This window comes from Streptomyces longisporoflavus (genome assembly GCF_014649775.1).
Lineage (GTDB): Bacteria > Actinomycetota > Actinomycetes > Streptomycetales > Streptomycetaceae > Streptomyces > Streptomyces longisporoflavus.
Map to the genome: position 1 here is coordinate 1 of NZ_BMTR01000020.1, position 57,671 is coordinate 57,671.

The following is a 57,671-nucleotide window of genomic DNA, read 5'->3' on the forward strand; positions in this document are numbered from 1 at the left end:
GCGCCCTCCGAGCGCGGAAAGAACTCGTACCAGGACCCGAACAACGCCCGCCGACGCTCCACGAGAAGCGGCAGCCGCTGCGACTCCGTGACGAGTTCGCGCAGCGGGCGCCCGGCGAGAACGCCGTCCACCTCCGGAGTGAGGGCGGCGGCGAGGCGGGCCGCGACCGGGCGGTCCGTGTCGCGCAGGGCCTCGGCGGCGGCGCGCAGAGTGGCGCGGTCCTCCCCCGCCGGGGCGTCGGCGGCCGCGCGGTCGTGCAGGCGGGCGCCCTCCTCCAGGACGAGGTCGGTGTCGATGCCCGCCGGTATCTTGATGTGCGCGTGGTGCCGCCACTGGGTCACGGGATCGCCCCACGCCTCGACGGAGTACGTCCACAGGCCCTCCGCGTCCGGCGTGACGTCCGCGCCCCACCGGTCCGTGCCGGGGGCAAGTTCACGCATCGGCGTCCACGGTCCGGGGCGCCCCCGCGGATCGCGCAGGACGACATTGGCGGCGACCGCCTCGTGCCCCTCGCGGAAGACGGTGGCGGTGACCTGGAAGGTCTCTCCCACCACGGCCTTGGCGGGCCTGCGCCCCCCGTACACGAGGGGCGCCACGTCGAGGACGGGGATGCGGCCGGTGAGGGGGGCCGGCCGGGTCGGTCGCGGGGGCGGGGCCTGCGCGTCCTGCGAACCGTTCGAGTCCTGCGAGCCGTTCGCGTCCTGCGGATCGTTCGCGTCCCGCGGGTCGTGTGTGTCCTGTGGGTCGTGCGTGTTGTGCCGGTGTTGCGAGGGGGGCGGGTGTTGCGGGTCCCGCTGTGGTGCCGCGGATCCGGGCACCCTTGTAGAGGCCTTTCCCGAGGGCGAAGCCGACGGGCGAGATGAGGGCATGACCGCTCCTGTCCGCGTTACATGAGTCGGGCGGATACGGGGGTGTGGAGGGGTTCTGCTTCTGTGCCGCGCTTGCTGGCCGTACCGAGCCGTACCTAGCCGTGACTGACCGTACTGAGCCGTGTGCGTTCCGGGGGAGCCTTCCCACCAATTTCGGGTGGGCAATCCGGCGCTTAGTTAACTACTGGTGCGTAAGGCCCCATACAGGCGTCGTATCCGAGGGTGCGTCGCCTCGGCTCCCGAAGCAAGGCCGCAGCCGCGCACGGAGAACCGGCCCCGCCGTGTGCGGCGGGGCCGGTCGTGTGACGCGTCGTCGAAGTGACGTGGAAGCGTCGTGCCCTACGGGTTGTTGACCTGCAACAACTTGTTCGGTGAGCCGAGTCCCGCGCCGGTCACCCGGCCCGTGGCCGCCCGTCCCGCCAGCGCCTTGCTCACTTCGGCGGGTGTGGCCGTCGGGTGATCGGCCAGATGGAGCGCCGCCGCGCCCGCCACGTGCGGAGAGGCCATCGACGTACCCGAGATGGTGTCCGTGGCCGAGTCGCTCTTGTGCCACGCGGAGGTGATGCCGACCCCCGGCGCGAACAGGTCCAGGCTGCCGCCCCAGTTGGAGAAGCCCGCCTTGGCGTCCTTCGCGTCGGTGGCGCCGACCGTGACCGCTTCCTTCACGCGGGCCGGCGAGAACAGGGCCGCGGGGAGTCCGTCATTGCCCGCGGCGACCGTGTAAGTGACCCCGGACGCGATGGAGTTGCGCACGGCGGCGTCCAGCTGGGCGTTGGCCGTTCCGCCGAGGCTCAGGTTGGCGACCGCCGGCTTCCTGGCGTTCTTGGTCACCCAGTCGATGCCGGCGATGACCTGGGCGGTCGTCCCCGACCCCGCGTCGTCGAGCACCCTGACGCCCACGACCTTCGCCTTCTTCGCGACGCCGTGGCTCTTGCCCGCCACGGTCGCGGAGACGTGCGTGCCGTGTCCGTTGCCGTCCTGCGCCGTGGCGTCGTCGTCGATGAAGTCCCAGCCGCTGCTCGCCCGGCCGCCGAAGTCCTTGTGCGAGGTGCGGACTCCGGTGTCGATGACGTAGGCGGTCACGCCCTTGCCGGCCGTCCCAAGCCAGGTGTAGGCCTTGTCCAGCGGCAAGTTCTTCTGGTCTATCCGGTCGAGCCCCCAGGAGGGCGGCTTCTTCTGGGTGCGGTCCAGGGACACGGTGCTGTCCTGGACGACGGAGGCGACCTCCGGGTCCCCCGCGAGTCTCTCGGCCTGGTCCGAACTCACCTTCACCGCATAGCCGTTGAGCGCGGTGCTGTAGGTGTGGCGTATTTTCGCCCCATACTTCGACGCGATGTCCTGGCCCGCGTCCGTCGGGGCCTGTGTCCCGCCCTTGAGCGTGACGATGTAACTCCCGCTGATGGAACCGGGTTCCCCGGCGCCGAGTATCTCCCCGAGCGGGGCATCGGCGGGAGCGGCGTGTGCGGGCAGCGTGATGGCCGAAAGTACCGCCGCCGTGGTGGCGGCAGTGACGGCTCCGGCCCACCGCAGACGCTTCGTTCGCGAAAGAGTCATACGCTGGTTTCCCTCCCCAACTTAATGTGCCGCCCGTGGAGTTGGACCGATACATGCCGGATTTCCCGTGTCCTCCACGAGCGCCACTTGGCAGCCTCTCGTGCGGCGTGAGGGCCTACAAGACCACAGGACGTGGGGGAATCGGCCATATCGCCAGTGGGGGTGCTGTGAGGGTTGCGCCGATTTTCGGACGGGTTCGGGATGCCTGCGTGAGGTGCGGGGCCACGGGGTGACCGCCGCAGGTCAACGTCCGTTTTCCGCCGGTGAGGGGCCGCCGTGACCGGCATGCTCGCGGCATGACTTCTCGATCCGCCTCCGGCGCCTCGGCCATGCCCGCCGCGCCGGACACGACGGCCGTCCTCACCGGAATGTACGCGGCGGAGTCCCGCTATCTGGCGGCCGGAGGCCCCGGCAGAGCCTCGTTCGACCTGCTCGCCCCCTACTTCGCCCCCGATGTCGCCTCGGGCGGGTGCGGCCGTTCTACTGGGACACGGCGGCGATCGTGGTGGTGACCACCCCGTAGGGCCTCACAGGGCGCGGCCCGAGACCAGGCGGCCTTCGATGTTCTCGGCGAAGATCGCGCCACCGAGGTAGAGCGGCACCGACAGCGTGTCGCGCAGGCCGTCGATCGCCTTCGTTTCGGTGGTCGGGACCGTCCGCTGGGTGATGTTCTCCGCGTCGCCGTCGAGGGGCACGGTGCGGATCTCGTAGAAGCCCGCGGTCAGGAGCCGGTCACCGGCGAGGCCGAGGGCGCTGGGAGTGCCGCGGGCCGGGAGGTCCCACAACTCCTTGCCGGACTTCCAGTCGTACGCGGTGAGGCGGTCCGACAGCCCGGCGTCCTCGTCGGTGTTGGCGATGACCAGCACACCCCTCTCGCCGACGACCGGCGCGACATCGGGCTGCTTCGCGCCCCCGATCGTGCGGCGCAAGGCGAGGGTGCCGCCGTCGAGCACGCTCACGCCCGCGCGCTCCACCGACCAGCACAGGACCGCACCGCCGTATCCGATGAGGTCGCCGCACGCGGGCTTCGGCACCCTGGCCTTCTCGTCGCCGGTCCGGGCGGAGAGGGCGATGACGCCGCCGGCCTCCAGAGCCACGTACAGCCTGTTGTCCTGTGCGAGCAGCGTGCCGCGGACTTTGCCGTCGATCCTGGTCTCCCACAGCTGTCCGCCGGTGCTCGCGCGGCGGGCCCGCAGCACCGTCGTGTACGGGTCGGGCGCGGCCCGGGTGTGGAACTCGGCGGTGTAGAGGACCCCTTGGGCGTACGTCACGGAGATCACCCCCGCGTACTCCGGAGCCTTGTGCCGCCAGATCTCGTCACCCGTCGACAGGTCGAGGCCGATCACGCCCAGCTCGCCGGGGACGAAGACCCGCTCGCCGTCCGTCTCCGGAGGGATCTCCTGGACTCCGGTCGGCGTGCCCCGGAAGCCGGGGGCCCGCCAGCGGTCCCTGCCGGTCGCCGTGTCCAGGGCGGTCGCCGCGCCCCACCCGTCCCGGCACACGAGCGTGGAGCGCGCGATGACGCAGCCCTTGCCCATGCTGTCCACGCCCTTCGGCTTCTTGCGCGACCACGGCTGCCAGCCCTCGGGGAGCGCGGCCTCGCGCACGGCCGACGTGCCGAACTCGCCGGAGTGGCCCTGGTTGCCGTAGGCGGTGACCGTGCCGTCGGCGGACGAGCCGCGGTCCGGCCGTGGACTGGCGGCTTTCGACGGGGGAGCCCCGGCCGGATCGTCCGCGAGGGCGTCGGGCAGGACGACCGCCGCCACGGCGACCACCGCGGCGGCAGCGGCGGACGCCACGATCCACGGCAGGCGGCGGCGTTCGAGGGATGGAGCGGGACCGAACGCTCCCCGGGGGGCGGGCGGAGCCATCGGCGGGGGCGGGGCGGCATCTCCGGGCGGCTCGTACGAGGCCGCGGCGGAGCGGTACTCGGCGAAGAGGGACAGCACGTCGGAGGGCCAGGGGAACGGGTCGGTCGCGGAGCCGCTGCCGTTACCGCTGCCGCTGAGGCGTTCGGCGAGTGCGGCGGGTGCGGGGCGGCGGGCCGGATCGACGTCCAGGCACTCGGCGATGATGCCGCGCAGCTCGTCCGGCACCCCGGAGAGGTCCGCGTCACCCTGCGAGATGCGGAAGACGACCGAGGCGAACTCCGGGTCGTCGAAGGGGCCGCGGCCCGTCGCCGCGTGACACAGGACGGCTCCGAGCGAGAAGACGTCCGAAGCGGGGACGACCGCGTGCGAGCCCTCGATCTGCTCCGGGGCCATGAAACCCGGCGTGCCCACGATCATGCCCGTGGCCGTCAGGACCGTCGCCTCGAAGGCCCGCGCGATGCCGAAGTCGATCAGGCGGGGCCCTTCGGGGGTGAGCAGCACGTTCCCCGGCTTAAGGTCGCGGTGCAGCACCTCGGCCGCGTGCACCGCGGCGAGCGCGCGGGCCAGACCGGCGCCCAGCGCGCGTACCGCCGCCGGGGGCAGCGGACCGCGGCGGGCGACGGTCTCGGCGAGCGAGGGGCCCGGCACGTACTCCGTCGCCAGCCAGGGGAGTTCCGCGTCGGCGTCACCGTCGAGCAGGGCCGCGGTGTACGGCCCGGTGACCGCGCGGGCCGCCGCCATCTCCCGCCGGAAGCGGACACGGAACGCGTCGTCCTGGCTCGCGCCGAGTTCCTGCCGTACGGCTTTGACGGCGATCAGCTGCCGGGACGTTCCGTACTCCGCCCGTGCGAGATAGACCTCGCCCATACCGCCGGCCCCGATCCCGGCGAGGAGACGGTAGGGGCCGATGCGGCGGGCGTGACCCGGTGGCAGAGGGGTGAGCATGGATCTCCTCAGGGCAGGCTCAGGGCAGGCTCAGGGCAGGGCCACCGACGAGATCTTCCCCTCGTCGTAGATGATGTGGGCGACGCCGCCCATGGCCAGGACGGTGGGCGCCCGCAGCGTCTCCGAGATGACGGTGCCGTTGACGTTCGGCGGGGGTTCGGGGCGGTCGCCGGGAGCGCCGGGGACGGGGTGCCGTGTCGCCTTTCCGGTACCGGCGTCGAGCGGCAGCGTGTACAGCGCGCCGCTGTCCGCGTAGACGGCACGCTCGCCGAGCACCAGCGGCGACGAGGCGGGGACGTTCCCCTCGGGGAGCTTCGCGGAACGCAGCACGTCTCCGTCTCCGCGGTCGTTGACGAGCACGCTGTCCTTGCCAGGGTCGACGGCGACCGCGAGGGAGCGGTTCATGGCCGTCGGCCCTGCAGCCGGTCCGTATCCCTCGGGCTCCGGGTAGTAGAACGGCTCGCCCGCCGCCTTCAAGGTGCGGGTCTTCAGCTGCAGGACCTTCACGCGCGGCGGCAGAGCGCGGTCGGCCCCGGTCACGTCGTCGGACCCGGACGCGTCATCGGCCCCGGACGCGTCGCCGGTGGACGTCGTGCACAGCACGTCCTCGCCGGCGAGCACCGTCCGGCACTCGCCGGCGGCCCGGCCGAGCTCGTCGCCGGTCCGTGCGTCGTACGCCGCGAGGCCGCCCTTCTCGTCGGCGTAGACGACCCCGTCGCGCAGGGCCCGCAGCTGGTAGCGGTTGATGTCGGCCTTGGCCTCCAGCGGGGCGCCGAGATCCTCGTGCCACAGCGGGCGCCCGCCGTCGAGGTCGTAGGCGTGCAGGGAGGCGATGGAGCCCTCCTTCGCGTACGAACCCTCCGCGGTGACCAGGAGCGTGTCGTCGTCCAGGAGCGGGCGCAGGTTGAACGCGCCCGCGCCGTCCGGGGCCGGCGCGTCCCAGATGACGTCACCCGTGGCGGAGTCGCGGACCTGGAGGACGCCGTCGTGCGCGATGACCGCCCTGCCGCCCCGCACTTGCGGCTCGACCACGTCACCCGGCCTGAAATAGGCGCCGCTCGGCCCGATGTACGCCTCGTCCACGCCGCCCTCGGGATCGACCTTGCCGGACTTCCAGAGCCGCTTCCCGTCGACGGCGCTCACCGCCTCGTACGTGCCGTTGGTCAGCAGGCAGACGATGGCGCGGGTGTCGGCGGCGCAGCTCATGGGGGAGTGGCCGAGGCTGCCCCGCCACGCCTTCCACCCCTTGGGGCGCTGGGCGGCGACCTGCTTCACCACCCCGGACCGGTCGGCCGTGCCCTCCGCGTCGACACCGGCCCGCGCGATCAGCTTCTTCACCGCGGCCGGATCGGCGGGGCCCGCGTCCACCTCCCCCTGCGCGCCGTCGCCGCCGCCGGACTCCCCCTGCCAGGGCGCCCATACGGCGAGTCCCCCGCCCAGCGCGCCCGCGAGGACGGCGGCGGCGACCGTGGCGAGCAGGACGCGCGAGGTGCGGCGGCGGGGACGGGCCACCGGGGCAGGCGGCGGCGAGCCGCTCATCGTCGGCAACTGATGCACGCCGAGGGGGCCGGGCACGCCGGGTGCGCGGGCTGGGCGGCCGGGAAGGGGGGCTGGGTGGCCCGGTGCGGGGGTCGGGTGTGCGGGTGCGGGGTCCGGGTGGCCCGGTACGGCGGCCGGGTGGTCGGGGGCAGGGGGTGTTTGCTCCCGTGCGGGGGTCGGATGCTCCGGCGCGGTGGCCGGATGGCCGGGTGCGGTGGCCGGGTGGGCCGGGGCCGTGGCGGGGCTGCCCTGGGCCGTTGCCGGGTGGCCCGCCTCCGGCTCCGGCCAGAGCGGTACCGGCAGCAGCGGCAGTCCCGAGGCGCACAGCTGCTCCACTTCCCGCACCGTCTCGCCGACCGCGTCCCGCACGGCCCCGGGCCACTGCGCGTCCGTGGCCGCGTCCCGCAGCCCTACGAACCGTTCGGCGACCTCCGCCGCGCCGGGCCGCTCACCCGGATCGCGTACGAGGCACGCCGACAGGACGGCGCGCAACGCGTCCGGCATGTCGCCCAGTTCGGCCTCGGCCCGCGAGACGCGGTACAGGACGGCGGCCATCGGACCGTCGCCGAAGGGGTCCCGCCCCGTCACCGCGTAGGTGAGCACCGAGGCCAGGCAGAAGACGTCCGAAGCCGCCACCACATGCCTGCCGCCCGCCACGTGCTCCGGCGACATGAAACCGGGGGTGCCGACGAGCAGGCCGGAGCGGGTCATGGTGGTGGCCGACTGCACCCGCGCCACACCGAAGTCGATCAGCTTGGGGCCCTCGGGGCCGAGCAGGACGTTGCCCGGCTTGAGGTCACGGTGCAGCGCGCCCGCCGAGTGCACCGCCGTCAGCGCTCGCGCCACGCCCGCGCCGAGCGCCGCGACCGCGCCCGGCGGCAGGGGCCCGTGCCGGCGCACGGCCTCGGAGAGGTTCGGCCCGGGCACGTACTCCGTGGCCAGCCAGGGCGACTCGCCCCCGGCCTCGCTCGCCACGAGCCGCGCGACGAACGGGCTGTCGACGGACGCCGCGACCTCCGCCTCGCGCCGAAAACGCCGCCGGAACATGTCGTCCGTCGCCAGTTCGTTCCGGATGGCCTTGACGGCGACGAGATCCGCGGGCCCGAACGCCGCGGCATCGGCGGGCCGCGCCAGGAAGACCTCGCCCATGCCGCCCGCCCCGAGCCGGGCCAGCGTCACATACGGTCCGACCCGCCGGGGCGACACATCACGCAACTGGCCGATCATCCGCCCCGCCCCCCGCACCCCTGTCAACTGCCGTCCCTGCGGGCCACGTTACCCCTGACCCGGAACGTGCGCCCTGTGCGCCGTGGTGACAGGGGCGGTGCAACGCTAACGTCGGTGCGACACGTCGATACGAGATCTGTGAACGCCCCCGTCATACGCCCCGTCAGACACCCTGTCAGAGGTGCACCGTGATGAAGGCCATCCGTCGATTCACCGTACGACCCGCCCTGCCCGCCCCCCTCGCCCCGCTGTCGGAGCTCGCACGCAACCTGCGCTGGTCCTGGCACACGGGAACCCGTGAACTGTTCAAGGCCGTCGATCCCGCACAGTGGGCCGCCGCGGGCGGCGACCCCGTGCGACTCCTCGGCAGCGTGCCGCCCGCGCGCCTTGCCCAGCTGGCCGGGGACGAGGTGTTCCTGCGCCGACTCGCCGAGACCTCGGACGGACTGCGGGAGTACGTCACCGGGGCCCGCTGGTATCAGGAGCAGTCCGCCGAGCGAGGCGGCGAACTGCCGCGCGCCGTCGCCTACTTCTCGCCCGAGTTCGGCATCACCGACGCCCTGCCGCAGTACTCGGGCGGGCTCGGCATCCTCGCCGGCGACCACTTGAAGGCGGCCAGCGACCTCGGGCTTCCGCTCATCGGGGTCGGCCTGCTCTACCGGCACGGCTACTTCCACCAGTCCCTGTCCCGCGACGGCTGGCAGCAGGAGACGTACCCCGTGCTCGACCCGAACGAGCTGCCCCTGACGCTCCTGCGTGAGGCGGACGGCACTCCGAGCCTCGTGTCGATCGCGCTGCCCGGCGGCCGTTCGCTGCGCGCGCACGTCTGGCAGGCAGCCGTCGGGCGCGTGCCGCTGCTGATGCTCGACTCGGACGTCGAGGAGAACGACACCGGCGCCCGCGAGGTGACCGACCGGCTCTACGGCGGCGGCAGCGAGCACCGGCTGCTCCAGGAGATGCTGCTCGGCATCGGCGGAATCCGCGCCATAAGGGCGTACTGCAGGCTGACCGGGCACGCCGATCCCGAGGTCTTCCACACGAACGAAGGCCACGCGGGCTTCCTGGGTCTGGAGCGCATCCACGAACTCGCCGACCAGGGCCTTGAGTTCGACGCGGCACTCGAAGCGGTGCGGGCCGGGACCGTCTTCACCACCCACACGCCCGTACCCGCCGGAATCGACCGCTTCGACCGCGAACTGGTCGCCCGGCACTTCGGACCGCACGCCGAACTGCCCCGCATCGACGTCGAGCGCATACTGCGCCTGGGCATGGAGACCTACCCCGGCGGCGAGCCCAACCGCTTCAACATGGCGGTGATGGGCCTGCGCCTGGGACGCTGCGCCAACGGCGTCTCCACCCTGCACGGCAAGGTGAGCCGCGAGATGTTCGCGGGCCTGTGGCCGGGGTTCGACGCCGAAGAGGTGCCGATCTCCTCCGTCACGAACGGCGTGCACGCCCCGACCTGGGTCGCCCCCGAGGTGTTCCGCCTCGGCGCCCGCCAGATCGGCGCCCAGCGCACCGAGGACGCGCTGTCCGTGGGCGGTTCGGAGAGGTGGGACGCGGTCGCCGAGATCCAGGACGCGGACATCTGGGAGCTGCGGCGCGACCTGCGGAGCCAGCTGGTGACGGAGGTCAGGCAGCGGCTGTACGCCTCGTGGCGGCAAAGGGGCGCCGCCAGCGCGGAGTTGGGGTGGATCGACGACGTACTCCACCCCGACGTCCTGACGATCGGCTTCGCGCGCCGCGTCCCCTCCTACAAGCGCCTGACGCTGATGCTGCGGGACAGGGACCGGCTGATGGAGCTGCTCACGCATCCGGAGCGGCCGATCCAGATCGTGGTCGCGGGCAAGGCGCATCCGGCGGACGACGGGGGCAAGCGGCTCATCCAGGAGCTCGTGCGCTTCACGGACGATCCGCGGGTACGCAACCGCATCGTGTTCCTGCCGGACTACGGCATGGCGATGGCGCAGAAGCTCTATCCGGGGTGCGACGTCTGGCTGAACAACCCCCTGCGGCCCCTCGAGGCGTGCGGCACGAGCGGGATGAAGGCGGCACTGAACGGCTGCCTCAACCTGTCGGTCCTGGACGGCTGGTGGGACGAATGGTTCGAGCCCGACTTCGGTTGGGCGATCCCCACGGCGGACGGGGCGGCGACGGACGACGACCGCCGTGACGACCTGGAGGCCGCGGCGCTCTACGACCTCCTGGAGCGCAGGATCACCCCCCGCTTCTACGAACAGGGACCCGGCGGACTGCCGGACCGGTGGATCGAGATGGTCCGGCGCACGCTGACCCGGCTCGGCCCCAAGGTCCTCGCCGGGCGGATGGTGCGTGACTACGTCGAGCAGCTGTACGTGCCCGCAGCGCGGGCGCACCGCACGCTGGGCGCGGACGCCGCGGTGGAGCTCGCCGCCTGGAAGACGCGGGTGCGTGCGGCCTGGCCGCGGGTCGCCGTCGATCACGTCGAGGCGTCGGCGACCGGCGCCACGGCCGAACTCGGCGCCACGCTCTCGCTGCGGGTTCGCGTGCACCTCGGCGAACTGTCCCCGGACGACGTGGAGGTCCAGTCGATCGCGGGCCGCGTCGACCCCGAGGACGTCATCGCCGACGCGAGGCCGCTGCCGCTGAAGGCCGTGGGCGGCCCCGACGCGGAGGGCCGCCGCCTCTACGAGGGCCCGCTCGCCCTGGACCGCACGGGGCCGTTCGGCTACACGGTGCGGATTCTGCCCGCCCATCGACTGCTTGCCAGTGGCGCCGAGCTCGGGCTCGTGGCCGTGCCGTCGGAGGGGACGGGGGAGGCCGCGGGGGTGCTGCTGCGGTAGGGCGGATGCCGCGCACGAATGCCGCGCACGGATGCCGCGCACGCGAACGCCGGGCGGGCCGAAGGACCTCGGCGCGCCCGGCGTTCGACCAGGAACTACTTGACGTTGACGCCGGCCCAGGCCGCGTCCACGCCCTTGTACTCGGCGGAGTCAGCGCCGTACAGGTCCTTCGCGGCGCTCAGCGTGCCCTCACGGGCCGCCTTGTAGTCCGTCGTCGTCGTGAAGTACGACGTCAGGGCCTTGAACCAGATCTTCTCGGCCTTGTCGCGGCCGATGCCCTCGACCTTGGAGCCGTCGGCGGTCGGGGAGTCGTACTTGACGCCGTTGATCTCCTTCGCGCCGCTGCCCTCGGACAGCAGGTAGAAGAAGTGGTTGGCGATGCCCGAGGAGTAGTGGACGTCCACGTTGCCCGCGTCCGCGCTCCAGTTGTCCAGGGAGTTGCCGTCCTTGGAGGGCTTGTCCATGTAGCGGAGCGGAGAACCGTCGCCGTTGATGTCGATCTCTTCGCCGATGAGGTAGTCGCCGGTGTCCTCGGCGTTCTTGGCGTTGAACTCGACGGAGGCGCCGAAGATGTCGGAGGTGGCCTCGTTCAGGCCGCCCGACTCGCCGCTGTACTCCAGGTTGGCGGTGGCCGCGGTGACGCCGTGCGACATCTCGTGGGCCGCCACGTCGATCGACGTCAGGGGCTTCTTGTCGCCCTCGCCGTCGCCGTACGTCATGCAGAAGCAGCTGTCGTCCCAGAAGGCGTTGACGTACGACTTGCCGTAGTGGACGCGGGATGTGGCGCCCTTGCCGTCGCCCTTGATGCCCTCGCGGCCGTGCACGGTCTTGTAGTAGTCCCAGGTCAGCTGGGCTCCGTAGGCGGCGTCGACGGCGGCGGTCTGCGGGTCGTCCGCCTTTCCGGTGCCCCAGGTGTCGTCGTCGTCCGTGACGAGCTTGCCCTCGCCGCTCTGGGCGTGGTTCAGGTCGAACGTCGAGTGGCCGCCGCGCGAGTCGTCGGTCAGGTCGAAGCCGCTCGAACCCTTCTTGGAGCCGATCTCGACGTCGCCGCTGTACTGGCTGTGGCCCGCGCCGTTCTCGATGGCCTGGTACTGGAAGAGCTTCTTGCCCGTGGCCGCGTCGGTGATGACGTGCAGCTTGCTGGGCGTACCGTCCTTCTGGACGCCGGTGACGACGGTCTCGTGGGCGAGGACCGGCTTGCCGGACGCGGCCCAGACGACCTTGCGCGGAGCCTGCGCGTCGGCCCTCTTGGTGTCGCCGCTCTTGGCGGCGGTCGACTCGGCGGACTTCGCGGCCGACGTGGCCGCGACCTTCGCGGAGGTCGAGGCGACCTTGATGGTGGCCTTGGTCGCCTTGGTCACGCTCTTGACCGAGCCGCTCTTGGCGGTGTGGACGACCAGATCGCCCCCGAGGACGGGCAGTCCGTCGTAAGTGCGCTCGTAGCGGGTGTGCGTGGTGCCGTCGCGGTCCTTGACGACATCGCGTACGACGAGCTTCTCCTTGGCGCCGAGGCCGATCTTCTCGGCGGTGGCCGCCTTGTCCGCGTTCGCGTCCTGCAACAGGCCCGCGCGGGCGGTCGAGGAGAGCGCGATCGGTGCTCCGGCGGGCGCCGCGGCGGCCTGGTCGGGCTGCGCGGAGGCTCCGGTGGCCAGAGTTCCGGCGAGAAGCGCTCCGGCGGCAACAGCGGTGGCTATGGCCAGCGTTGAGCGCTTCCGGGATATGTGGGGGGTCACGCATGCTCCTTCTGTGGGGGGCCCGGACGGCCATGGGGAGCTGTCCGGGCTGAAAGATGCGGTGCGGTGTACAGATGTTCTGTTGTGTCGTGCGAGGGAAGAGTGTCAGTTGAGCCAGGTGCATGTCAGGTACCTGGATGCAGGTTGGCCAGAAATCGTCCGTTGAGCGATGGTCCATGTACGCAATGCGAACGGCGTGTTACGCACCTGCCCGCACACATGGCTGCGCCGCTCCGGGGAGTCGGTCCACCCGGAGCGGCGCAAGTCGGTGCGTGTTCCCTCGAACCCGGTCGGTGCCTACGGGTTCACCGGTTTACGGGAACGTGAGCTTCCAGCTGTTGATGCGGCCGGTGTCCTGCGCGGCCACGTCCTGCACCTTCAGCTTCCAGGTGCCGTTGGCCACCTCGGACGAGGCGTTGACCGTGTAGGTCTCCACGACGTTGTCCGCCGAGTCGTTCGCGCTGGAGTTCTTCAGGCGGTACGTCGAGCCGTCCGGGGCCACCAGGTCGATGACCAGGTCGCCGCGCCAGGTGTGCACGATGTCCACGCCGACCTTCAGCGCGGCTGGCGCGTTGCCCGTGCGGCCGGTGACGTTGACCGACGAGGTGACGGCCGCGCCGCGGTCCGGGATCGCCACGTCCGTGGTGTTCTCGAAGTCCGTGCCGCCACCGCCGCCGGGCCGGGCGCCGACGTTGACGCCGGCCCACGCGTGGGCCACCGCCGCGTACTCGGCGCTGCTGGTGCCGTACAGCTCACCGGCCACCGCGAGCGTCCCGGTGCGGGCCGCCGCGTAGTTGGTGGTCGTGGTGAACTTCGTCGTCAGCGCCTTGTACCAGATGAGCGACGCCTTGTCCCGACCGATTCCGGTCACGGGCAGACCGTCCGAGGTGGGCGAGTCGTACGAGACGCCGTTGACCACCTTCGCGCCACTTCCCTCGCTCAGGAGGTAGTAGAAGTGGTTGGCGACGCCGGACGAGTAGTGCACGTCGATGCTGCCGATGCCCGAGTACCAGGAGTCCTTGGACGCGCCGTCCTTGCTGGGCTTGTCCATGTAGCGCAGCGGGGTGCCGTCGCCGTTGATGTCGATCTTCTCGCCGACGAAGTAGTCGCCCTTGTCCTGCGCGTTGTCGGCGTGGAACTCCACGGCCGCCGCGAAGATGTCGGACGTCGCCTCGTTCAGGCCACCGGACTCACCGCTGTACGTCATGTTGCCGGTGGCCGCCGTCACGCCGTGCGTCATCTCGTGGGCCGCCACGTCGATGGACGTCAGCGGCTTGGCGTTGCCCGAGCCGTCGCCGTACGTCATGCAGAAGCAGGCGTCGGACCAGAACGCGTTGACGTAGTTGTTGCCGTAGTGGACCCGCGAGTACGCGCCCACGCCGTCGCCCCGGATACCGGAACGGCCGTGCACGTTCTTGTAGTAGTCCCACGTCAGCTGGGCACCGTAGGCCGCGTCCGCGCCGGCGGTCTCCAGGTTGGAGGGCTGGCCGTTGCCCCACACGTCGTCCGGGCCCGAGAAGAGGGTGCCGGTGCCGGACGTGCCGCGGTTGAGGTTGTACGTCTTGTGGCCGCCGCGGGTGTTGTCGGTGAGGGTGTAGTTCGACCCCGACTGCGCCGAGCCGACGGTGACCTGACCGCTGTACTGCGTGTTGCCCGTGCCGTTCTCGATGCCCTGCCACTGGAAGAGCTTCTTGCCCGTGGCCGCGTCCGTGATGACGTGCAGCTCGTTCGGGGTGCCGTCGTGCTGGAGCCCGCCGACCACCGTCTCGTACGCGAGCGTCGGCTTGCCCTCGGCCAGCCAGACGACCTTGCGCGGCTCGCGGTCCGCGTCGGTCTTCTTCGAGCCCTCGGCCTTCGCCGCGCCGAGCGCCTGCTTCTCGGCGGTCGCGGCCTTCACGTCGGCGGTGGTGTCGACGCCCTTGAGCTCGGCCTTCGCGGCCTTGGTGACGCCCTCGGTCTTGCCGGACCTCGCCTCGTCGACCACCAGGTCGCCGCCGAGGACGGGCAGTCCGTCGTAGGTGCGTTCGTAGCGGGTGTGCGTCGTGCCGTCGCCGTCCTTGGTGACGTCGCGTACGACGAGCTTCTCCTTGGCGCCGAGCCCCAGGTCCTTGGCCGTCTCCGCCTTCGTGGCGTTGGCGTCCTTCAGGAGCGCCGCACGCTGGGCGGGGGTGAGTTTCACGGGCAGGGAACCGGGGTCGGCCTTGCCTATCTTGGCCGCGGCCGAGGTCTTGGCCGGTGGTATCGCGGGGTCGTCGGCGGATGCCGGGCCCGTCTGGAAGGCCACCGCGACGAGGGCGGCGACGGCGGTCAGGGCGCCCGCTGCGGTGGCGCGTCTGTGGGAGGCAGGTCTGTGAGAGGTGCTTCTCAACACGGACTCCTTCTGCGTGGCCGCGGGGTGCGCGGCCAGGGGGACCGGGCGGCGCGGTCGTGCCGTCCGGGCAGAACAAGGCAGAACGTGGAGCTGGGAAAACGGTGGAGCACTGGTGCGACACGGTGGAGCCGGGAATCGAGGGGAAGAGTGGCACCGGCGCGCTCTGTTTGTCAGGAGTGCGTCAAGAGTTGGCCGGAACTGGTCCGCTGCCCGGTGGTTCACGTTCGATATACGGAGGGGTCGCGCACGGTGAGCGGCCTTTGATTGTTCGATGCGAGACCATTTCGGGGCGCCCGGAGGGGTGTGGCTGATTCCGGCCCCTCCGGGCGGGCGGGTTCGGGGCGGATGCGTCCGGCGGGACGCGGCCGGGCGCCCGACGCGCGCGCCTATCCCACCACGCTGTCCCGCCACGCGCGGTGCATGTCCGCGAACGAGCCACTGCCGGCGATGAGTTCGGCCGGAGTGCCGTCCTCCACGACACGGCCGTGCTCCATCACGAGCACCCGGTCGGCGATCTCCACCGTGGAGAGACGGTGGGCGATCACGACCGCGGTCCGGCCGCGCAGGACCGTGCGCATGGCGCGCTGCACGGCCCGTTCGCCGGGGATGTCGAGCGAGCTGGTCGCCTCGTCGAGGATCAGCACCGCCGGGTCGGCGAGCAGCGCCCGCGCGAAGGCGACGAGCTGGCGCTGACCTGCGGAGATACGGCCGCCCCTCTTGCGTACGTCGGTGTCGTAGCCGTCGGGCAGGGACGCGATGAAGTCGTGCGCGCCGATGGCCTTCGCCGCCCGCACGACCTCCTCGCGGGTGGCGTCGGGGCGGCCGATGGCGATGTTCTCGGCGACGGTCCCGGAGAAGAGGAAGGCTTCCTGGGTCACCATGACGACACCGCGCCGGAGCTCCGCGTTGGAAAGATCCCGCAGGTCGACGCCGTCGAGCAGCACCCTGCCCGCAGTCGGGTCGTAGAAGCGGGCGAGGAGCTTGGCGAGCGTGGACTTGCCGGCGCCGGTGGAGCCGACCACGGCGACGGTCTGCCCGGCGGGCAGCGTCAGGTCGAAGCGGGGCAGCACCTCGCCGCCGGTCCGGTAGGCGAACCGGACGCCGTCGAAATCGACCTCGCGGCCGGGGTGTTCGGAGGCGAGGGCGGGCAGCGTCCGCGTGCGGTCGGGGTGGGGCTCGGGCACGGAGGGGGTCTGGGCGAGCAGTCCGGCGACCTTCTCCAGGGACGCGGCGGCCGACTGGTAGGAGTTCAGGAACATCCCGAGCCGGTCGATCGGGTCGTACAGGCGCCGCAGATACAGCACGGCCGCGGCGAGCACGCCGAGCGCGAGGGTGTCCTCGGTGACGCGATAGGCACCCCACAGGACGATGCCGGCGACGGCCGTGTTGGCGACGAGCCGCGAGCCGACCACATAGCGGGCCATCTCCAGCATGGCGTCGCCGTTGGCCCGCTCGTGATGCCGGTTGAGTACGCCGAACTCCTCCTCGTTGGCGCGCTCGCGCCGGAAGGCACGGACCGGGCGGATGCCGTTCATCGTCTCGGCGAACTTCACGATGACGGAGGCGATGGCGGTGGACCGCTTCCCGAAGAGGGGGCCCGCGCGGCGCTGGTAGCGGCGTACGAGGAGGTAGAGCGGCACGAACGAGGCGACGGCGACGGCTCCGAGACCCAAGTCGAGCCAGAGGAGCATCGCCGAGATGTAGACGAAGGACAGGATGACCGTGATCAGCTCCTGGAGCCCCTCGCTGAGGAGTTCCCGCAGGGACTCCACGTCGGTGGTGGACCGGGAGATGAGCCGCCCCGAGGTGTACCGCTCGTGGAAGTCCACGCTCAGGGCCTGCGCGTGCCGGAAGATGCGGCCGCGCAGATCGAGCAGGACGTCCTGGTTGACGCGGGCCGAGGCCACGATGAACGCGTACTGGAAACCGCCGGACGCGCCCGCGCAGAGCAGGTATCCGATGCCGATGGCCACGAGCGGCCCGTAGTCACCGACCCGGACGGCGGGCACGCCGCTGTCGATGGCATACGCGACGAGCAACGGCCCGCCCTGCACGGCGGCCTGTTGCAGGAGCAGCAGCACGGTCGCGAGGACGACACGTCCGCGCAGGGGCGAGAGCAGCGAACGCAGCAGGGCGGAGGTGGCGCCGGGAGGTGCGGGGAGGGTGTCCTTGTCGAAGTCGTCGGCGGGAGCGGCGCTTTCGGGCGGCGCCCCTGAGCTGGGGGTGGTGTGCTCGCCGGGGGGTGGTGCGGGGCGACCGGCATCCTGCGGGGAGGGGCCATCCTCGCCCTGCGGAAAGGGGCCCTCCCCGCCCGGCCCCGTGGTCTGTGACGCCGGCGTGGACGCGCTCATCGCTGGCCCTCCCCCTCCGCGGACACGACGCCCGCCTCCGTATGTACATCGGCAAACCCGGGGCCCGCTTCCGCCCGCCCGCCCACGGGTGCCGGAGCCCTTTCCCCGGTCACGGGAGCCGCCCCCGCTCCCGACATCAGCCACGCGTACTCCGCGTTCTCCCGCAGCAGTTCCTGGTGCGTGCCCACCGCGGTGATACGGCCCTCGGAGAGGAGGGCGACGCGGTCAGCGAGGAGGACCGTGGAGGGGCGGTGGGCCACGACCAGGGCCGTGGTGTCCCGCAGGACGCGGCGCAGGGCCGCTTCCACCAGGGTCTCCGTGTGGACGTCGAGCGCCGAGAGCGGGTCGTCGAGGACCAGGAAGCGCGGGCGGCCCACCACCGCGCGGGCCAGGGCGAGGCGTTGGCGCTGGCCGCCGGAGAGACTCAGGCCCTGCTCGCCGACCTGCGTGTCCGTGCCCTGCGGCAGCGCGTGCGCGAAGTCGGCGCGGGCGACCTCAAGGGCGCGTCGCAACTCCGCGTCGCCCGCGTCCTCCCCTGCCCCCATCAGGACGTTCTCGCCCACCGTCGCGGAGAACAGCGTCGGCTCCTCGAAGGCGACGGCCACCAGCGTGCGCAGCCGCTCGCGTTCCATCTCCGCGATGTCCTCGCCGTCCAGCGTGATGCGACCCTCGGTCACCTCGTGCAGCCGGGGCACAAGCGCCGTCAGCGTGGTCTTGCCGCTGCCCGTCGCGCCGACGAGCGCGAGCGTCTCGCCGTGGCGGATGTGCAGGTCGATGCGGTCGAGCGCGGGCGGGGCATCGGCGGGCGCGTCCGGGTAGCGGAACCGTACGCCGTGGAAGCGGAGACCGTCGGTATCGGAGGAGCCGTCGGAGCCCTCGGAGGAACCCTCGCCGGGTGACGCGGCGAGGGCGGAGGAGGACTCCGGCTCCGCGTCCATCACCTCGAAGTAGCGCTCCGTGGCCGTCGCCGACTCCTGGCTCATCGCGAGCAGGAACCCGATCGACTCCACCGGCCAGCGCAGCGCGAGCGCCGTGGAGAGGAACGCGACCAGCGTGCCCGTGGACAGGCCGCCGTCCGCCACCTGCACGGTCCCGAGCACCAGCGCCGCGCCGATCGCGACCTCCGGCAGCGCCATGATCACCGCGTAGATCGCCGCGAGCAGGCGGGCCTTGGCCAACTCCGTGCCCCGCAGCGTGCGCGAGAGCTCGCGGAACGCGCGCGCCTGACTGCGGTGCCGGCCGAAGCCCTTGATGATGCGGATGCCGAGCACGCTCTCCTCGACGACCGTCGTCAGATCGCCGACCTGGTCCTGCGCCCGCCGCGCCACGGCCATGTACCGGCCCTCGTAGTACGCGCAGACGATCACCAGCGGAACCAGCGGCGTCAGGAGCACGAGGCCGAGGGCCCAGTCCTGCGCCACCAGGATCGCCATGCCGACCACGATCGTCGTCCCGTTCACGACCAGGAACGTCAGCGGGAAGGCGAGGAACATCCGCAGCAGCATCAGATCCGTCGTGCCGCGCGACAGCAACTGCCCCGAGGCCCAGCGGTCGTGGAAGGCCACCGGAAGCCGCTGGAGGTGGCGGTAGAGATCCGCCCGCATCGCCGCCTCGACCGAGGCGAGGGGCCGCGCCACGAGCCACCGGCGCAGACCGAAAAGGAGCGCCTCCGCGACACCGAGCAGCAGCAGGAGCAGCGCCCCGACCCACACCCCGCCGAGATCCCGGTCCGCCACCGGGCCGTCCACCAGCCACTTCAGTACGAGAGGGAAGACGAGACCCGTACAGGAAGCGAGGATGGCGACAAACGCCGCGCTGAACAGGCGGGTTCGGACGGGACGGACGTACGGCCACAGCCTGAGCAGCGTCCGCGCCGCCGACCCTTCCCGGGCGGACCCCCGGGCAGACCCCCCGGCAGACTCCGGGGCGGCTTTCCCGGCAGGTTCCTTGGTCGGTGCATCTGGTTTCGGCATCAGGAGCGAGCCTACGGACGACCACTGACGGAGCCCACCGAGTTTTGGTCCGTCCGTGCTCGTCCGCTGGTCCTACGACCGGGCCGGACGGCTGGGGAGAACGCCCGCGCCGGTGAAGTCGTACCCCTGCATCATCCGATCGGCTGATGCCGCTTCGAGCGGGACGGGCGATGTCCGCACCCGCGCCCACCGGCGAGGCTCGGACCATGCCCATCATCGAAGTGCACGACCTGCGCAAGGCCTACGGCGGACGGACCGTCGTCGACGGCGTCTCCTTCGCGGTCGAGGAGGGCGAGATCTTCGGCGTCCTCGGCCCCAACGGCGCGGGCAAGACCACCACCGTGGAATGCGTCGAGGGGCTGCGCGTCCCCGACACCGGCACCGTCGGCGTCGCCGGGCTCGACCCCGTCGCCGACCACGACATGGTCACCCGCATCCTCGGCGCCCAGCTCCAGGAGAGCGAGTTGCAGGCGAAGCTCACCGTGCGCGAGGCCCTGGAGCTGTACGCCGCGTTCTACCCGCACCCCGCCGACTGGCACCCCCTCGCCGAACGCCTGCGGCTGACCGACAAGCTGGACAGCCGCTTCGGCAAGCTCTCCGGAGGCCAGAAGCAGCGCCTGTTCATCGCACTCGCGCTGATCGGCAACCCGAGGGTGGTCGTGCTCGACGAGCTGACCACCGGGCTCGACCCGCGCGCCCGCCGCGACACCTGGGAACTCATCGAGGACGTACGCGACAGAGGTGTCACCGTCCTGCTCGTCACCCACTTCATGGAGGAGGCGCAGCGCCTCTGCGACCGCATCGCGGTCATCGACAAGGGCCGGGTCGCCGCCCTCGACACCCCGGCGGGCCTGATCAGCCGGGCCGCGAACTCCACCGTCATGTCCTTCACGCCGTCCGCGCCCCTGGACGAGCACCTCCTCGCCGCGCTGCCCGCGGTCACCTCCGTCGACCACCGCGACGGCCGCTACACCCTGAACGGCACCGACGAGACCGTCGACGCCGCCATCACGCTGCTCGCCCGGCACCACATCACCGCACACCAACTCCGGGTATCCGACGCCACGTTGGACGACGCCTTCCTCGACCTGACGGGAGCATCGGCATGACCGCCGCCGTCACCGCACCTCACGCCGGCGCGCCGCGCAGGGCGTCGGCCGCCGTGCTCAAGGCCGAGTTCCGGATCTTCCGCCGCGAGCCCGGCGCCCTCTTCTGGATCATGCTCTTCCCCACCATCCTCCTGGTGGTCCTCGGCTCCATCCCCTCCTTCCGGGAGACCGACGCCGGCCTCGGCGGCATCCGCCTCGTCGACGCGTACGTCCCCGTGACGGTGCTGCTCTCCCTGATCATGGCGGGCCTGCAGGCCATGCCGCCGCTGATCACCGGCTACCGCGAACGCGGCATCCTGCGCCGCATGTCCGCGACGCCGGTCCGCCCCTCCGCCGTGCTCGGCGCGCAGATGGGCATCCACGGAGCCGCCGCGCTCGTCTCGGCCCTGCTCTCGCTGGCCGTGGGCCGCCTGGTCTTCGACGTGCCGCTGCCGCGCCAGGCCTTCGGCTACGTCCTCGCGCTGCTCCTCGCGATCGCGTGCGGGCTCGCGCTCGGCGCCCTGGTCTCGGCGCTCGCCCGCACCACCAAGGCCGCGACCGCCATCGGCTCCGCCGTCTTCTTCCCCTCGATGTTCAGTGCCGGCGTCTGGCTGCCGGTGCAGGCGATGCCGGACGCGCTCGCCCGCATCGTGGAACTCGCCCCGCTCGGCGCCGCCGCGCAGGCGCTGGGCGAGGCGGCGGGCGGCGACTGGCCGTCCTTCTCCCACCTCGGCGTGCTCGTCCTGTGGGCGGTCGCCCTCTCGGCGGGCGCCGCGCGCTGGTTCCGGTGGGAATGACGCGCGGGCGGCCCGGCGGACAGCCCGGCAGGTGACCGACACTGGGGACGTGAGCATGAGTACGGCTGACGCCACGGAGATGATCGAGCGGCGCTGGGGCACGTTCTACCGCTGGGGCCCCTACGTCCTGCTCGGGTTCGGCGTCCTCATGTCGGTGGCCACGAGCGCCGTCGTCGGCACGAGCCCCGGCGAGTGGTACGCGGCGGCGGCACTGATCGGCGCGGCGCTCGCCCTCCAGGCGTGGTGGGGCGTCCTCGCCCGCTCCCGGCCGGGCCCATCGCCCGCGGGCACCCTCTACTACGCCGTGCGCTGGGCGATCGCCTTCGTCCTCACCTGGATCAACCCGTTCTTCGCCTTCTACGCGGTCGTCGGCTACTTCGGCGCCGAGCGCCTGCTGCCGCCACGCCTGGTCAAGCCCGGCCTCTTCGCCACCGCGGTCATCATGGCGGGCTCGCAGTCGGGCGGACTCCCGCCCGGCGAGGAACTCGGCTGGACCGTCTTCGGCGGTCTTCTCGCGGTGAACATCGCGCTGCTCGCCGTCTTCGCCCACCTCGCGGAGCAGGAGGAACAGCGAGCCCGCGACGCCACGGCCACCATCGCGGAACTGGAACGCACCAACACCGCCCTCAAGGAGGCCATGGACGAGAACGCCGCCCTGCACGCCCAACTCCTCGTCCAGGCGCGGGAAGCGGGTGTCGCCGACGAGCGGCGTCGCCTCGCGGCCGAGATCCACGACACCATCGCGCAGGGCCTGACCGGCATCATCGCCCAGCTCCAGGTCGTCACGAACGCGGGCGACGAGCGACTGGCCCGCGAGCACCTCGACCGCGCCGCCGCCCTCGCCCGGCACAGCCTCGGCGAGGCCCGCCGCTCCGTGCACAACCTCTCCCCGACGGCCCTGGAGCACGACGCGCTCCCCGAAGCGCTCGAGAAGACGGTCACGGAGTGGGCCGAACGCAACGGCGTCCGCGCCGACTTCACGGTCACCGGACCCGCCGAACCACTGCACGAGGAGATCGAGGCGACGCTCCTGCGCATCGTCCAGGAGGCCCTGTCCAACACCGCCCGGCATGCGGGCGCCGCCCGCCTCGGCGTCACGCTCTCCTACATGCGGGACGAGGTGGCCCTGGACGTACGCGACGACGGCCGCGGTTTCGACCCGCTGGCCCCGGTGCGGCGCAACGGCTCCGGCGGGTTCGGCCTCGACGGGATGCGGGCCCGCGCCGAACGCATCGCGGGCTCCTTCACCGTGGAGGCGGAGCCGGGGCACGGCACCGCGCTCTCGGCTCGCGTACCTTTGGTCCGCCATGGCTGACCTGATCACTCTGCTCATCGTCGACGACCATCCCGTCGTACGGGACGGGCTGCGCGGCATGTTCCTCTCCGACCCCTGCTTCGAGGTGCTCGGCGAGGCGGCCGACGGCGTCGAGGCCGTCGCCCTGGCGGAGCGCCTCGACCCGGACGTCGTCCTGATGGACCTGCGCATGCCCGGCGGGGGCGGCGTCGACGCGATCGCCGAGCTGAACCGCCGTGGCGCGCGCGCCAGGGTCCTGGTCCTCACCACGTACGACACGGACTCCGACACGCTGCCCGCGATCGAGGCGGGCGCGACCGGATACCTCCTCAAGGACGCGCCCCGCGACGAGCTGTTCACCGCGGTCCGCGCGGCGGCGCAGGGCCGTACGGTCCTGTCGCCCGCCGTCGCGTCCCGGCTCGTCTCACGCGTGCGTGCCCCCGGCAACGAACCGCTGAGCACCCGTGAACGGGAGGTGCTCGCGCTCGTCGCCAAGGGCACGTCGAACCGTGCGATCGCCGCGGAACTCTTCATCAGCGAGGCCACGGTCAAGACGCATCTCACCCACATCTACGGCAAGCTGGGCGTCAAGGACCGGGCAGCCGCGGTGGCCACGGCGTACGGCAGGGGCATTCTGGGCTGAGGGCCGCTGCCGTCCCTGCGCCTGCTGCCGCTTCTACGCCCGCTGCCACAGCGCCGGCGTGTTCGGCGGCTCCCAGCCGGCCTGCGCCTGGTGCCCCTGCAAGCAGCGATAGGCCGACCCGCCGTAGGTGACGGAGTCACCGGGCGCGTAGACCTTCCCCGCGGCCCACGTGCCGCCGGGCTCGGGGTCGCCCGGACCGGGGCCGGGGCCGCCCCCGGTGGTCTTGAGCGTCAGGCCGTACTGCTGCAACAGCGGATTGATCGGCTGGTGGAACGTCGTCCCGCCGCTCGAGCAGTTGCCGGACCCGCCCGACGTGACGCCCTGTGCCTGGCTCCCGGATATGTAGGAGCCGCCCGAGTCACCGGGCTCCGCACACACCGTCGTGCGCGTCACGCCGCTGATGGTGCCCTCGGGGTAGGTGACGCTGGTGTTGTGCTGCTGGATCGTGCCGCAGTGCCACCCCGTAGTGGAGCCGGAGCGGCAGATCGACGCACCCACCGGGGACTGCGTGGAGCCCCCGACGCCGATCCGCTGCCCGCCCTGGCCCTTCACGTACGGGGTGGCGGTCCACTGGGAGTTGGTGGCGACCCAGGCCATGTCCCTGCCGGGAAACGTGGAGGCCTGGAAGGTGCCCTGTGCCACCTGGTTGTAGCCGGTGGTCGCGGTGCCCGCGCGCCCGCAGTGGCCCGCCGTGGCGAAGCCCTGCTGGGTGCCCTTGGTCACGGGGAAGCCGATGGAGCACCGGCCGCCCATGTAGTACGCCTCGCCGCCCACGAGGTCGTACAGCGGACGCGGCCGTTCCGCCGTCCTCTCGATCTGTACGAGGGAGGACCGGACGCCCGCGGCGGACACGAGGGACTTCGCCGCGGAGACGTGCACGGCCCGCACCACGACCGCGTTGGACCGTACGTCGACGTACCAGACGGGAGCGTCGCGCGTGGCCGTCTTCCTGGCCGCGCGGTCCAACCGCGCCTTGGCCGCGTCCAGTTGTGCGACGGAGTGCGGCACGACCTCGGCCCGCGCGCCCCGCGCCTCGATCGCGGGCACGTCGGAGGCGTCGGTGGTGGCCACGGTGAGCCGCGCCGATGTGCGGCCCTGCACCCAGGCTCCCGCGAAGTCACGGCCGATGGCGCCTTGCAGGGCTCCCGCGACGGCGCCGGCGTCGGCCTCGTTGACCAGACGGGCCTCGGCCTGCGCCGACGTGATGCCGAGGTCCCGCTGCATGGCCTTCAGGACCTCGGGCGAAGTCCTGTCGACGCCGGCGGTCTCGGCGGGGGAGGGCAAGGGGGCGGGGCCCGCCTGTGCGTTCGCGGTGCCGGGCAGTCCCGCGAGCGCCAGGGCTCCGGCGGCGGCGAACGCGGCGCAGGCCGCCGCGGCGCGTCTGTGATGGATGGGGGGCATGGGACATCTCCTCGGTTGCGAGGGCGGAGCGGATCGCCCACAACGTAGAAGCCTCAACAGCTGCCCCACAGCTGTCAGCTGACCCCCGCCCCCGGTGTTATGGCCCCCGGGACGATGCCGCCAGCCACGCCGTGTAGCTCTCGCTGCGGGCTGCCGCCTCGGCGTGCGCGGCGCGCGCCTGCGTGAAGACCGCCGCCGCCCTGTCGTGGGCCGGGGCTTCCGGATGCCAGCCGAGCAGATGCCGCCAGTACAGCGGCGACCCGGCGAGCGGCCTCGTCACCAGACCCGGCGTCGGCGGGAACGTCGCCCGGCACAGCCCCACCGCCCGCCCCACCTGCACCAGATGCACGCAGGACGCCACGTCCGTCTCGTAGACGGAGGACGGCGTGAACCCCGCACGGGCGCACGCCGCGGTGAAGCAGTCCGCGAAACAGCCGTCGCCCGGCACGTCGGTCCACGCCTCGTCCGCGAGGCCGGTCAGGTCGATCTCCCGGCGGGCCGCCAGCGGGTGTCCGGTGGGCAGCATGACGAAGACCGGGTCACGTGCGACCTCCCGCCACACCAGCAGCTCGCTCTGCGGCGGCGGACTCGCCCCGCACGTCCCCACCAGCGCGAAGTCGAGCCGCCCGTCGGCCGTACGGGACGCGATCTCCCGCTCCGACCACGAGGTGTGGGTGGTCACCCGCGCCCCTGGATGCGCGGCGGCCAACCGGTCGACCAGGGCCCCGAGCAGCGGCCCGTGCGTCGCGCCGAGCCGGAACCCCGCGCCGTCCGCCCACTCCCGGCCGAACCGCAGCGCCTCCTCCCGCAACCCGCTGACCGCGGGCAGCACCACACGGGCGCGGGCGAGCACGAACTCCCCGAGCGCGGTGGCCCGCACCCCCTGCCGTCCCCGCTCGAAGAGCTCCCCGCCCAGCGCGCGCTCGATCCGCTTCAACTGTGCGCTCAGCGCGGGCTGCGCGAGTCCGAGCGCGGTGGCGGCCTTGGTCAGGCTGCCCGCGTCGGCGATCGCCCGGATCGTCTTGAGGTGCCGCAACTCCAGGTCCATGAGCCGAGCTTGACCCGTGGTCCGAAGCGTCGGCAATGGGCAGGTACGGACCAATGCGGGCGACCGCCGGACGGAGTCAGCCGCCCCCGCCCGCCACCTCCTCCCGCACCCGCAGCAGCAGCACCGACCGCGCGGCCATCACGACCGCGGAGTCGGCCCGCAGCACGGTGCCCGGCGCCGCTGCCTGCTCCTCCAGGGACGTGTCCACCACCACCTCGTACGACCGGGCCCACGGCGCCCCCGGCAGCACGAAGCTCCCGGCGCGGTCCGCCGCGTGCAGGACCGCGAGGAAGCTGTCGTCGACGACCGGCGCGCCCCGCGCGTCACGGCCGGGGATGTCGCGCCCCGACAGATACATGCCGAGCGTCGCGGTCGGCGCGTACCAGTCGCCCTCCGTCATCTCCGTCCCCCGCGCCGTGAACCACGCCAGGTCCCGAAGACCGTCCGCCGAATGCGCGCGGCCGGAGAAGAACGCCCGTCTGCGCAGCACGGGATGCCGGTGCCGCAGGGCGATGAGCCGGGACGTCAGGTCGCACAGCGCCCGCCACCCCGGCTCTTCGAGCAGCCCCCAGTCCACCCAGCTGACCTCGTTGTCCTGGCAGTACGCGTTGTTGCTGCCCCCTTGCGTACGCCCCATCTCGTCGCCCGCGACGAGCATCGGCACCCCCGTGGAGAGCAGCAGCGTCGTCAGGAGATTGCGCAGCTGCCGCCGCCGCAGCTCCGTCACCCGCTCGTCGGCGCTCTCGCCCTCCGCGCCGCAGTTCCACGAGCGATTGTCGTTCGAGCCGTCCCTGTTCCCCTCGCCGTTGGCCTCGTTGTGCTTGCGCTCGTAACTCACCAGGTCCCGCAGCGTGAACCCGTCGTGCGCCGTCACGAAGTTCACCGACGCGTACGGCCGCCGGCCGCCCCACGCGTACAGGTCGCTCGACCCCGAGAGCCGGTAACCGAGATCCCGCACGTCGGGCAGCGCGCCCCGCCAGAAGTCCCGTACCGCGTCGCGGTAGTGGTCGTTCCACTCCGTCCAGAGAGGAGGGAAGGCCCCCACCTGATAGCCGCCGGACCCCACGTCCCACGGCTCGGCGATCAGCTTCACGCGCCGGAGGACCGGGTCCTGCGCGATCACCGCGAGGAACGGCGAGAGCATGTCGACGTCGTGGAACGAACGCGCGAGCGCCGCCGCCAGATCGAAGCGGAAGCCGTCCACGCCCATCTCGGTCACCCAGTAGCGAAGGGAGTCCGTTATCAGGCGCAGCACGTGCGGCTGCACCACCTGGAGCGTGTTCCCGCAGCCCGTGTAATCCGCGTACCGCCGCGCGTCGGAGGGCTGGAGGCGGTAGTAGCCGCGGTTGTCGATGCCCTTGAGCGAGAACATCGGGCCCAGCTCGCCCGCCTCCGCGGTGTGGTTGTAGACCACGTCCAGGATCACCTCGATCCCGGCCTCGTGCAGCGCCCGCACCATCCGCTTGAACTCGCCGACCTGCTCGCCCCGCGTCCCGGACGCCGCGTACGCCGCGTGCGGCGCGAAGTAGCCGATCGAGTTGTAGCCCCAGTAGTTGCGCAGGCCTCTTTGCAGCAGGTGGTCCTCGTGGGCGAACTGGTGCACCGGAAGCAGCTCCACCGCCGTCACACCGAGTCGTACGAGATGGTCGATCGCGGCGGGATGCGCAAGGCCCGCGTACGTGCCACGCAGCTCCTCCGGAATCCCCGGATGCAGCTTGGTGAAGCCGCGCACATGGACCTCGTAGATGACCGAGTCCGCCCACGGGGTCTTCGGACGCCGGTCGTCCGCCCACTCGTCGTCCGGCGCGTCGTCGTGCACGACCACGCCCTTGGGAACGTACGGCGCCGAGTCCCTGTCGTCCCGCACCGTGTCGGCCACCTGCTGCTGCGGCCAGTCCCGCACGTGTCCGTACACCTCGGGCGGCAGGCCGTACGTGGCGAAGTCGCCGTCCACCGCGCGCGCGTAGGGGTCGAGGAGCAGCTTCGCCGGATTCCAGCGGGCGCCCGTCCACGGGTCCCAGCGGCCGTGCACGCGATATCCGTACCGCTGGCCGGGCAGGACACCCGGCACGAAGCCGTGCCAGATCTCGTGCGTCAGCTCGGTCAGGGGCGAGCGCGTCTCGACGTCGTCGGCGTCGAACAGGCAGAGCTCGACGGCCTCCGCACCCCCCGCCCACAGCGCGAAGTTGGTGCCCGCGACGCCGTCGGGCCCCACTTTGAACCGCGCGCCGAGCGGCGTCGGCGCCCCCGGCCACACGGGCAGGCTCCGCGGGCCGCGTGCCGCCCCCGGCGCGGCGCGCGACTCCGTCGACGTTCCGTTCACGGCGGGCGCCACGCCGTTCACGGCCCCGCGCGGCCCACTCCGGAGTGCTTCCTGTTCGGCTGCGCTGGACACCCATCCGCCTCCTGCGGCTCGACCCCTGCCGCGTCCCGGCGGCAGGGGCGTACCAGACCGGACGACGCGCGTGGACCCCAGAGCCCGTGCCGTCCTCCCCACTGTTCTGCCCACCGGGTGGGTCGCACTCACGTTTCCCCGGGAGGGGGACCGTCGTTGGGACGGGCGTGAAACAGGTAGAGGGGCGCGCTCGGCGCGCAGGGGCCGCGCTGGCCGCCGTGATGACATGGGCAGGACTGCTCGCCGGAGCCGCCGGATGCACCGCCGACAGCGGCGGCATCGACCGGATCATGGGCAAGCCGCGGTCGCCCGCCGACGCGATCCGGGTGACGCCCGACGACGGCAGCAAGGCGGTCAAGGGCGACGAGCGGCTGCGGGTCGAGGTGCCCGACGGACGCCTCGAATCGGTGAAGGTCGTCCGCGTGCAGGACGCACAGGAGGCCCCCGTGCCGGGCCGTATCGACAAGGACGGCATGACCTGGAGGCCACTGGACCAGGGGCCTCTGGCGCTCGGCGCGAAATACTCGGTGGACGCCGTCGCCCTCGACGGCCACGGCCGCCGCTCGGCCCGGCACACGACGTTCACGACGTACGTCCCCGACGAGCGGTTCACCGCCTACGTGGGACCGGAGAACCGCTCCACCGTCGGCACCGGCATGATCGTCTCCCTGGAGTTCAACCGCGAGGTCGAGAACCGCGAGGCCGTCCAGCGCGCCATCAGCGTGACCGCGAACCCCGAAGTCGAGGTCCGCCCGCACTGGTTCGGCGACACCCGCCTCGACTTCCGCCCCGAGAAGTACTGGAAGCCCGGCACGAAGGTCACCGTCGGCCTGCGCCTGCGCGACGTCGAGGCCGCCCCCGGTGTCTACGGCCTCCAGGACAAGAGCTTCTCGTTCACGATCGGCCGCAGCCAGACCTCCCTGGTCGACGCCGCCGCCAAGACCATGGAGGTACGCCGCGACGGCGAGCTCGTCTCCACGGTCCCGATCACCGCGGGCGCCCCGCGGACCACCACGTACAACGGGAAAATGGTGGTCACCGAGATGCTTGAGGTGACCCGGATGAACAGCCGCACCGTCGGCTTCGGCGGGGAGTACAACATCCCCGACGTCCCGCACGCGATGCGCCTGACCACGTCCGGCACCTTCCTGCACGGCAACTACTGGGCACCGGACGCCCCCGGCAACACCAATGTCAGCCACGGCTGCGTGGGCCTGCGCGACGTGAAGGGCGGCAGCTCAGAGACCCCGGCGGGGTGGTTCTTCGACCGCACTCTGATTGGCGATGTGGTGGAAGTTGTCAATAGCGATGACAAGAAAGTCGCTCCTGACAACGGGCTCGGTGGCTGGAACATGGGATGGAAGGAGTGGACGGCACCGCCCGGCGGCAAGCCGGAAGCCAAGCCCGGGGACCCGCGCTGAGACAGCGCCCGCACCACATGCGCAGTTGGGACTGAACAGTGACATTGGCGAGGAGTCATCGGTCAATGGCGTGTGGTTATCTAGCGGCGGTGCGTGTCTGTGCGCACCGATGCACTGGGGTGCGGGCCTGACCAGGCCGTGCGAGGGGAGACACATCTTGAACGGGCGACCGATATCGGGGACGTCGGTTGGTGCGCGGGGGCGCGCGCGGCGACACGGGGCCAAGGGCCTCTTTGCGGTGGCATCGGGTGTGACGCTGCTGTTGGTCACGGCATGCGGCGGGGGAGGCGGCTCGGACGCGGGCGGCGACGACAAGGGCAAGGCCGACAAGAACGCGCCGTCGGCCGCGGTGGTGACCATAGCGCCCAAGGACGGCGCCGACTCGGTGGCCACCAGCGGGGCCCTGAAGATAGCCGCCGACAAGGGCAAGCTGTCCAAGGTCGAGGTCAAGGACAGCAAGGGCAATCCGGTGCCGGGCAAGATAACCGCGGGCGGTGCCAGCTGGACGCCCGCGCACCACCTCGCGGCTTCCACGAAGTACAAGGTCCACGCGATAGCCGAGGACTCCGAGGGACGCGAGTCCGCCAAGGACACCACCTTCACGACACTGACGCCGAAGAACACCTTCATCGGCCAGTTCACTCCGGAGGACGGCTCGAAGGTCGGCGTCGGAATGCCGTTCTCGGTCCACTTCACGCGGGGCATCACCGACCCGGAGGCCGTCGAGAAGGCCATCCAGATCAAGACCGAGCCCGCCGTCGACGTCGAGCCGCACTGGTTCGGCAACGACCGCATCGACTTCCGCCCCGAGAAGTACTGGAAGGCCGGCACGAAGGTCACCGTCAAGCTCAACCTCGACGGCGTCGAGGGCCGGCCGGGCGTCTACGGCGAGCAGGCCAAGACCCTGAAGTTCGAGATCGGCCGCAGCCAGGTCTCCACCGTCGACGCCAAGTCCCACCAGATGAAGGTCGTCCGGGACGGCAAGCAGATCAAGAAGATCCCGATCACCGCGGGCGCACCCGGCACGACGACGTACAACGGCCAGATGGTCATCAGCGAGAAGCTCGCGGTCACGCGCATGAACGGCGAGACCGTCGGCTTCGGCGGCGAGTACGACATCAAGGACGTCCCGCACGCCATGCGCCTGTCCACCTCGGGCACGTTCATCCACGGCAACTACTGGTCGGGCGGCGCCTTCGGCAACACGAACGCCAGCCACGGCTGCATCGGCCTCAGTGACGTGCGCGGCGGCTACAGCAAGAAGACGCCCGCCGGATGGTTCTTCGCCAACTCCCTCATCGGGGACGTCGTGGTCGTGAAGAACTCCGCGGACAAGACGATCCAGCCCGAGAACGGCTACAACGGCTGGAACATGTCCTGGGAGAAGTGGAAGGCCTGACAGGTCGGCCGGGATCACACCCCGGCAGCATGTCGCCGTCATGCGGGGCACGGATAACGTGCCCCGCATGACATCTGTGCATCTCGAAGTCGCCGAGGGCGTCGGCACGATCCGCCTCGACCGCCCCCCGATGAACGCGCTCGACATCGCCCTCCAGGACCGGCTCAAGGAACTGGCCGAAGAGGCGACCCGGCGCGAGGACGTCCGCGCCGTGATCATCTACGGCGGCGAGAAGGTGTTCGCGGCGGGCGCGGACATCAAGGAAATGCAGGCGATGGACCACGCGGCGATGGTCGTACGGTCCCGCGCCCTGCAAGACTCCTTCACCGCCGTCGCCCGTATCCCCAAGCCCGTCGTCGCCGCCGTCACCGGCTACGCACTAGGCGGCGGCTGCGAGCTCGCCCTCTGCGCCGACTTCCGCATCGCCGCCGACAACGCCAAGCTCGGCCAGCCGGAGATCCTGCTCGGCCTGATCCCCGGCGCGGGCGGCACCCAGCGCCTGTCGCGTCTGGTCGGCCCCTCCAAGGCCAAGGACCTCATCTTCACGGGCCGCATGGTCAAGGCCGACGAGGCGCTCACCATCGGCCTGGTGGACCGCGTCGTGCCCGCCGCCGAGGTCTACGAGCAGGCGCACCAGTGGGCCGCGCGGCTCGCGCAGGGTCCCGCGCTCGCGCTGCGCGCCGCCAAGGAGGCCGTGGACGCGGGCCTGGAGACGGACATCGACACCGGGCTCGCGATCGAGCGCACCTGGTTCGCCGGTCTGTTCGCCACCGAGGACCGTGAGCGTGGCATGCGCAGCTTCGTCGAAGAGGGTCCCGGCAAGGCGAAGTTCCTCTGAAACCCGCCTGCGAAGCGATCAGTTGAGGGCGCGTCAGCCAAAGTGTCCCCCGAAGGAGCGGATTATGCATGGCTTAAGAGAACCTTAAGCCTGCCTGTCCCGGGGCTTTAAGTGATCATGCGTAAGCAAGCAGTCATCGCAGGTCACCGGGGGTGTAAGGGGGTCTTCCCTGCCATTGGCATATGCCTACCCGGCCCCCCGGAACGGTTGGTTCCGGGGAGCTTATTCCGACGGAACGTCCCCGGGAGGCGCTCTGTGCGGCCATGATGGGGAGCATGGCGGGGCTGGAGGATATCGAACAGCCGCGGCGACACGGGAGTGCGACCGCGGCCCGCTGGTCGCCGGCGGTCGAGGACGAACACGCGCTGAAGGCGCTGGAGTTGTTCGGCAATCCGACGGACGCGGAGGTTCCGCTGCCGTCGCGCCCGGAGTCCGCCGCCATCGCGCGTCGGCTCGCTCAGGTCGTGGTGCTGCGGCACTGGGGGCTCTCCCCGAAGCTGACCGAGGACGCGGTTCTCCTCACCTCCGAACTCGTCGGCAACGCCGTGCGGCACACCGGCGCCCGCGTCTTCGGGCTGCGGATGATGCGACGGCGCGGCTGGATCAGGATCGAGGTGCGCGACCCCTCGCGCGGACTGCCTTGCCTGATGCCGGTGCACGAACTCGACGTCAGCGGTCGCGGCCTCTTCCTCGTCGACAAGCTCTCCGACCGGTGGGGCGTGGATCTGCTGCCGCGCGGCAAGACGACCTGGTTCGAGATGCGGGTCGCCGACCGCTGAGGGTCGGCAACCGCTGATGATCGGCAGTTGATCGTGGGTGCGCGAAAGCCCTCGGGTACGCGAAAGCCCCCGGTCGCCGGTTGTGGCGCTGCGGGGGCTTTCGCGGAGCGCCGTGGACTAAGGGGTGTGGTCCACGGCCGCTGATGACGACCTGAGCCCGGGTCAATGGGGGTCGCGGCTCCGACTATGGCAGACGGGCGCCGACGATCCAAAAGCCCATAAGGGTCGATAGGTAACCAAATCATGACAGTTTAGAGGTGAATCCTTGGTGAGCTGGGACACCTACCTGGTAAACGCTGGTTAAGTTCTGGCTGTGACAGGGGATCCGCAAGGCGTCGAGCAGGGGTCGCCGGACTCCGCGGTTCCGACCCGCAGGCTCCGGGGGCGGGCAATCAGCGGCTTTTGACCGCTTTTACCATTAAATAGTCGGGTGATCGAGACTGACCGCCGCGGAGCCCTGCGTGCGGGCGCGGGACTGGCCGTCGCGGGCGCGCTCGCCGGGTGTGCTGGGGGCGCCGGGAGTGCCCGGGGTGCTGACGCTGCCGGAAGTGCCGGGAGCACCGGCATCGGCCCCGCCCCCGCCCCCGTACGCGACCGCCCCGGCTCCCCGAGTGGCCGCGCCACCCCGTCCCGCAAGGCGGCCCCCCGCCCCGCCCCGGCGCCCGGCCGCTACTCCGGACTCCCCGGACAGATCACACACGGGCCCCGCGACCGCCCCCGCGTCGCCCTCACCTTCCACGGCCAGGGCGACCCGGCCACCGCGCGCGCCCTGCTCTCCACCGCCGAGAACGCAGGCGCCAAGGTCACCGTCCTCGCCGTCGGCAGCTGGCTCGACGCACACCCCGAACTCGCCCGCCGCATCCTCGACGGCGGCCACGACCTCGGCAACCACACCCAGCGCCACCTCACGATCAACGAGCTGCCCGAAGCCGACGCCTACGCCGAGATCACCGGCTGCGCCGAACGACTGCGCCGCCTCACCGGCTCCATCGGCACCTGGTTCCGGCCCTCCCGCGCCGAGACGGCGACCCCTCTCGTCGCCCGCCTCGCGCGCCGCGCGGGCTACCCGCACGTCCTCTCGTACGACGTCGACTCCCTCGATTTCACCTCGCCCGGCGCCCCGGCCGTCACCCGCAAGATCGCCGCAGAGGTGCGTGCGGGCTCCGTCGTGAGCCTGCACTTCGGGTACGCGGACACGGTCGCCGCGCTCCCCGCCGTCCTGGAAGACCTCGAACGCCGCGGCCTGCGCGCGGTGACGACCACGGAGCTGCTGACCTGATGACCCTGCACCTGAATCTCACCCGGCGCACCGGAGCGGTCATCGCCGTCGGTGCCGTCGTCGCCGCCGCGCTCGCCGGCTGCGGCGGCGGCAGTGACGCCCGCGAGAACGAAGCGCTCGGCACCAAGGGCATCAAGAAGACCGCCGAGCCCAAGGCGGCGCCCGGCCTCCCCGGCATGCCGCCCCTCCTGGACCCCAAGGACGTCTACGCGGCCGACCGCCCGGGCAAGCTCTCCCCGGTGGTCAAGGACTTCCCCTCCCGTGTCTACGTCCCCAACACCAACACCAATACCGTCTCGGTCATCGACCCCAAGACGTACGAAGTGATCGACACGATCGAGGTCGGGATCCAGCCCCAGCACGTCGTCCCCTCCTGGGACATGAAGACGCTCTGGGTCAACAACAACCGCGGCCACTCGCTCACGCCCATCGACCCGAAGACCGGCAAGGCGGGCAAGCCGGTCGCCGTCCACGACCCGTACAACCTCTACTTCACGCCCAACGGCAAGTACGCGATCGTGATGGCCTCGATGGACCGCGAACTCGTCTTCCGCGACCCGCACACCATGAAGGAGGTCAAGACCGAACCGGTCAGCTGCTACGGCGTCAACCATGCCGACTTCTCGGCGGACGGGCGCTACTTCATCGTCTCCTGCGAGTTCTCCGGCGAACTCCTCAAGGTGGACACGGAGAAGATGAAGGTCATCGGCCAGCAGAAGCTGCCCTTCAAGGGCGCCATGCCACAGGACGTGAAGATCTCGCCCGACGGCAAGACCTTCTACGTGGCCGACATGATGGCCGACGGCATGTGGGTCCTGAGCGGCGACAAGTTCGACAAGCCGAAGCTCCTGCCCACCGGCAAGGGCACCCACGGTCTGTACATCAGCCGCGACTCACGCGAGATGTACGTGTCCAACCGGGGCGAAGGCACCATCTCCGTATTCGACTTCCCCAAGAACAAACTCACCAAGAAGTGGAAGCTCCCCCAGGGCGGCAGCCCCGACATGGGCGGGGTCTCGGCGGACGGCAACACCCTGTGGCTCTCCGGCCGTTACGACTCCGAGGTGTACGCCATCGACACCCGCACCGGAGTCCAGACCGCCCGCATCCCCGTCGGCGGCGGCCCGCACGGCCTCGCGGTCTACCCGCAGCCCGGCCGCTACTCGCTCGGACACACGGGAATCTTCCGCTGAGTGAATACAGCTGAATTCAGCTGAGTAATACAACGGTTGACCATCACGGCGAACGGGCACCAAAGGGGTAGATCGACCCTCCCCCCACTGCTCCGCCGCCCAGGAGGCCGCCCGTGCTCAAAGGCATCGACGTCAGCTCGTACCAGTCCACCTTCGACACGGACGGCATCTCTTTCGTCATCATAAAAGCGACGGAGGGTCGTTCGTACGTCAATCCGCGACTGACCGCACAGACGAAGCGGGCGCGGGACGGCGGCTGCGTGGTCGGCTTCTACCACTTCCTGTGGCCGGGGAACATCAAGGCCCAGGCGGAGTACTTCGTCAGCAAGGCCCCTGAAAAAGCGGGGGACTTGCTGGCGGTGGACTGGGAGTGGACGGGCGAGCACACGCGCGCGAGCAACGCGGAGAAGGACCGCTTCATCAAAGAGGTGAAGCGGCTGCGTCCGAACCACCGGGTTCTGTTGTACGCAAACCGCGATTTCTGGCTCAACTACGACACCACGTCGTACGCGGGCGACGCCCTCTGGATCGCCGACTACGTGACGGCGGGCAAGCCGCGCATCCAGGCGAAGTGGCGTATCCACCAGTACACGTCCTCGCCGCTGGACAAGAACGTCGCGGACTTCGCGAGCGAGGACGCGCTGCGGGACTGGGCCAAGCCCTAGCGTCCCGCGCCGCCCTCGCCGGCCGATTCAGGCGCGCCACTCCGGTGTCCGCTCCTGTGATGCCGAGTCCAGTGCCTTGCGGATCGCTTCCGTGTCTGCCGCGAGGCCGTAGACCGGGGTGCCAGGCTGTTGGCGCCAGGAGTTGTCCTGGCCGCCGTTGTCGACGGTGTCGAAGCCGATTTCGTCGATGAGGTCGCGTACGACCTTCTTGGCGGCCTCGTCGTCGCCGGACACCGGGAGCGCGACGCGGTCGGGTGCGCCCTTGGGGCGGGGCTTGTCGAGGATGTCCCCGGCGTACGTGCCGTTGAAGGCCTTGATCACCGGGTGGCCGATCTGCCGCTCGGTCCAGCGGCTCTCGGTCAGGCCCTCCTCGATCTCGGCGATCTTCCCGTCGCGCTGCTGCGGGTAGTAGTTGCCGGTGTCGATGACCGCGAGGCCGTCGGCCGCGCCGTCGAGGAAGCCCGCCGGCAGGTTCGGTACGGCCTTCAGGGGGATCGTCACGACGACGACCTGCGCGCCCCGCGCGGCCTCCTCGACCGTCACCGGCGTCGCGCCGGTTTCCTCGGCGAGGGCGGTGAGGGTGTGCGGACCCCGGGAGTTCGCCACGGAGACGTCGTGGCCGACCGCCGTGAACCGCCGGGTGAGATTGCCGCCGATGTTGCCCGCGCCGATGATGCCGATCTTCATGACTCGCGCCCTTCCGTGGTTCGTTCGCCTGGGTCGTAACGGAGCCAACCTCCGGAACGGGTGAGGTATTCCGGGCCGGGTGGTTCCGGCTGGGCGGTCGGCCGCTCGGATCTCAGAGTTTCACCACGATCTTGCCTGTGTGGGTATTGGACTCCATCAGGCGGTGCGCGTCCTGTATGCGGTCGAGGCCGTCGAAGACCTCGGCGATCGGCGGCCGGAAGGCTCCGTCGCGCAGCCCATGGTTCAGGAACGCCGTGGAGCGGCGGCGGCCGCCCGGCGTGGTGGTCAGGGCGAAGTTGGCGTACATGTGGATCTTGAGGCCGGCGATCCAGGGCAGCTCGGCGGGGCGTGGGTCGAGCCAGCCGTAGACGACGATGCTGCCGCCGTCCGGCACGAGCGCCTCGGCCAGGGTGCGGAGGCCGGGACCACCGAACGCGTCGAAGACGAGCTCGACACCGCGCCCGCCGGTGAACCGCTTGACCTCCTTCACGACGTCCTCTTCGTCCGTGACGACGACGTGCGCCGCGCCGATGTCGAGGAGTTGCCGCTTCTTCGCCTCGGTGCGCGTGGTGGCGACGGGGACGGCTCCGATGCGCCGGGCGACCTGGATCGCGGCGGTACCGACGCCGCTGGACGCGCCGGTGATCAGGACGTGGTCGCCGGGCCGCAGTCCGCCGGTCTCGATCATGCCGCCGTACGCCGTGGTGTAGGTGAGCCAGGCCGCGGCGCCGGTGACCGCGTCCACGTCGGCGGGGCGCGGCACGACGGCCGACGCGGGCAGGACGACGCGGTCGGCGTACACGCCCTGTGTGCTCATCTCGATGCCAGGTCCGGTGAACACCGTGTCGCCCGCGGTGAATTCGGTGACGCCCTCGCCGGTCTGCTCGACGATGCCCGCGGCTTCATAGCCGAGCCGCGAGCCGGGCACGGTGGCCTGGTAGTAGTAGCCCCCGGAGCGGAAGAGGGCTTCGGCGCGGTTGAGGCCCAGTGCCTCGACCCGGATGAGGACCTCTCCGGGGCCCGGCGCCGTCAGCTCCACCTCGCGGATTCCGAGGACTTCGGGGCCGCCGATCTCGTCGAAGAAGACGGTGCGGGCGGTGGTGGGTGTCGTTGCCTCGCGCTTCGTTGTGCCGGTCGTTGCGGTGATGCTGCCGGTCGTCGTTGTCATGCCGGGAACGCTATGCGGGCCGTGTGAGACGTTCCATGCCTGTCGATCTCGAAGTTATGCCCGTTCGTATCGCCGATTGCGGATCGCGCTACCGTACGGACATGGACGTACTCAGCGACGCGATCGCGGTCATGCGGACGGGGCGCCCGCACTCCTCCCGGACGTACAGGCGCGGCCCCTGGGGCATGCGGTTCCACCCGTCGAACGGCGCCGGATTCCATGTCGTCCTGCAGGGTTCCGCCTGGCTGCTTCCGGCCGGGGACGGCGCGCAGCCGGTGGCGCTCGGGCCCGGTGACGTCGCCTTCCTCGCGCACGGGCGGGGGCACGGCCTCGCGAGCGAACCCGGCGTACCGCTGGAGGAGTTCACCCCGGAGCCTGACGGTTCCCGGCCGAGGACGCGGCAGGACGACAGTGAGGGCGACGGCGCGGCCACCGTGCTGCTCTGCGGGGCCTACCAGCTGGACCGGGCGCGCGCCCACCCGCTCCTCGCCGAACTGCCCGAGGTCGTGCACCTGCCGGCCAGGGTCGGTGAGCACCCCTCGCTGCGCGCCGCCGTCGAGCTCCTCGGCGCCGAACTCGCGGACGCGCAGCCGGGGTCGGACGCAGTGGTCCCCGCGCTGCTCGACACGATGCTGCTGTACATCCTGCGGGCGTGGTGGCTGCGCGAGCGGACCACCGGGCATCCTGCGGGCTGGGCGGCGGCGCTGCGGGATCCGGCGGTGACGGCCGCGCTGGACGCGATCCATGACGACCCCGCGGGCCCGTGGACGGTCGAGGAACTCGGGGCGCGGGCGGGTCTTTCCCGTGCGGCGTTCGCCCGGCGGTTCATGGCGACGGTGGGGACGCCCCCGCTCGCCTACCTGACGTGGTGGCGGATGACGACGGCCGGGCGGCTGCTGCGTGAGGAGGATCTGCCGCTGCGGCAGGTCGCCGAGAGGGCGGGGTACACCTCCGAGTTCGCCTTCTCCAGGGCGTTCAAGCGGGAGTTCGGGGTGGCGCCGGGGCAGTACCGGAAGCTGCGGGCCGCCGGGTAGGCCGTACGCGAAGTGGTGTGTGACGCGGATGGCTGGTGTGACGAGGGGCACAGGAACGCGTTTGCGGGTGCGGAGAGATACGTGGTGTGAGGCCTACTGAACTGGGAGATGGCATCCATGCACGTATCCGGGCAGGTGAGCGCGAGGCGTTCGGGGAGTTGTACGAGGCGTACGCGCGGACGGTCTACAACCACGCGCTCCGGCTGACCGGCAACTGGTCGACCGCCGAGGAGGTCATGTCCGAGACCTTCCTCGCGGCCTGGCGTACCCGTGACCGGCTCGAACCGGGCGGCGGTTCGCTCAAGCCGTGGCTGCTCGGCATCGCCACGCACAAGGCGCAGAACGCCAACCGCGGCCTGCGCAGACGGCTCGCCTTCCTGCACCGGCAGCCGCCCCCGCCCGACGTGGCGGACTTCTCGGAGGAGTCCGCGGGGCGGCTGGACGACGCGCGGCGGCTCGCCGCGGTGCACGGTGCGCTGCGACAGCTGCGCCGCCCCGAGCGTGAGGTGCTCGTGCTCTGCGTGTGGTCCGGGCTCGATTACGCGGAGGCCGCCGAGGCGCTGGGCATACCGGTCGGCACGGTGCGGTCGCGGCTCTCGCGGGCCCGCGCACGGCTGCGGCGGCTCAGTGAGGACGGGGGCGGCGGGCTCGGTGGGGTGGGTGGGGCTTCCGCGTCAGAAGTACGGAAAGCGAAGAAAGTTACGGAACCGCTCCGTCGTCGCGGAGAGGTAGAGAGTGAGGCCGCGTTCGCGGCCCTGCCCCTGCGGGAGGAATTCCGATGAGCGCCGCCACCCCGCCGCCGGGAGAGGCCGAGGCCGCCGAACTGGCCCGCCTGCTGCCGGAGTCGGACGAAAACGAATGGCAGCTTCCGCCGGGGCGTCACCTTCACCACAAGGACGTCCTGATGCAGCAGATCGACCGCGACCGCGACCGCGACCACGACACGGCCCGGAGCCGGACCCCGCAGGCCGCCCTCGCCCCCGCCCCCGCAACGCCCCGGCGCCGCCTCCTGCGCCCCGCGGTGCTGATGCCGGCCGCCGCCGCGCTCGCGGCAGCCGGCGTCCTGCTGGCCACGCTGCCCTCCGACGACACCGACGGCGTCCGTGACATGGGCGCCGGCGAAGGCGCCACCGCCAACGCGGCCGTCACCCTCGACCGGATCGCGAACGCCTCCCTGAAGGCCGACACCCCGCGGGTCAAGGCCGGCCAGTTCGTCTACATACGCAGCCTGGTCCGGGGCAACGAGGGCAAGCTGGACGGCAAGGTGAAGCTCGGCGCTCCGTACAAGCAGCAGATGTGGATGTCGCAGGACCCCGCTCCCGTCACGAACCTCGGCATGATCCGCGAGAGCGGGAAGGGGGCGACGATGCCGGGTCAGGACGTCCCCGTCGAGGCGTCCGCCGTGGACGGTTCGGATGACTCGGGGGCCATTCCGGAGGGGCCCGAGCGGCCCACGTACAACTGGCTCGCCTCGCTGCCCACGGACCCCGACGCCCTGTTGAAGAAGCTGTACGCCGAGACGGAGCCGGCCGACGAGCGGGAGACGAAGGCGCAGGCCGTCTTCGACAAGATCGGCGACCTGCTCGGCCAGACGGTCATGCCGCCGGAGAACGCCGCCGCGTTCTACAAGGCCGTCGCCAAGCTTCCCGGGGTGACCGAGGTGCCCGACGCGGTGGACGCGGCGGGCCGCCACGGCATCGGGATCACGCTCGATGAGTCGTCGTACGCGACGCGCAGCGAATGGATCTTCGACAAGAAGTCCTTCGAGTATCTCGGCTCGCGCGGTTACATGACCAAGAACCACAAGCCGGGCGGCAAGCCCGGCAAGGCGGGCAACCCCGAGGTCCTCTACGGGAGCGACGCGGTCCTGGAGCGCGCGGTCGTCGATCAGAAGGGCATGGAGCCCGAATCCGCCGGCGAGCGCGGCTGAGTACGGTTCGGGCGCCCGCCCCGCACCGCCCGCAGCAGCAGAAAGAGCAGCAGGCCGAACGGCGAGAGAAGGATCGTCAGGACCAGGACCGGTCCCGTCACCAGCGGGTGCAGGCCGATGCGCCGAGCCTCGCGGTACATCCACTGTCCGATCAGCAGGTCCCAGGCGATGACCTGGGCCCAGATCGCGCCCGCCCCGTTGGCGAGTACGAGCAGTTCGCGGAATCCGTCGATGTCCGGGCTGCTGACGGCGGCCCAGAGTTCGGGGAGGACGGGCAGCGCCATCGCGGTGTAGACGGCGAGGATCGCCGCGAGCGCGGCGGTCGACGAGCTGATCGCGCGCCGCGGGTGGCGGACCCACGAGTCGAACCGCGCTGCCGCCGACCTGTCACGGGCCCTCGCCGCCATGGGGCGCCTCGGGCACGGGGCGTTCACGGAACTCCTCGACGAGTACGCCGACGCCGCCGAACTGATCGCCCGCGCCGACCTCGGCTATGTGGGCCGGCGGGTGGCGGTGGAGGACTTGGTGGAGAGCGTGGTGATCGGCACGGTCCTCGGCGAGGCGGTCTTCAACGCGATGCGGCGCTTGGCGCATGTGGACGCGTCGGCCCGGATGTACGGGGTCGGCGGAGCGGGGGCGCTCAGCGGCGAGGGGGAGGCGGCGGCAACCTAGGCGCGGGCCGACAACCTGCCGAGGGGCGCCTGAAGTTCGGCCCGGGCCCCGTCGCCTCGACGGCCCGTACGAACGCGGCGTGGGCGGCGTCCCCGTCGTTCGGGTCCTTGGTGCGTACGTCGGTCAGGTCGAGGAGGCCGAGCAGGCCCTCTGACCGACCCCTCTTCGCCGAGTTCGCCCCCGTACTGCGGGAGGGCGATGCCGGCGTCGATGAACGCGGCGTCGGCTGCCCTGCGCCCTTCGAGCGCGGCGCGCATCGCCGGAGCTCGCGGCCGGTACGACGCACGCGCTGCTGCTGCGCGACGGGCGTGCGCTCGCCTCCGGCCGCGTGGACGACGTACTGACCGGCGACCAGGTCAGCAAGTGCTTCGACCATCCGGTGCGGCTCACGCGCACGGAGGGGCGGTGGAGCGTGCGGGCGGTGCGGCACACCCGCTGAACACGCGGAAGGGGCCCGGCACGCGCGTGCCGGGCCCCTTCCGCGTACTGCCCCTGCTTACGTGTCCGGGCCCCTACTTGTTCAGGCTCGCCCAGAACTCGTCGAAGGAGAGGCGCTTGTCCTTGTCGGCGTCCTTCGTGCCGATCACGGCCTCGGCCACCGTCTCGGTGACGTAGAAGTCCCCCATCTTGGCCATGGCCGACTTCCACTCCGCCGCTGTGATGAAGCCGTCGCCGTCCGCGTCGAACTGCTCGAACGTCTTACGCGCTTCCTCGATGTCCGCCACCGGATCCACCCCTTCTTCGTGCACTACTGACGGGACTCAGGGTATCCGCCGTACGGGTGACTTCCGGGACGAGGGCTCAGCACTCGATGATGTTCACGGCGAGCCCGCCGCGCGCGGTCTCCTTGTACTTCACGGACATGTCGGCGCCCGTGTCCTTCATGGTCTTGATGACCTTGTCGAGGGAGACCTTGTGGCTGCCGTCGCCGCGCATCGCCATCTTCGCGGCGGTGACGGCCTTGACCGCCGCCATGCCGTTGCGCTCGATGCAGGGGATCTGGACGAGGCCGCCGACCGGGTCGCAGGTCAGGCCGAGGTTGTGCTCCATGCCGATCTCGGCCGCGTTCTCGACCTGCTCGGGGCTGCCGCCGAGCACCTCGGCGAGCGCGCCCGCGGCCATCGAGCAGGCGGAGCCGACCTCGCCCTGGCAGCCGACCTCGGCGCCGGAGATCGAGGCGTTCTCCTTGAAGAGCATGCCGATCGCGCCCGCCGCGAGCAGGAAGCGGACCACGCCGTCCTCGTCCGCCCCGGGGATGAAGTTCATGTAGTAGTGCAGGACCGCCGGGATGATGCCCGCCGCGCCGTTCGTCGGGGCGGTGACCACACGGCCGCCCGCGGCGTTCTCCTCGTTCACGGCCATCGCGTACAGCGTGATCCACTCCATGGAGCGGGCCAACGGGTCGCCCTCGGCGCGCAGCTGGCGCGCGGAGTTCGCCGCGCGGCGGCGCACCTTCAGGCCGCCCGGCAGGATGCCCTCGCGGGACATGCCGCGCGAGACGCAGGACTGCATGACGCCCCAGATGTCGAGCAGGCCCGCGCGGATCTCCTCCTCGGTGCGCCACGCCTTCTCGTTCTCCAGCATCAGCGCGGAGATGGAAAGGCCCGTCTCCTCGGCCAGGCGGAGCAGCTCGTCGCCGGTCCGGAAGGGGTGCTTGAGGACCGTGTCGTCCGGCACGATCGGGTTCTCGCCGGCCACGGCGTCGTCGTCGACCACGAAGCCGCCGCCCACGGAGTAGTACGTCTTCTCCAGGAGGAGGGCGCCCTCACGGTCGTACGCGAAGATCGTCATGCCGTTGGCGTGGTACGGCAGGGCCTTGCGGCGGTGCAGGATCAGATCCTCGTCGAAGTCGAAGTCGATCTCGTGCATGCCGAGCAGATTGAGGCGGCCGGTGCTCTTGATCTGCTCGACGCGCTCGTCGGCGGACTCGACGTCGACCGAGCGCGGGGACTCGCCCTCCAGGCCGAGCAGAACCGCCTTCGGGGTGCCGTGGCCGTGCCCCGTCGCACCGAGGGAGCCGTAGAGCTCGGCCCGTACGCAGGCGGTGTGGGCCAACAGGCCCTCGTTCTTGAGGCGGCCGGCGAAGATGCGGGCGGCGCGCATGGGGCCGACCGTGTGGGAGCTGGACGGGCCGATGCCTATCGAGAACAGGTCGAAGACCGAGAGGGCCACGAGAAACTCCAATGGTGATTGGTAGACGCCGTTGTCTGCCGGGGTGGTGCAGAAAACTACGAACGCGGGGCATGAGCCGGGGCACCGCACTCACTGTCTTCACTGTCCAGTGTGCGCGGTGCCCCGAAGATTCGTACGAAAGAAAAGCGTACGAAAATGCTACAGGTTGGGGTACAGCGGGTGCTTTTCCGCCAAGGCGGAGACGCGAGCCTTCAGGGATTCCGCGTCGAAGCCGGGCTTCAGCGCCTCGGCGATGATGTCGGCGACCTCACGGAAGTCGTCCTCCTGGAAGCCGCGGGTCGCGAGCGCCGGCGTGCCGATCCGCAGGCCCGAGGTGACCATCGGGGGACGCGGGTCGTTCGGGATCGCGTTGCGGTTGACCGTGATGCCGACCTCGTGGAGACGGTCCTCGGCCTGCTGCCCGTCGAGCTCGGAGTTGCGCAGGTCCACCAGGACCAGGTGCACGTCCGTGCCGCCGGACAGGACGTCGACGCCGACGGCCTTCGCGTCGTCCCGCACCAGGCGCTCGGCCAGGATGCGGGCGCCGTCCAGGGTGCGCTGCTGGCGCTCCTTGAACTCCTCGGAGGCCGCGACCTTGAAGGAGACGGCCTTGGCCGCGATCACGTGCTCCAGGGGACCGCCCTGGAAGCCGGGGAAGACCGCGGAGTTAAGCTTCTTCGCGAACTCCTTGTCGCGGGCCAGGATGACGCCGCCGCGCGGGCCGCCCAGGGTCTTGTGCGTGGTGGAGGTCACCACGTCCGCGTACGGCACCGGGTTGGGGTGCAGACCGGCGGCCACGAGACCGGCGAAGTGCGCCATGTCGACCCACAGCTTCGCGCCGACCTCGTCGGCGATGCGGCGGAACTCCGCGAAGTCGAGCTGACGCGGGTAGGCGGACCAGCCCGCGATGATCACCTTCGGGTTGTTCTCCTTGGCCAGGCGCTCGACCTCGGCCATGTCGACCAGACCGGCCTCGTCCACGTGGTACGCGACCACGTTGAACTGCTTGCCGGAGAAGTTCAGGCGCATGCCGTGGGTGAGGTGGCCGCCGTGCGCCAGGTCGAGGCCGAGGATCGTGTCGCCGGGCTGGGCGATCGCGAAGAGAGCGGCCTGGTTCGCGGAGGCGCCGGAGTGCGGCTGGACGTTGGCGTACTCGGCGCCGAACAGCTCCTTGATCCGGTCGATCGCGATCTGCTCGGTCACGTCCACGTGCTCGCAGCCGCCGTAGTAGCGGCGGCCGGGGTAGCCCTCGGCGTACTTGTTGGTGAGGACCGTGCCCTGGGCCTCCATGACCGCGACGGGAGCGAAGTTCTCCGACGCGATCATTTCCAGGGTGGACTGCTGACGGTGGAGCTCGGCGTCGACGGCGGCGGCGACGTCCGGGTCCAGCTCGTGGAGAGGGGTGTTGAGAAGCGACATCAGGTGGTCCCTAGGGGTCTTCGGGGGGCTTCAGCTGCCGGAGAACTCGGTGTACTCGTCGGCGGAGAGCAGGTCCTTCGGCTCCTCCGTGACGCGCACCTTGAAGAGCCAACCACCCTCGAACGGGGCGGAGTTGACGAGCGAGGGGTCGTCCACGACGTCCTGGTTCGACTCGACGACCTCACCGGTCACCGGCGAGTACAGGTCGCTGACCGACTTGGTCGACTCGAGCTCGCCGCACGTCTCGCCCGCGGTCACCGCGGCGCCGGCCTCGGGAAGGTCGGCGTAGACGACGTCACCGAGCGCGTTGGCGGCGTGCTCCGTGATACCGACCGTCGCCACGCCGTCCTCGGTGGCCGAGAGCCACTCGTGCTCCTTGCTGTAACGCAGCTGCTGGGGGTTGCTCATGACCTGAATTCTCCTGTACGCGGGTGGGTGCTGCGGAACGGGGATGATGTGCGTGGGGTCACTTCCGGCTCGGCGCGGAGCCGGAGGCGTCACTTCTGGCGCTTGTAGAACGGCAGTGCCACGACCTCGTACGGCTCGTGCGTGCCCCGGATGTCGACGCCGACACCCGCGCTTCCGGGGGCCGCGTGCGCCGCGTCGACGTACGCGATGGCGATCGGCTTGCCGAGCGTCGGGGACGGCGCGCCGGAGGTGACCTCGCCGATGACCTTGCCGTCGGCGACCACGGAGAAGCCCGCGCGCGGGATGCGGCGGCCCGCGGCGATCAGGCCCACCAGCTTGCGCGGGGGAGCGGTCTCGGCGCGCTCGGCGGCGGCGGCGAGCGCGGCGCGCCCCACGAAGCTCTCGGACATCGAGGTCTTCTCGAACTTCACGACCCGGCCAAGGCCCGCGTCGAAGGGCGTCAGCTCGGCGGTCAGCTCGTGCCCGTACAGCGGCATGCCCGCCTCCAGGCGCAGCGTGTCGCGGCAGGAGAGCCCGGCCGGGACCAGGCCGACGGGCTCGCCCGCCTCCATCAGCGCGTTCCAGAGCTTCTCGGCGTCACCGGGCGCGACGAAGAGCTCGAAGCCGTCCTCGCCGGTGTAGCCCGTGCGGGCGATCAGGGCGGAGACGCCAGCGACCGTGCCCGGCAGGCCCGCGTAGTACTTCAGGCCGTCCAGGTCGGCATCCGTGAGTGACTTCAGGATGCCGGGGGACTCGGGACCCTGGACGGCGAGCAGGGCGTACGCGTCGCGGTCGTCGCGGACCTCGACGTCGAAGTCCCCGGCGCGGTCGCGCAGGACGTCCAGGACATTCTGGGCGTTCGACGCATTGGCGACAATCATGTACTCCGGGGCGTCGGGCTCGCCGAGCCGGTAGACGATCAGGTCGTCCAGGATCCCGCCGTTCTCGGCACAGATCATCGTGTAACGGGCGCGGCCGACACCGATGGAGCCGATGTTGCCGACGAGCGAGAAGTTCAGGAAGTCCACGGCCTGCGGTCCGGTGACCGTGATCTCGCCCATGTGGGAGAGGTCGAAGAGACCGGCCTTGGTGCGCACGGCGACGTGCTCGTCGCGCTCGCTGCCGTAGCGCAGCGGCATGTCCCAGCCCGCGAAATCGGTCATGGTCGCACCGAGCGCGCGATGCACGGCATCGAGGGCGGTCAGACGGGGGACGGTACTCATACGGGGAACTCCCAGGGGCATGACGGGCGAGGTCGATCCTCCCCATCTGTCATCGGAACCTGAGAGGTTCACCACGACCCGTCCGTAAAGGGGGTCATGACTTGCACCTTGGGTGGAGCCGCCGGGGCGGCCCGCTTTTCAGATGTGCCTCGCCCGCGCGGTACGGGGCCTGAGAGATTCAAGGGAGGGACTTGCTCCTTCGGCGCCCCGGAGCGCCTTGACGACGGTGTCCGGGAACTCTCCCGCGCGGATTCAAACGGCCTGTATGGAGTTTGCGCGCACATCATTGCACGCGCCCCTGTCACAGGGCAGTGCCGATCGAGTAATGCCCTTGTGCCGCATTACCTTCTCTTTACACTTGCCGGGGAAGCTGCGGTAAGCAGTTACGTGACCGCTTAGGGGAGGCCGATCACGGTGCGCAGGACGAGTGTCTACGCGACCAGCACGGGGGTGGCCCTGCCCAAACAGGCCGCCGCCCCCACCAGGGAGAGCTGCGGCCCCCTGCCCGCGGCCGTCGTGCGCGACCTGCGGCAGCGCACGGGCCACAGCCCGCACCGCCTCACGTTCGGCGCGGGCGATCTCGTCGTCGTCTCCGGCCTTCCGGGCAGCGGCAAGTCCACGCTGATGCGCCGGGCCGTCGCGGGGCCGCGCATCGACTCGCAGGACACCCGCGACCGCTGGGCCCGGCGCATGCCGCGCCTGCTGCCGTACGCGGTCTACCGCCCCCTGGTCCGCATCGCGCACTACGCGGGCCTGCGCACCGCCCTGCGCTCCGGCGAGGGCGTCGTGGTGCACGACTGCGGCACCCAGGCGTGGGTGCGCCGCTGGCTGGCCCGCGAGGCCGCGCGGCGGGGCACGACGCTGCACCTGCTGCTGCTCGACGTGGAGCCGGACACCGCCATAGAGGGCCAGCTCTCGCGCGGACGCGGCGTGTCGAGATACGCCTTCGCACGGCACCGCAGGACCATCGGCCGCCTGATCGGCGCCGCCGAGCGGGGCGATCTGCCGCGCGGCTGCGGTTCCGCGATCCTCCTTGACCGGACGGCGGCGGGCGTCCTGGGCGGGATCGGCTTCGGGGACTGAGCCGCCCTCCGGAGGCCGGGCGGCCCGCCGCGTTAGGGTCGTGCCGCAGGCAGAGCGGGACAGAGCAGGGGTTGGACAGACAGATGGACATTCCGGCGCAGGCGCACCCCCATCCGTACGGAGGATGGCCGGGCAACGAACTCGAAGAGGTGCTCGCGGCATCCCTGGGCACGCCGGGGGCGCCCCATGCGGGCACAGCATCCGCCGGGGCCCGCATCGTCGAGGTGCTCGGCCGCAGCCACGTCTGGGTCCCGCTGCCGAACGGCGGGGCGCCCGACAGCGGCACCCTCGACCTGCCCACACTGGAGATCGAGGGCCAGGCCTACGTCCCCGTGTTCAGCTCCGAGCAGCAGTTCCGGCAGGTCACCGGCGGCCGCATGGGCTGCACCGTGGCCCCCGCCGTTGAGTTCGCACGCGGGCTTCCGCCGCAGCTGGGCATCGCGGTCAACCCGGACGGCACGGTCGGGGTCCCGCTGCCGCCGCCGGCCGTCGCCGAGCTCTGCCGGGCCGGGCGCACCCCGCTGGACGGGCCCGCGAGCGGCGGCCGCGTACGCCTCTTCGAACCGGACTGGCAGGAGGACCCGGTGGACTTCCTGTCCGCCGCCGCCCGCGAGTTCGAGGCCACCGGGGTCGTGCTGAGCGCCCGCCGTTGTCTCGCCAGCGTCGAGGGGGAGGACCCGACGCTGTTCGTCGGCGTCGAACTGAGCTCCTGGGAGGGCAACGCGCGCGAGCTGCCGATGGAGGCCGTGGGCCGGGCCATGGGCGCCGCGCCGGTGGCCTGGCCGGTGAACCTCGTACTGCTCGACGTGGCCCGGGACCCGGTCGGCGACTGGATGCGCGAGCGGGTGAGGCCCTTCTTCGGCCAGAGCCCGCGGCACGAGCACGGACATGTGTAAGGACTTGTGCAGGTACGCGTGCGAGGGTGCCGTACGTCAAGTCGGTGTCAGGATCGCCGCTTAAGCTGGTTTCATGTCCCGGGGCCACCGGGTCAGCGGGCCACGGGTCGGCGGGCCCACCGGGTCGGCGGGTCTTCAGGTCAGCGGGTCATCGCGAAGGGGCGGTTAAGGGTGAGTGCGTCGGGCACGGCTGCGGCCGGGCAGGTCGAGCACATGCTGCGCCAGGTGACGCCCGGGCGTTATGACGCCTACGAGGCGCTCCTGCGGGCCCTCGCCGCCGACCAGGTGTGGATGCTGCTCTGGCACGGCCAGGCCGGATCCCCCGACGCCCAGTACGGAAACATGGAGGTCGAGGGCCTCGGTTACGCCCCGTGCGTGACCTCCGCCCAGGAACTCTCCGCCAGCGGCTGGAACCGCTCGTACGAGGTGGTGAGCGGGCTCGACATCGCCCGCACCCTCTACCCCGACCTCTACGGCCTCTGGCTCAACCCGCACGCACCCGGCGGCGGCGTCGGCATCCCCTGGCTCGACCTGCGGCGCATCGCCTCGGGCCTCGACCTCCAGCCCGCGGGCCCGCTGCGGCTCACCGAGCCCGCCATCGAGATCCCGCAGTTCTACGCCCTGCTCACGCAGAACGCCCACCGCACCCCCGCGGTCCGCTCGCTGCGCCGCGCCTGGGTGCAGCCCGCGCTCGGCGCGCCGTACCTGGCCATCGGCCTCGATGTGTACGACACGTCGCCGTCGTCGGTGGACGGGGTGCGCACGATGATGCAGCAGTCCATCGCCGCCGTCCCCGACGGCCTGCCCGTGTCGACGGTCGCGATGTCCGACGTGTACGACCCGGTCGCCCTGTGGCTGCGCGCCAACGCCCGGCCCTTCTACGACCGCGAGGCCCAGCCCGCCCCGGCCCCCGCGGGCGGCTACGGCTACCCCGCGCAGTACTGAACCGCTGCCGCGCCCCTGTCCGGCAGGGCCTCTAACCGGCCACCGCGGCTCGTATACCTGCCCTGACCGCCAGGATGTCCGTTCTGATGGCGGAGGGGGCCTATGGGCTCCCGTGGCACGTTGCGACCCAACTGCCCCGTGTTCGCCCCTCGTTCACGTGCGTCCGGATAACGGAACACCTCGAACAGCATCACGGTTGAGCATCCTTTCCCCGTCAAGGCTGGTAACAGATCGCAACCCCGATGAAGACTCCCGCAAGTGGGGCGCTTCGCCCCTGTGTACGACGGACTGATCACGTCGCTACAGCGGCAAGTGCGGGCCGGTCACCACCGGTTGAGAGGGGTCCCTGCCACGATGACGGCACCATTGCATGACACACCTGCGGACGCGGACCCGACAGCGGACGTCGCTCCCGCAGTTGATGCAGGGGTGAAGAAGGTCGAGGGGCGGTCCCTCAAGCAGATCGCCTGGAACCGCCTGAAGCGGGACAAGGTCGCCCTGGCCGGCGGTATCACCGTGATTGTTCTGGTCCTCGTGGCCGTCTTCGCTCCCCTGATCGTCTCCCTGTTGGGCCACCCGCCCAACGAGTTCCATCAGGAAGAGCTCGAAGACCTGACGAACCTGCCCAAGGGCGCGTTCGGCGGCATGAGTTGGGACTTCCTCTTCGGCGTCGAGCCGAACAAGGGCCGCGACATCTTCAGCCGGATCGTCTACGGCGCCCGCATCTCCCTCCTGGTGGCCTTCCTCGCCGCCGTGGTGGCCGTGGTGCTCGGCACCTTCTTCGGCATCATCGCCGGTTACTTCGGCGGCTGGGTCGACGCGCTGATCAGCCGGGTCATGGACGTGCTGCTCTCCTTCCCGCAGCTGCTCTTCGTGATCTCCCTGGTCTCGGTCCTGCCCGACGACCTGCTCGGCCTGACCGGCAGCGGCGTACGCATCGCCGTACTGATCCTGGTGATCGGCTTCTTCGGCTGGCCCTACGTCGGCCGCATCGTCCGCGGTCAGACCCTCTCCCTGCGCGAACGCGAGTACGTGGAAGCGGCCCGCAGCCTCGGCGGCGGTCAACGGCACATCCTCTTCCGTGAGTTGCTGCCGAACCTGGTCGCACCGATCACCGTGTACGCGACGCTCATGATCCCCACCAACATCCTCACCGAAGCAGCCCTCAGCTTCCTCGGCGCGGGTGTGCGTCCGCCGACGGCCTCCTGGGGCGGCATGCTCCGGGACGCGCTCGCGACGTACGAGCACGACCCGATGTTCATGGTCTTCCCCGGCCTGGCGATCTTCGTGACCGTGCTTGCCTTCAACCTCTTCGGTGACGGGTTGCGCGACGCCCTGGACCCCAAGGGAACTCGGTAAACAGCTCCAACTGACTTGCCCCTGCCGCAGCGTCAGGTGGCTCTTCCCATGGTTCTTACGGCAGACAAAGGCCAAGGACCGCGAATCTCGGAGGATGCGAGAAATGCCCACAGGTTCCTCTAAACGACGCTTGACCGCCGGCGCGGCCCTCGTCGTGGCGGCGCTGGTGACCACCACGGCGTGCGGCGGCGGCGACGGCGACGACGACAGCAAGGGCGCCGGCTACAACGCGGCGATCGGCAAGGTCGCGAACAAGTCGACGAAGAAGGGCGGAACGCTCAAGTTCATCGCCAAGCAGGACCTGGACTCGGCCGACCCGCAGCGCGCCTACTACGGCATGACGTGGGACTTCATGCGGTACTACACCCGCACGCTGATCACGTACGACACCAAGCCGGGCGCCGCCTCCAACAAGCTCGTCCCCGACCTCGCCGAGTCCACGGCGAAGATCAGCGACGACGGCAAGACCTACACGTACCAGCTGCGTGACGGTCTCACCTGGGAGGACGGCTCGAAGCTGACCTCCAAGGACATCAAGTACGGCATCGAGCGCATCTGGGCGACCAAGGTCATCACCGGTGGCCCCGGCTACCTGAAGTCCACGCTTGACCCCAAGGGCGAGTACAAGGGCCCCTACGAGGACAAGTCGAAGGACAAGCTGGGTCTGAAGGCGATCGAGACGCCCGACGACAACACCATCATCTTCAAGCTGCCCAAGAAGAACGGCGACTTCGAGCAGATGCTCGCGATGCCGTCGGGCACCCCGGTGAAGCAGTCCGAGGACACCGGCGCCAAGTACACCCAGCGCCCGTTCTCCTCCGGCCCGTACAAGTTCCAGAACTACAGCGCCGGCAAGAGCATCACGCTCGTGCGCAACAAGAACTGGAAGAAGTCGTCGGACCCGGTCCGTCCCGCGCTGCCGGACAAGATCCAGGTCACCATCTCGGCGAACCTCGAAGAGAACGACAAGCGTCTGATGGCGGGTGACTACGACATCGACATGAACGGCACCGGCATGACCCAGTCGGGTCGTACCACCGCCATTCAGGACCACAAGGACAACGTCGACAACATGCAGACGGACTTCGTCCGTTACGTCGCCCTGGTGACCAAGACGAAGCCGTTCGACAACGAGTCCTGCCGCAAGGCCGTCTTCTACGCCACGGACTTCGCGGGCCTGCAGAAGACCCGTGGCGGCGAGGTCGCCGCCGGTGAGATCGCCACCAGCGTCTTCCCGAAGTCCATCAAGGGCAACGACGACTACGACCCGTACGGCATCATGGAGCGCAAGGGCAAGCCGGACGTCACCAAGGCCAAGGCCGAGCTGAAGAAGTGCGGCAAGCCGAGCGGCTTCTCGACCAAGATCTCGGCCCGTAACAACCAGCCCGGCGAGGTGGACGCCGCCACGGCGCTCCAGGAGCAGCTGGCCAAGGTCGGCATCAAGGCCGAGGTCGACGCGATCGACGGCGCCGACTCCTCCAGCATCACCGGCTCTCCCGCGGTGGTGAAGAAGCGCGGCATCGGCATGACGATGGCGGGCTGGGGTCCTGACTTCCCGACCGGCCAGGGCTACGCCCAGCCGCTGTTCGACAGCCGTTTCATCAACGAGAACGGCAACTACAACGAGTCGCAGATCGACGAGCCGAAGATCGACAAGTACTTCGACGAGGCGATCGGCACCGTGGACGCGAACAAGGCCGGCGAGATCTACACCAAGCTGGGCCACGAGATCGTCGACAAGGCGTACTGGATGCCCTTCATCTACGAGAAGAACATCAGCTGGCGCTCGTCGCGGGCGACCAACGTCTACTCGTCCGCTGCCTACAGCGGCCGTTACGACTACGTCTCGCTCGGCGTCGACGACTCCAAGAAGTAAGTAGCAGTAGCCGCAAGGAAGTCCCACCGCCGAATCCCGCCAGTCCGAAGGGCAGGTGATGGCCCCGGGCGGTGGCCGGAACCCCTCACAAGGGGGTCCCGGCCACCGCCGGGCCGCGCACAGTGCTTGCTTATCTCATCCGGCGCCTGATCGCCGTCGTCATCATGGTGCTGGTCGTACTGCTCGCGACCTTCACCGTCTTCTTCATGCTGCCCAAGTGGGCGGGACAGGACATCGCCGTCCTCTTCGCCGGTAAGTCGTCCGGAGCCGAGCAGCTCGCGGGCATCCGGATCAAACTGGGACTTGACGACCCTCTGCTCGTCCAGTTCTGGGACTTCGTCAAGGGCATCCCGATGGGGCGTGACTACGCCAACGGGGCCGACGTGACCCACTGCCCTGCCCCCTGCTTCGGATACTCCTTCCGTACCGAGGCACCCGTCTGGGAGACCCTCAAGGACGCCCTGCCCGTCACCGCGGCGCTCGCCGCCGGTGCCTGTGTGCTGTGGCTGGTCGCCGGTGTCGCCACCGGCGTGCTCTCCGCGCTCAAGCGCGGCACCATCTGGGACCGCTCCGCGATGATCACCGCCCTCGCCGGCGTGTCGCTCCCGGTCTTCTTCACCGGCATGATCGCGATGGGTCTCTTCGTGCACACCCTGGGCTGGGTGCACATCGAGGACACCCTCACCACGGAAGACCCGATCAACGTCTGGTTCGAGACGCTGATCCTTCCCTGGATCGTCCTCGCGTTCCTCAACGCCGCCATGTACGCACGGCTCACCCGGGCCACCATGCTCGAAGTGCTCGGTGAGGACTACATCCGCACCGCGCGCGCCAAGGGCCTCGGCGAGGCCGTCGTCATCAGGCGGCACGCGCTGCGCTCCGCCATGACGCCGATCCTCACCGTCTTCGGGCTCGACCTCGGTGTGCTCATGGGCGGCGCCGTGCTCACCGAGTCCACCTTCAACCTGCCGGGGCTCGGCCTCGAGGCGGTCAAGGCCATCAGCACCAAGGACCTGCCGGTGATCCTCGGCGTCACCTTGTGCGCGTCGCTCGCGATCGCCCTCGCCAACCTCGTCGTCGACCTTCTGTACGCCGTCATCGACCCGCGAGTGAGGCTGGGATGACCGAACTGCACAAGACCGGAGCGGCGGTCGGAGAACCCGTCGCTACTTCGGTCCCTCCCACCGCCTTCCTCGAGGTGCGCGACCTCAAGGTGCACTTCCCGACCGACGACGGCCTGGTCAAGTCCGTCGACGGGCTCAGCTTCCAGCTGGAGAAGGGCAAGACCCTCGGCATCGTGGGCGAGTCCGGCTCCGGCAAGTCGGTCACCTCGCTCGGCATCCTGGGCCTGCACACCGCCGGACAGTACGGCCGCCGCAAGGCCCAGCTGTCCGGCGAGATCTGGCTGAACGGCACGGAGCTGCTCACGGCCCCCGCCGACGAGGTGCGCAAGCTGCGCGGCCGCGAAATGGCGATGATCTTCCAGGACCCGCTGTCCGCGCTGCACCCGTACTACTCCATCGGCCAGCAGATCACCGAGGCGTACCGCGTCCACCACAAGGTGGACAAGAAGACCGCCCGCAAGCGTGCCATCGAAATGCTCGACCGGGTGGGCATCCCCCAGCCGGACAAGCGGGTCGACAGCTACCCGCACGAGTTCTCGGGCGGCATGCGCCAGCGCGCGATGATCGCGATGGCCCTGGTGAACAACCCCGAACTGCTCATCGCCGACGAGCCGACGACCGCCCTGGACGTCACCGTCCAGGCGCAGATCCTCGACCTCATCCGGGATCTGCAGAAGGAGTTCGGCTCCGCGGTCATCATGATCACGCACGACCTGGGCGTGGTCGCCGAGATGGCGGACGAACTGCTCGTGATGTACGGCGGGCGCTGTGTCGAGCGGGGCACCGCGGAGAAGGTCTTCTACGAGCCCGAGCACCCCTACACGTGGGGCCTCCTCGGCTCGATGCCGCGCATCGACCGCGAGCAGACCGACCGCCTCGTGCCGGTCAAGGGCTCTCCGCCCAGCCTGATCAACCTGCCGCAGGGCTGCGCCTTCAACCCGCGCTGCCCGTACGCCGACGTCCCCAAGGACCAGATCACGCGTCGGGAGCGGCCCGAACTGCGCGAGGTCGCTCCGGGTCACTTCACCGCCTGCCACATGTCGCAGGAAGAGCGCACCCGGATCTGGACCGAAGAGATTGCGCCGACGCTGTGAACGACGAAACGAAAGACCAGGCGAAGGGCCAGGAGATGACGATCCCGGCGCAGAAGGAGAGCTCGGCCGAGCCGCTGCTCAAGGTCGACGGCCTGGTGAAGCACTTCCCCATCAAGAAGGGGCTGCTGCAGCGCCAGGTCGCGGCCGTGCAGGCCGTCGACGGGCTCAGCTTCGACGTACGCCCCGGTGAGACGCTCGGCGTCGTGGGCGAGTCGGGCTGCGGCAAGTCGACGATGGGCCGCCTGATCACCCGGCTGCTCGAACCGACCGCGGGCCGCGTGGAGTTCGAGGGCACGGACATCACGCACCTGAACACGGGCAAGATGCGTCCGCTGCGCCGTGACGTGCAGATGATCTTCCAGGACCCGTACTCGTCGCTGAACCCGCGGCACACCATCGGCACGATCGTCGGCGCGCCGTTCAAGCTGCAGGGCGTCAAGCCCGAGGGCGGGCTGCGCAAGACCGTGCAGGAGATGCTGGAGCGCGTGGGGCTCAGCCCCGAGCACTACAACCGCTACCCGCACGAGTTCTCCGGCGGCCAGCGCCAGCGCATCGGCATCGCCCGCGCGCTCGCCCTGCGGCCCAAGCTGGTCGTGGCCGACGAGCCCGTCTCCGCCCTGGACGTCTCCATCCAGGCGCAGGTGGTCAACCTCCTGGACGACCTCCAGGACGAGCTCGGCCTCACGTACGTGATCATCGCGCACGACCTCTCGGTCATCCGGCACGTCTCGGACCGTATCGCGGTGATGTACCTGGGCAAGATCGTGGAGCTGGCGGACCGCAACGACCTCTACTCCACGCCGATGCACCCGTACACCAAGGCGCTGCTCTCCGCGGTGCCGGTGCCCGACCCCAAGCGGCGCGGCGTGAAGAGCGAACGCATCCTGCTGCGCGGCGACGTCCCCTCGCCCATCGACCCGCCCACCGGCTGCCGTTTCCACACGCGCTGCTGGAAGGCGACGGAGATCTGCGCGAAGACCGAGCCGCCGCTGATCGCCCTCGCGACGGGCCACCAGGTCGCGTGCCACCACCCGGAGAACGCCGAGGACCAGCAGCCGGGCGACACCAAGCTGCTGCAGGTCGCCAAGGAGGCGATCGACGTGGTGTCGGTGGTGAGCAAGGCGGAGGAGACGGCCGAGGAGGCCGCGGCCCCGAAGAAGACCGTCGGGAAGGACGCCACGGCGGACGCCCCGCAGGCGGCTTCGAAGGCCGCTTCGAAGGGTGACTCCAAGACCGCTTCGAAGGGCGCTTCCAAGGGAGGTTCGAAGGGCGTCTCCAAGGCGGCGAAGGGCCTCTCCAAGGCCGCCTCCGAGGACACTCCGCAAGCGGAGGCCGAGGGTCAGGGGTCAACCGACAGTTAGCGCCTGATGACTTGGTAAAAATCAGGCACCAAGTCATGTACACGCCCATACGGGAGAGTGCAGAGTCTGCGTGTCCGTCTCATCGGAACACGCGCGAAGGGATGACTCATGGCACTCTCCCGTTCGGCACGTCTGGGGGCACTGGCCACCGCCGCCGCCTCCTTCTGTCTGCTCGCCGCCGCACCCGCACCGAACCCCGGCTCGCCCGGCGTCGGCGACCCGTACTTCCCGCTGCTCGGCAACGGCGGATACGACGTACGCCACTACGGCCTCGACGTGGCGTACGACCCCGACACCGACCGCCTCGACGGCCGCACCACGATCACCGCGCGCGCCACCCGGAACCTCTCCTCCTTCAACCTCGACCTCCAGAAGCTGGAGGTGACCAGGATCGAGGTGAACGACAGACGGGCGAAGTTCACCCGCGCCGGCGACGAGATCCGCGTCAGCCCGCGCGAGAGCCTGCGCAAGAACAAGACGTTCACCGTGTCCGTCACCTACGGCGGCGTGCCCGAGCCGCTGAGCGGCCCCATCGTCTTCGGCTCCGACTACGGCTGGATGAAGACCACCGACGGCGTCTTCGTCGCCTGCGAGCCCAACGCCGCCTCCACCTGGTTCCCCTCCAGCGACCACCCCTCGGACAAGGCCGCCTTCGACATCCGCGTCAAGGCGCCCAAGGGCCTGACCGGTGTCTCCAACGGCCGCCTCGTCGGCACGTACACCAAGGGCGGCCAGACCGTCGCGCACTGGCGCGAGTCCAAGCCCATGGCGACCTATCTCGCGACCGCGACCATCGGCAAGTTCGACGTGCAGAAGGGCAGGACCCCGGGCGGCACCCCGATCTACGTCGCCATCGACCCCGTCCTGGAGAACAGCAACAACGTCGACGTGTACGGCGTCACGGCCGAGGTCACCGACTACTGGTCGAAGGTCTTCGGCCCCTATCCCTTCGAGGAGACCGGCGCGATCGTCGACGACATGCCGCAGGCGGGCTTCTCCCTGGAGACGCAGACCAAGCCGGTCTACTCCGCGATCCGCAGCGAGTCGACCATCGCCCACGAGCTCGCCCATCAGTGGTTCGGCGACTCCGTCACGCCCGAGAAGTGGAACGACATCTGGCTCAACGAGGGCTTCGCGACCTACTCCCAGTGGCTGTGGAGCGAGCACAAGGGCACCCAGTCGGCCAGGGACGCCTTCCTCGCCGGCTACAACTCGCGCCCCGCCGACTCGGCCTTCTGGCAGATCGTCGTCGGCGACCCGCAGCGCGACACGATGTTCGCCTCCGCCGTCTACCAGCGCGGCGCGATGACGCTCCAGGTCCTGCGCGAGCGCATCGGCGACAAGGCGTTCTTCGAGCTGCTCCCGGCCTGGGCCGAGCAGAACCGGTACGGGAACGTCACCACCGCCGAGTTCATCCGGCTCGCCGAGAAGATCTCGGGCAAGCAGCTCGACGGCCTGTTCCGGACGTGGCTCTTCACGAAGGGCAAGCCCGCGCTGTAGTCCCGGCCTCGTCGGGCGCGCGCCGGCGGGCGGGTAAGAATGTCGCGTGATCCAGGATCTGTTCAGCCCCTCCGTCCAGCACGCGCTCGACATCGTCGGAATCTTCGTCTTCGCGATCTCCGGCGCCCTGCTCGCCGTACGCAAGAACTTCGACGTCTTCGGCATCGTCGTGCTCGCCGAGGTCACCGCGCTGGGCGGGGGGATCTTCCGTGACGTGGTCATCGG

Annotated in this window: 45 protein-coding genes, 1 pseudogene and 2 riboswitches (1 of these 48 running past the window's edge); of the genes and pseudogenes, 27 read left to right on the forward strand and 19 right to left on the reverse strand. The window is 70.7% G+C overall.

Annotation, left to right across the window (positions count from 1 at the left end; translation table 11 throughout):
* Both IE226_RS32285 and IE226_RS32290 read right to left on the reverse strand, forming a co-directional pair.
* On the reverse strand, positions 1-869 hold an 869-nt coding region (locus IE226_RS32285; RefSeq protein ID WP_190084979.1), incomplete at its 3' end, for a maltotransferase domain-containing protein.
* 339 nt (positions 870-1,208) lie between these two features.
* Positions 1,209-2,423 carry a S8 family peptidase gene (locus IE226_RS32290; protein WP_190084980.1) on the reverse strand — a complete coding sequence of 405 codons (1,215 nt, stop codon included), beginning with the start codon at positions 2,421-2,423 and terminating at the stop codon, positions 1,209-1,211.
* Positions 2,424-2,752: 329 nt separating this feature from the next.
* Here IE226_RS32290 and IE226_RS32295 point away from each other — a divergent pair.
* Positions 2,753-2,881, forward strand: a pseudogene (locus IE226_RS32295) (nuclear transport factor 2 family protein); the annotation flags it as partial.
* A 69-nt stretch (positions 2,882-2,950) separates the two neighbouring features.
* On the opposite strand, the gene IE226_RS32300 reads toward IE226_RS32295, so the two are convergent.
* Entirely contained in the window at positions 2,951-5,239 is a 2,289-nt protein-coding gene (locus IE226_RS32300; protein WP_190084981.1) for a serine/threonine-protein kinase, read from the reverse strand.
* A gap of 30 nt (positions 5,240-5,269) precedes the next feature.
* The gene (locus IE226_RS32305) at positions 5,270-7,984 is read right to left on the reverse strand and encodes a serine/threonine-protein kinase (protein ID WP_229871667.1); all 2,715 of its coding nucleotides are present in this window, start codon (positions 7,982-7,984) and stop codon (positions 5,270-5,272) included.
* Positions 7,985-8,196: 212 nt separating this feature from the next.
* Between IE226_RS32305 and glgP the strand changes: the two genes are divergently transcribed.
* On the forward strand, positions 8,197-10,827 hold the full coding sequence (gene glgP, locus IE226_RS32310) for an alpha-glucan family phosphorylase (RefSeq protein ID WP_190084983.1): 2,631 nt from the start codon (positions 8,197-8,199) through the stop codon (positions 10,825-10,827).
* Between the two features lie 95 nt (positions 10,828-10,922).
* On the opposite strand, the gene IE226_RS32315 is transcribed toward glgP, so the two are convergent.
* The 4 genes from IE226_RS32315 to IE226_RS32330 form a co-directional block, all read right to left on the reverse strand.
* Positions 10,923-12,560, reverse strand: a complete 1,638-nt coding sequence (locus IE226_RS32315) for a M4 family metallopeptidase (protein WP_190084984.1) — start codon at positions 12,558-12,560, stop codon at positions 10,923-10,925.
* Between the two features lie 313 nt (positions 12,561-12,873).
* A complete protein-coding gene (locus IE226_RS32320; protein ID WP_373307075.1) occupies positions 12,874-14,931 on the reverse strand; it encodes a M4 family metallopeptidase in 2,058 nt (685 codons plus the stop codon).
* 386 nt (positions 14,932-15,317) lie between these two features.
* On the reverse strand, positions 15,318-17,282 hold the full coding sequence (locus IE226_RS32325; RefSeq protein WP_190084986.1) for an ABC transporter ATP-binding protein: 1,965 nt from the start codon (positions 17,280-17,282) through the stop codon (positions 15,318-15,320).
* The gene (locus IE226_RS32330) at positions 17,279-19,255 is read right to left on the reverse strand and encodes an ABC transporter ATP-binding protein (protein ID WP_190084987.1); all 1,977 of its coding nucleotides are present in this window, start codon (positions 19,253-19,255) and stop codon (positions 17,279-17,281) included. Before IE226_RS32330 ends, IE226_RS32325 begins: the two co-directional genes overlap by 4 nt.
* Before the next feature lie 206 nt (positions 19,256-19,461).
* Between IE226_RS32330 and IE226_RS32335 the strand changes: the two genes are divergently transcribed.
* The 4 genes from IE226_RS32335 to IE226_RS32350 are packed head-to-tail and all read left to right on the forward strand — an operon-like array spanning position 19,462 to position 23,077.
* Positions 19,462-20,364, forward strand: a complete 903-nt coding sequence (locus tag IE226_RS32335) for an ABC transporter ATP-binding protein (RefSeq protein ID WP_190084988.1) — start codon at positions 19,462-19,464, stop codon at positions 20,362-20,364.
* Entirely contained in the window at positions 20,361-21,140 is a 780-nt protein-coding gene (locus IE226_RS32340; protein ID WP_190084989.1) for an ABC transporter permease, read from the forward strand. Before IE226_RS32335 ends, IE226_RS32340 begins: the two co-directional genes overlap by 4 nt.
* A 55-nt stretch (positions 21,141-21,195) precedes the next feature.
* Positions 21,196-22,455: a sensor histidine kinase gene (locus IE226_RS32345; RefSeq protein WP_190084990.1), complete on the forward strand. Its 1,260-nt coding sequence runs from the start codon at positions 21,196-21,198 to the stop codon at positions 22,453-22,455.
* A complete protein-coding gene (locus IE226_RS32350) occupies positions 22,448-23,077 on the forward strand; it encodes a response regulator (protein WP_308429575.1) in 630 nt (209 codons plus the stop codon). Before IE226_RS32345 ends, IE226_RS32350 begins: the two co-directional genes overlap by 8 nt.
* 33 nt (positions 23,078-23,110) lie before the next feature.
* Here IE226_RS32350 and IE226_RS32355 read toward each other — a convergent pair whose 3' ends face one another.
* The 3 genes from IE226_RS32355 to glgX all read right to left on the reverse strand — a co-directional run bounded on the left by IE226_RS32355 (position 23,111) and on the right by glgX (position 27,921).
* Positions 23,111-24,478 (reverse strand): carbohydrate-binding protein, encoded by a 1,368-nt coding sequence (locus IE226_RS32355; protein ID WP_190084991.1) that lies wholly within the window; start codon positions 24,476-24,478, stop codon positions 23,111-23,113.
* 97 nt (positions 24,479-24,575) lie between these two features.
* On the reverse strand, positions 24,576-25,526 hold the full coding sequence (locus tag IE226_RS32360; protein ID WP_190084992.1) for a LysR family transcriptional regulator: 951 nt from the start codon (positions 25,524-25,526) through the stop codon (positions 24,576-24,578).
* Positions 25,527-25,602: 76 nt separating this feature from the next.
* Positions 25,603-27,921 (reverse strand): glycogen debranching protein GlgX, encoded by a 2,319-nt coding sequence (gene glgX / locus IE226_RS32365; protein ID WP_190084993.1) that lies wholly within the window; start codon positions 27,919-27,921, stop codon positions 25,603-25,605.
* A gap of 221 nt (positions 27,922-28,142) precedes the next feature.
* Here glgX and IE226_RS32370 point away from each other — a divergent pair, with 221 nt between their 5' ends.
* The 7 genes from IE226_RS32370 (at position 28,143) to IE226_RS32400 (ending at position 35,495) form a co-directional block, all read left to right on the forward strand.
* Entirely contained in the window at positions 28,143-29,342 is a 1,200-nt protein-coding gene (locus IE226_RS32370) for a L,D-transpeptidase (RefSeq protein ID WP_229871669.1), read from the forward strand.
* Between the two features lie 157 nt (positions 29,343-29,499).
* Positions 29,500-30,741, forward strand: coding sequence for a L,D-transpeptidase (locus IE226_RS32375; RefSeq protein ID WP_190084995.1), 1,242 nt, complete (start codon positions 29,500-29,502; stop codon positions 30,739-30,741).
* A gap of 67 nt (positions 30,742-30,808) precedes the next feature.
* Positions 30,809-31,579 carry an enoyl-CoA hydratase/isomerase family protein gene (locus tag IE226_RS32380; RefSeq protein ID WP_190084996.1) on the forward strand — a complete coding sequence of 257 codons (771 nt, stop codon included), beginning with the start codon at positions 30,809-30,811 and terminating at the stop codon, positions 31,577-31,579.
* A gap of 275 nt (positions 31,580-31,854) precedes the next feature.
* On the forward strand, positions 31,855-32,358 hold the full coding sequence (locus IE226_RS32385; RefSeq protein ID WP_190084997.1) for an ATP-binding protein: 504 nt from the start codon (positions 31,855-31,857) through the stop codon (positions 32,356-32,358).
* Between the two features lie 430 nt (positions 32,359-32,788).
* Positions 32,789-33,637, forward strand: a complete 849-nt coding sequence (locus IE226_RS32390; RefSeq protein WP_190084998.1) for a polysaccharide deacetylase family protein — start codon at positions 32,789-32,791, stop codon at positions 33,635-33,637.
* Positions 33,637-34,830 (forward strand): YncE family protein, encoded by a 1,194-nt coding sequence (locus tag IE226_RS32395; protein ID WP_190084999.1) that lies wholly within the window; start codon positions 33,637-33,639, stop codon positions 34,828-34,830. The genes IE226_RS32390 and IE226_RS32395 overlap by 1 nt, the downstream gene beginning before the upstream one ends.
* Before the next feature lie 113 nt (positions 34,831-34,943).
* Positions 34,944-35,495, forward strand: a complete 552-nt coding sequence (locus IE226_RS32400; RefSeq protein WP_190085000.1) for a glycoside hydrolase family 25 protein — start codon at positions 34,944-34,946, stop codon at positions 35,493-35,495.
* Between the two features lie 27 nt (positions 35,496-35,522).
* On the opposite strand, the gene IE226_RS32405 is transcribed toward IE226_RS32400, so the two are convergent.
* Entirely contained in the window at positions 35,523-36,230 is a 708-nt protein-coding gene (locus IE226_RS32405) for an NADPH-dependent F420 reductase (RefSeq protein ID WP_373307078.1), read from the reverse strand.
* 64 nt (positions 36,231-36,294) lie between these two features.
* Positions 36,295-37,350 (reverse strand): zinc-dependent alcohol dehydrogenase family protein, encoded by a 1,056-nt coding sequence (locus IE226_RS32410; protein ID WP_190085002.1) that lies wholly within the window; start codon positions 37,348-37,350, stop codon positions 36,295-36,297.
* Between the two features lie 101 nt (positions 37,351-37,451).
* Here IE226_RS32410 and IE226_RS32415 point away from each other — a divergent pair, with 101 nt between their 5' ends.
* The 3 genes from IE226_RS32415 to IE226_RS32425 all read left to right on the forward strand — a co-directional run bounded on the left by IE226_RS32415 (position 37,452) and on the right by IE226_RS32425 (position 40,314).
* A complete protein-coding gene (locus tag IE226_RS32415) occupies positions 37,452-38,384 on the forward strand; it encodes an AraC family transcriptional regulator (RefSeq protein ID WP_190085003.1) in 933 nt (310 codons plus the stop codon).
* Between the two features lie 86 nt (positions 38,385-38,470).
* The gene (locus tag IE226_RS32420; RefSeq protein ID WP_373307080.1) at positions 38,471-39,166 is read left to right on the forward strand and encodes an RNA polymerase sigma factor; all 696 of its coding nucleotides are present in this window, start codon (positions 38,471-38,473) and stop codon (positions 39,164-39,166) included.
* On the forward strand, positions 39,163-40,314 hold the full coding sequence (locus IE226_RS32425) for a CU044_5270 family protein (protein WP_190085004.1): 1,152 nt from the start codon (positions 39,163-39,165) through the stop codon (positions 40,312-40,314). The genes IE226_RS32420 and IE226_RS32425 overlap by 4 nt, the downstream gene beginning before the upstream one ends.
* Here IE226_RS32425 and IE226_RS32430 read toward each other — a convergent pair.
* On the reverse strand, positions 40,272-40,721 hold the full coding sequence (locus IE226_RS32430; protein WP_190085005.1) for an abscisic acid-deficient protein Aba4 family protein: 450 nt from the start codon (positions 40,719-40,721) through the stop codon (positions 40,272-40,274). The two genes, IE226_RS32425 and IE226_RS32430, sit on opposite strands and share 43 nt — an antisense overlap.
* Between IE226_RS32430 and IE226_RS32435 the strand changes: the two genes are divergently transcribed.
* Positions 40,720-40,986: a hypothetical protein gene (locus IE226_RS32435; protein WP_190085006.1), complete on the forward strand. Its 267-nt coding sequence runs from the start codon at positions 40,720-40,722 to the stop codon at positions 40,984-40,986. The two genes, IE226_RS32430 and IE226_RS32435, sit on opposite strands and share 2 nt — an antisense overlap.
* Positions 40,987-41,498: 512 nt before the next feature.
* On the opposite strand, the gene IE226_RS32445 is transcribed toward IE226_RS32435, so the two are convergent.
* The 5 genes from IE226_RS32445 to gcvT form a co-directional block, all read right to left on the reverse strand.
* Positions 41,499-41,711, reverse strand: a complete 213-nt coding sequence (locus IE226_RS32445; protein ID WP_190085007.1) for an EF-hand domain-containing protein — start codon at positions 41,709-41,711, stop codon at positions 41,499-41,501.
* A 76-nt stretch (positions 41,712-41,787) separates the two neighbouring features.
* Positions 41,788-43,158 (reverse strand): L-serine ammonia-lyase, encoded by a 1,371-nt coding sequence (locus IE226_RS32450; RefSeq protein ID WP_190085078.1) that lies wholly within the window; start codon positions 43,156-43,158, stop codon positions 41,788-41,790.
* Between the two features lie 159 nt (positions 43,159-43,317).
* Positions 43,318-44,577: a serine hydroxymethyltransferase gene (gene glyA, locus IE226_RS32455; RefSeq protein WP_190085008.1), complete on the reverse strand. Its 1,260-nt coding sequence runs from the start codon at positions 44,575-44,577 to the stop codon at positions 43,318-43,320.
* A gap of 30 nt (positions 44,578-44,607) precedes the next feature.
* Complete coding sequence (gcvH, locus tag IE226_RS32460) at positions 44,608-44,985, reverse strand: glycine cleavage system protein GcvH (protein WP_190085009.1); 378 nt, start codon at positions 44,983-44,985, stop codon at positions 44,608-44,610.
* Positions 44,986-45,074: 89 nt separating this feature from the next.
* Entirely contained in the window at positions 45,075-46,208 is a 1,134-nt protein-coding gene (gene gcvT, locus IE226_RS32465; RefSeq protein ID WP_190085010.1) for a glycine cleavage system aminomethyltransferase GcvT, read from the reverse strand.
* 36 nt (positions 46,209-46,244) lie between these two features.
* A riboswitch (glycine riboswitch) is annotated at positions 46,245-46,356 on the reverse strand.
* Positions 46,357-46,463: riboswitch (glycine riboswitch) on the reverse strand. It lies immediately after the preceding riboswitch.
* 153 nt (positions 46,464-46,616) lie between these two features.
* Here gcvT and IE226_RS32470 point away from each other — a divergent pair.
* The 10 genes from IE226_RS32470 to IE226_RS32515 all read left to right on the forward strand — a co-directional run.
* Entirely contained in the window at positions 46,617-47,291 is a 675-nt protein-coding gene (locus IE226_RS32470; RefSeq protein WP_190085079.1) for an AAA family ATPase, read from the forward strand.
* Between the two features lie 83 nt (positions 47,292-47,374).
* Positions 47,375-48,187 carry an enhanced serine sensitivity protein SseB gene (locus IE226_RS32475; RefSeq protein ID WP_190085011.1) on the forward strand — a complete coding sequence of 271 codons (813 nt, stop codon included), beginning with the start codon at positions 47,375-47,377 and terminating at the stop codon, positions 48,185-48,187.
* Positions 48,188-48,358: 171 nt separating this feature from the next.
* Positions 48,359-49,132 carry an enhanced serine sensitivity protein SseB C-terminal domain-containing protein gene (locus IE226_RS32480; protein ID WP_190085012.1) on the forward strand — a complete coding sequence of 258 codons (774 nt, stop codon included), beginning with the start codon at positions 48,359-48,361 and terminating at the stop codon, positions 49,130-49,132.
* A 354-nt stretch (positions 49,133-49,486) separates the two neighbouring features.
* Entirely contained in the window at positions 49,487-50,491 is a 1,005-nt protein-coding gene (locus tag IE226_RS32485; protein ID WP_190085013.1) for an ABC transporter permease, read from the forward strand.
* 103 nt (positions 50,492-50,594) lie between these two features.
* Entirely contained in the window at positions 50,595-52,367 is a 1,773-nt protein-coding gene (locus IE226_RS32490) for an ABC transporter substrate-binding protein (RefSeq protein WP_190085014.1), read from the forward strand.
* Positions 52,368-52,489: 122 nt separating this feature from the next.
* Positions 52,490-53,491 carry an ABC transporter permease gene (locus IE226_RS32495; RefSeq protein WP_190085080.1) on the forward strand — a complete coding sequence of 334 codons (1,002 nt, stop codon included), beginning with the start codon at positions 52,490-52,492 and terminating at the stop codon, positions 53,489-53,491.
* Positions 53,488-54,585 carry an ABC transporter ATP-binding protein gene (locus IE226_RS32500; RefSeq protein ID WP_190085015.1) on the forward strand — a complete coding sequence of 366 codons (1,098 nt, stop codon included), beginning with the start codon at positions 53,488-53,490 and terminating at the stop codon, positions 54,583-54,585. The genes IE226_RS32495 and IE226_RS32500 overlap by 4 nt, the downstream gene beginning before the upstream one ends.
* A 35-nt stretch (positions 54,586-54,620) precedes the next feature.
* Complete coding sequence (locus tag IE226_RS32505; protein WP_229871670.1) at positions 54,621-55,946, forward strand: ABC transporter ATP-binding protein; 1,326 nt, start codon at positions 54,621-54,623, stop codon at positions 55,944-55,946.
* A gap of 108 nt (positions 55,947-56,054) precedes the next feature.
* Entirely contained in the window at positions 56,055-57,446 is a 1,392-nt protein-coding gene (locus IE226_RS32510) for a M1 family metallopeptidase (RefSeq protein WP_190085016.1), read from the forward strand.
* A 46-nt stretch (positions 57,447-57,492) separates the two neighbouring features.
* On the forward strand, positions 57,493-57,671 hold the start of the coding sequence (locus IE226_RS32515; RefSeq protein ID WP_190085017.1) for a trimeric intracellular cation channel family protein. It continues 499 nt past the right edge of the window; 179 of the gene's 678 nt are visible here — the first part of the coding sequence; its start codon is at positions 57,493-57,495; the stop codon falls past the right edge of the window.

Bases quoted from the DNA above. Each gene is read 5' to 3' on its own strand.
- IE226_RS32425 (WP_190085004.1), top strand. From the start codon at position 39,163: ATGAGCGCCGCCACCCCGCCGCCGGGAGAGGCCGAGGCCGCCGAACTG.
- IE226_RS32330 (WP_190084987.1), bottom strand. From the start codon at position 19,255: ATGCCGAAACCAGATGCACCGACCAAGGAACCTGCCGGGAAAGCCGCC.
- IE226_RS32345 (WP_190084990.1), top strand. From the start codon at position 21,196: ATGAGTACGGCTGACGCCACGGAGATGATCGAGCGGCGCTGGGGCACG.
- IE226_RS32350 (WP_308429575.1), top strand. From the start codon at position 22,448: ATGGCTGACCTGATCACTCTGCTCATCGTCGACGACCATCCCGTCGTA.
- IE226_RS32340 (WP_190084989.1), top strand. From the start codon at position 20,361: ATGACCGCCGCCGTCACCGCACCTCACGCCGGCGCGCCGCGCAGGGCG.
- IE226_RS32325 (WP_190084986.1), bottom strand. From the start codon at position 17,282: ATGAGCGCGTCCACGCCGGCGTCACAGACCACGGGGCCGGGCGGGGAG.
- IE226_RS32360 (WP_190084992.1), bottom strand. From the start codon at position 25,526: ATGGACCTGGAGTTGCGGCACCTCAAGACGATCCGGGCGATCGCCGAC.
- gcvT (WP_190085010.1), bottom strand. From the start codon at position 46,208: ATGAGTACCGTCCCCCGTCTGACCGCCCTCGATGCCGTGCATCGCGCG.
- IE226_RS32505 (WP_229871670.1), top strand. From the start codon at position 54,621: ATGACGATCCCGGCGCAGAAGGAGAGCTCGGCCGAGCCGCTGCTCAAG.
- IE226_RS32430 (WP_190085005.1), bottom strand. From the start codon at position 40,721: ATGGCGGCGAGGGCCCGTGACAGGTCGGCGGCAGCGCGGTTCGACTCG.
- IE226_RS32335 (WP_190084988.1), top strand. From the start codon at position 19,462: ATGCCCATCATCGAAGTGCACGACCTGCGCAAGGCCTACGGCGGACGG.
- IE226_RS32485 (WP_190085013.1), top strand. From the start codon at position 49,487: ATGACGGCACCATTGCATGACACACCTGCGGACGCGGACCCGACAGCG.
- glgP (WP_190084983.1), top strand. From the start codon at position 8,197: ATGAAGGCCATCCGTCGATTCACCGTACGACCCGCCCTGCCCGCCCCC.
- IE226_RS32510 (WP_190085016.1), top strand. From the start codon at position 56,055: ATGGCACTCTCCCGTTCGGCACGTCTGGGGGCACTGGCCACCGCCGCC.
- glyA (WP_190085008.1), bottom strand. From the start codon at position 44,577: ATGTCGCTTCTCAACACCCCTCTCCACGAGCTGGACCCGGACGTCGCC.
- IE226_RS32355 (WP_190084991.1), bottom strand. From the start codon at position 24,478: ATGCCCCCCATCCATCACAGACGCGCCGCGGCGGCCTGCGCCGCGTTC.
- IE226_RS32475 (WP_190085011.1), top strand. From the start codon at position 47,375: ATGGACATTCCGGCGCAGGCGCACCCCCATCCGTACGGAGGATGGCCG.
- IE226_RS32300 (WP_190084981.1), bottom strand. From the start codon at position 5,239: ATGCTCACCCCTCTGCCACCGGGTCACGCCCGCCGCATCGGCCCCTAC.
- IE226_RS32435 (WP_190085006.1), top strand. From the start codon at position 40,720: ATGGGGCGCCTCGGGCACGGGGCGTTCACGGAACTCCTCGACGAGTAC.
- IE226_RS32500 (WP_190085015.1), top strand. From the start codon at position 53,488: ATGACCGAACTGCACAAGACCGGAGCGGCGGTCGGAGAACCCGTCGCT.
- IE226_RS32380 (WP_190084996.1), top strand. From the start codon at position 30,809: ATGACATCTGTGCATCTCGAAGTCGCCGAGGGCGTCGGCACGATCCGC.
- IE226_RS32370 (WP_229871669.1), top strand. From the start codon at position 28,143: ATGACATGGGCAGGACTGCTCGCCGGAGCCGCCGGATGCACCGCCGAC.
- IE226_RS32385 (WP_190084997.1), top strand. From the start codon at position 31,855: ATGGCGGGGCTGGAGGATATCGAACAGCCGCGGCGACACGGGAGTGCG.
- IE226_RS32415 (WP_190085003.1), top strand. From the start codon at position 37,452: ATGGACGTACTCAGCGACGCGATCGCGGTCATGCGGACGGGGCGCCCG.
- IE226_RS32290 (WP_190084980.1), bottom strand. From the start codon at position 2,423: ATGACTCTTTCGCGAACGAAGCGTCTGCGGTGGGCCGGAGCCGTCACT.
- IE226_RS32490 (WP_190085014.1), top strand. From the start codon at position 50,595: ATGCCCACAGGTTCCTCTAAACGACGCTTGACCGCCGGCGCGGCCCTC.
- IE226_RS32395 (WP_190084999.1), top strand. From the start codon at position 33,637: ATGACCCTGCACCTGAATCTCACCCGGCGCACCGGAGCGGTCATCGCC.
- gcvH (WP_190085009.1), bottom strand. From the start codon at position 44,985: ATGAGCAACCCCCAGCAGCTGCGTTACAGCAAGGAGCACGAGTGGCTC.
- IE226_RS32410 (WP_190085002.1), bottom strand. From the start codon at position 37,350: ATGACAACGACGACCGGCAGCATCACCGCAACGACCGGCACAACGAAG.